We start from the raw sequence: 57,671 nt of genomic DNA on the forward strand, positions 1-57,671 counted from the left end.
AAATGACCCCTGACGCAGGCGTGTGATGCCTGCTGAAGGCCGGAACCGTCGAGCCTATTCCAATACCGGGACATTGCAGATCTTCCTTCTTGCAGCGTGGTCGGCGACGAATTTCGCCAATAACGACCATGGCGCTCACTTATACCATGAGCGCCGAACCGCGCACCCGTCCGAATCCAGGGGATAGGGAAGGGGAAGGTTATCGCACTTGTGATGGCCGATTTGTGTAAGCGATGTTTCCCTCGCACGTTGACCGCAAAATTTGAACTCTACGCTGAGAACGGACATCCTTGATCGCCGTTGCCATGCCGCAGATTTACGATTATCGCGACCGTTATCAGTCAATTTGCCTAAGTTCTCGATGCTCTTATGGAGACTACATGCCACTGGAGGTCTGCGATGCAAATCGTGCGGGAGCTTGACGTCGTGGAGGTCAATAATGACCTTCATCCGGCACGCCGTGTTATCATCGTTCAGCGGGAAGATGGTTTTTACGCCTACGCAGAGCAATATCACTTTGTATCGAAACATGAGGGGAAAATTGTAGCCGAAGGTTGGGGCACTCTCCCCGGAGAGGGTATTTACGCATACTTACACGATGCCGAGATTGAAGGGCGCGCGGCTTTTGCGCGGCGGCATGGAGTTGATTATTGATGATTTGCTCACAACTTCGTCCTCGTCAGATCGACGAAATCTGTTTGCATGTATAACTCCGCCCGATAATTCCACGGCAGAAGTTTCTCAATTCGGCTCTGCCTGTGGCCGTTGACGATGCCGGTGAGCGTGCTTGTTAGGTAGGCCAGTGGATCAACATTGTTGAGCTTGCAGGTCTCGATCAGCGAAGCGATTGTCGCCCAGTTCTCGGCTCCGGCGTCGTGCCCGGCAAAGAGTGCGTTTTTGCGATTGAGCGCTATCGGCCGGATGGTCCGCTCGACGCTGTTGTTGTCGATCTCGATACGCCCGTCGCTCAGGAAGAGCTTCAAACCATCCCAGTATTTGGCAATGTAGGCCAAGGCCTCGCCGAGTGGCGACTTTGCCGCGACACGGGCACGGTGATGGACGAGCCAGGTCTGCATGTCGGCAACCAGTGGCGCTGAGCGTTCCTGTCGTCCGGCAAGTCGAGCCTCCGCATTAAGGCCTCGCAGCTCGGCCTCGATCCGATACAGCTCACCAATCCGCTTCACGCCGTCCTCGGCAATGGGTGCTGTGCCATTGCGGGTGATCTCCACCAGCTTGCGCCGGGCATGGGCCCAACAATAGGCAAGCTGAATGTCTGATCCGACACGGTCAGGAGCGATCAGCCTGTTGTATCCGGCATAGCCATCGACCTGCAGGATACCGGAGAAGCCCTGCAATATCCGTTCCGCATGAATGCCCCCGCGACCGGGAGCGTATGTGAAGGCGACACCTGGCGGAGCACCGCCGCCCCATGGGCGATCATCCCGCGCAAGCGCCCAGAAGTATCCGGTCTTGGTTTTACGGGAGCCAGGATCGAGAACTGGGGCACGGGTCTCATCCATGAACAGCTTGGTTGAGCGCTTCAGGTCGGCGATCAACGCATCGAAGACGGGCCGCAGTTCATAGGCTGCCCGACCGACCCAGTCGGCAAGTGTTGATCGGTCGAGATCCATCCCCTGGCGGCTCATGATCTGGGCCTGCCGATAGAGCGGAAGGTGATCGGCATACTTGGAGACGAGAACATGGGCGACGGTCGCTTCCGTCGGCAGCCCTGCCTGGATCAGCCGTGCCGGAGCTGGGGCTTGGACGACACCGTCGGTGCAGGCACGGCAGGCATATTTAGGGCGGCGGGTGACGATCACGCGGAACTGTGCCGGGATCACGTCCAGCCGTTCGGAGACATCCTCGCCAATGCAATGCAGGCAACCGCCGCAGCCACAAATCAGGCTTTCTGGCTCAATAACCTCCTCGATACGCGGGAGATGCTTCGGAAGGGAGCCACGATTGATCGCGCGCGGCTTGCTGATCCTGTTTCCAGGAGGAACGTCCGCCTCATCCTCGGCATGGATCACGGCCATAGCCGTCTCCAGGTCCTCCAGCGCCAGATCGAATTGGTCGGGATCGGTCTTCTCGGATTTGCGCCCGAAGGCTGCCTGCTTGAAGGCGGCGACCAGCTTCTCAAGCCGCTCGATCCGCTCATCTTTGCGGGCGATATGCTCGTCCTTGCTGGCTATCGCGACATCCTTGGCCGCCTCGCGTGCCTGCGCCGCGATCAGCAGCGCCTTCAGGGCGGCAACATCATCGGGAAGATCGGCGGCTTCGAGCATGGCCGTAAACTACCAAATCCCGCGCCGATTTGTCCTCTGAATCTGCCTTGCTGAGTCATCGTGCCGCAGCTATTCGATGGCCTCCGGTGTTCGTGTCTGGATGGCATGAACACGTCGCCAATCAAGGCCCGCAAACAGGGCCTCGAACTGGGCGTGGGTGAGCGTCATCAGACCATCCTTGATGCCAGGCCAGGTGAATGCGTGCTCTTCCAGCCGCTTGTAGGCCCATGACGATCCCGGAGCCATCCCAGTAGATCAGCTTCAACCGGTCCGCCTTGCGTGAGCGGAATACAAAGACCGTTCCGGTGAACGGGTCCTTGTGCAGCTCGTTCTTCACCAGCGCAGCCAAACCATCGTGCCCTTTGCGGAAGTCGACGGGTTTTGTCGCCACCATGATCCGTACGAGGTTCGACGGAAAGATCGTGTCGCCGCCGCCAGAGCGCGGGCGATGGCAGCGATCCGGGCAGCAGACGCACCTTCCTCAAGACGGATTGTGACGGGACCGACGGCAATCTCGGCGCGCGTGGCAGCCTTTGCCGTCGGCGGCTCCGGCAATGGCGTCTCGATAACCATTGCCGCAAACTCGACAGCGTCTTCCGGCTCTGGCAACACCAACTTGCCCTGCCGCGCCAGCGTGCGCCAGGACGACAGGTGGTTGGCCTTCAGCCCATAGCGCCCCGCGACTTCATTCACCGTCACGCCCGGACGCAAGCTCTCCGAAACGATGCGTGCCTTCACCTCGTCAGGCCAATGGCGGTGCGCCCCACGCCTGTTCCACCGCGTCGTGAGAACCTCCAACGTAGACTCCATGGAGAAACTCCTTGTCGCTCATCCACGGAATGTTCGATCACAGATCAGGCGACGGCGGGCAATGTGGGAGCAGAACAACGGTTACCGATTTGTGTCTGCCGGGCAGCTCTCCCAGGAGGAAGGCAGTCACAGAATAGGTCTGACATGCGGGTCGAACAGGCTGAGACCGATCACCGCTGCCCCCTTTCGAAACCAATTTCCCAAGCCTTATCCTCGACAATTTGGCACGGATGTCAGGAACCTCTTCACTCCTCGCAATGTGGTCAGAGAGGCTACATTAAATCGGATTGGTGCAGCGCAGGGCAGCGTCACGAGCGATCCAGGCGATTATGGCGGCTGACCAAGGTCGGCCGCCATGTCGGTTCAGCGAGCCTTGTACTTGCTATCGACGTCATTGATCGCCTTGACGTTTCCGGCGGAGCGTCCAGCTTCGTCGAAAGTCTGCGCGAGGAAGGCGTCGGCAATGGCCTTGGCGAGTTCCGTGCCGATGACGCGGGCTCCCATCGTGATGATCTGGGCGTTGTTCGACAGCGCCGCTCGTTCCGCCGAATAGGTGTCGTGGGTCAACGCCGCGCGGATGCCGGGCACCTTGTTCGCTGAGATGCAGACGCCGATGCCCGTGCCGCAGACGAGTATCGCCTTGTCATAGGTGCCGTCGACGACGCCAGAGGCGACGCGGTCGGATAGGTTCGCGTAATAGGCTTCCGCGCCGGCATCGGTACGCGAGACTTCGCTTACCTCGAACCGGTCCTTCAGATACTCGGCGAGTACCTTGGCAAGGCCTTCACCGGCGCTGTCTCCTGCGATTGCAAGCTTCATGGTCTTTTCTCCTCAGAGTTTGGCGGCGCATTTTGCCAGGATGTCGAGGTAACCCTCGACGTTCCAGGCGGAACGGCCGATGAAGAGCCCGTCGATATGAGGGCTCGAAATCAGTTCCTCGCAATTGCCCGGATTGACCGACCCGCCGTAGAGGCAGGGAATGCGGCGGCCGAGCACGGATTCTGCGACATTGATGATCTCCGCCTGTCGGGCCGAGGCATAATCGGCGGTGGCCGGAATGCCGTTATCACCGATCGCCCAGACCGGTTCGTATGCGAGCAAGATTTGCGCGTTCTTCTGGTCGCCGGAAAGCTTCGACAGGGCGCCGCGCACTTCCCTTGCGAGAATTTCAGGTGCCTGTCCGCTGTCCCGATCGGCAAGCGTTTCGCCGATGCAGATCAGAGGGACAAGGCCGTGGCGAACGGCTGCTTCCGTCTTCAGGCCGACGGTCTCGTCCGTCTCACCGAAATGCTCGCGGCGCTCCGAATGACCGAGCTCGACTATATCGAGGTTGCAGTCCTTCAACATCAATGGCGAGACCTCGCCGGTCCAGGCGCCTTGGTCTGCCCAGTGCATGTTCTGGGCGCCGACCTTGACCGATGTTTCGGCAAGTACCGCCTTGACTTCACGGACGGCGGTGAAGGGGGGAATAACGAACCGCTGGATACGCGCATCCCTGCCTGCGTCGGCTGCCTTCAAGGCAGTCGCAAAATGCAGGGCCTCTGCCAAGGTCTTGTTCATCTTCCAACTGGTGCCGATCCAGAAGAGGGGCGATGACGTCATGGATATTAACCTCCCGATGATGCGATTGTCAGCGTGATACCCGTCTCTTCGATCTCTGCGAGCGCTGTTGGGTCCGGCTGATGATCGGTGATCACAGCGTCGAATTCGCGGAGACCTGCAAGCACATGGAGCGCCGTCTTGCCAATCCGCTCGTGATTGACCAGCAGACAGTTGCGGGTCGACGAGGCCATCATTGCACGCTTCGTGCGCACGACGTTATCGTCCATATGATAGGCCTTGCCGGCTGCAACGCCGGGTGTCGAGATGAAGCCGATGTCGGCTCGCAGCCGGGCCAAGGTTTCCTCGGTGACGACGCCGAAGAAAGCATTGAACTTTGTGGAATAGACGCCGCCGAGTGCGATCAGCGTAATCCCATGCTCACCCTTGAGGCGCTCGACAACGGCAGCGTTGTTGGTGATGACGGTCAGCGGCCGTTTGGTGGCCAATGCCTCGCCGAGCACAGCCGCCATGGAGCCGTCGTTGACCATCACCGTCATGCCCGGTTCGACGAGCTCGAGCGCGGCTTGGGTAATGGCTTGCTTGGCACCGAGGTCCTGGCGTTCGCGGATCCTAAAATCACTCTCGAATTGCGTACCGGCGTCGATGGTCGCGCCGCCGCGCACCTTGCGCAGCACGCCGGCTTGTTCGAGTTCGTCGAGGTCGCGATGGATGGTCATTTTGGATACGGCAAAGCGGGTTGCCAGATCGTCAAGGCCGACGGTGCGCCGCTCAACGAGCAGGTTGACAATGCCTTCGAGCCGCTCCTCGCGCTTCACAATGGATCCCCCACCAATGAGTTCGCCCTAAAGTAACAAAAAATCGTGATTTACAACATACTCAATGTGACATTGTTGCCGATCGGCGTTACTTCAGCAGAAACTCGGCTGTCCGCTCGTCCGTGATCAATCCGAAGAGCCGGCCGCTGTTCAGAATGGCCCTGATCGCGGCAACCTTGTCATGTCCGCCCGCCAAGGCAACGAGGCGCTCGGTTCGGGTTTTGGGGAAAGACGCGGAGAGCATGCGGGCGCTGAGCGCAGTATCGAGAATGCGGCCATCCCTGTCGAAAAAATGACCGAGAATCTCACCGACGCCGCCGGCGGCTGCGATATCGGCGAATTCATTCGGTTCGACCATGCCGGTTGAAACCAATTGCGCATCGGATTCGACGTTGCCAATGCCGACCAGCTTGAGATCGGCATTGTTCGCGAGGTCGAAGACTTCCTTGACCGCGCGCTGTGCCTTGAGAACCTTTCGGTCTTCGCCGGTGTTGGCGAAGAAAGGTACGGGCATGACATAGGCCTGGCTGCCGGTTTTTTCGGCGATGCGATGCATCACGTCATAGGGATTGGCGCCGTAGTTGCGGGTGAGACCGCCGAGCAGCGAAACGAAGCGCAGGTTCTTCGCATTGATCCGCGGCATGTATTGCACGGCGGCAGAAAGCGTGCGGCCATGGCCGAGGCCGATCACCCTGTTGTCGCCGCGCTCGATCTCGCGCTTGAGATAACCGGCGCCGGCGTGGCCGAGGGCGCGCAGGGGCAATCCCTCTTCGCCGAGATTGGGCGCCACCTCGCAATATTGAAGCCCGAAGCGCTTGGAGAGCTGCATTTCCAGTTCGACACATTCGACGATATCGCCGTCGATGGTCACCTTCACCACGCCTTCCGCCACTGCCCTGGCGATCAAGCGATGCGCCTTGACCGACGGTACACCGAGGCGCTTTGCAACCTCGGACTGGGTTAGCCCGCCCGCGTAGTGCAGCCAGGCAGCGCGCACGGCCAGCGTATCATCGGCGTCCGCCATGGCGCCTCCTTTCGATGTCTATGCGGCGATTGCCGCCTTCGGTGCAAATGCATTCAGAAGGTCTTGGCCTCAAATGTTCAAGTCGGCGATACCGGTATCGATATGCGGCGCCCAGAAGGCGACGCTCTCAGCGATCTGCGACACGACCTGCCGGTCGTTCGGTTCGCGTTCCTTGAAGGAGAGTTCGAGGCAGATTTCATTGTCCCTGGCGCCGCCCGCGGCGAAAGCCTCGAGCAGTGGCGCAGGCTGGATTCGCCCCTTGGCATTGAATTCCGCAGTGAAGGGGCGATGCCCGCCCTTGTCCATCAGGCTCTGCTTGATGTGGATGATCGGCGAAACGGGCGGCACTGCGCGCGCCCAGGCGTAAGGATCGAAATCCTCCGGGTTGGCGGAGGTGACATCGCCATGGTCGATATCCGCCATCATCCACATCGGCACGGCCATGTTGGCTGCCGTCAACCGTTTCTGCAGCGCCATGCAGGCCTCGATCGTCTCGCCGAACTCGCGGCCGATGCTCATCGGTTCCCAGAAGACGTAGGAAAGGCCTGCGGCGCGGGAATGCTCGGCGACTTCCGCCCAGCAGTCGATGGCAATCTCGATCAGTTCCTCGCGCCGGGCCGGATCGTCGAAGTCCTTGTAGGTGAAGATGGCGAACTGCGTGCCAACGGAGGTGCCGCCGAGATCAGCGGTGATATCGGCAAAGGTCTTGAACCAGTCGACATAGTAACGGCGCACGTCGGCGTCGGAATGGCCGAAATGGTTGAGGCGGCCATAGGGGCCGGTCATGCCCGAGGTGACGCGGACGCCGGTCCGCTTCAACGCTGCGCTCATCTGCCGGGTCAGACGGCGGATGACCGGCGCCTGCCAGCTCGGATTGATAAACTCGTGAGTAAGCTGCAGGTCGCGGATCTTCAGGTCGCGGGCCACCGTGTCGATCAGGTCGTCGGGATCGGCGAAGCGATTGACCAGCGGATTGGTGTTGAGCGAAAGGGTCAGCGGCATGTCGGTTTCCCTTAGGCAGCAACTGGACGGGTGGACGCAAACCACGCGCTGAAGGTGGCCATTTCAGCCTCCGTCATGTGGAGGTAATGCTTGGTGCGGCGATAGAGGATGTCTTCCGCCGTCTGGGCCCACTCATTTTCGGTCAGGTAACGGGCTTCCGCCTCGTAGAGCTTTCCGCCGAAATGGCGGCCGAGGCCTTCGATATTGGCGGCACTGCCGACGATCCTGCGGGTCAGTGTGCCATAGAGTCGGCCGTAATGATGCACCAATGCGCGCGGCATCCAGGGATAGGAGTCGCGCAGGCCATCGGCGAAGGTCTCGTAGTCGGCATTCGGCATATCGCCACCGGGGAGGGGGGCCTTTTCCGTCCAGTCGTCGCCCATGTTCGGGAAGATGTTTTTCAGGCGCTGCATGCCGCGTTCAGCAAGCTCGCGGAAGGTGGTGATCTTGCCGCCGAAGACGTTGAGCAACGGCGCGCCGCCGGTCTCGTCCAGATCGAAGACATAGTCGCGCGTGACGGCGGACGGGTTGCCCTTGCCGTCGTCGAAGAGCGGACGGACGCCGGAGAAGGAATGAAGCACGTCCTGACGCCGCAGCTTTTCCTTGAAATAGCGATTGACGGCCTTCAGCAGGTAGTCGATCTCGCCTTCGTCGGCCGACACATCCTCGGCGCGACCCTCATAGGCGATGTCGGTCGTGCCGATCAGCGCCTTGTCGCCCTCATAGGGATTGATGAAGATAACGCGCTTGTCGTGGTTCTGCACGAGATAGGCGTTCGCCCCGGCCCAAAACTTCGGCACGATGATGTGGCTGCCCTTGACCAGGCGCACGTTGCGGCTGGAGTTCGAGCCCGCCACGCGGTTGATGATGTCCGTAACCCAGGGGCCGGCGCAGTTGACCAGGCATTTGGCGTAGAACGTCCGTTCCTCTCCCGTGAGAGTGTTCTTGGTAACAACCGTCCAAGCACCGTTTTCGTGCCGAGCAGAAACGGCTGCGGTGCGGGTGAGCACAATCGCGCCCTTTTCTGCAGCACTCACGGCGTTGAGAACGACCAGGCGCGCGTCATCGACCCAACAGTCGGAATATTCGAATCCGCGCGGGTATTGATCGAGGATCGGCGTGCCTTCCGGATCGCGCAAGAGGTTCAGCGTACGCGTGCCCGGCAGCTTCTTGCGGCCACCCAGATGGTCATAAAGGAACAGGCCCAGGCGCACGAGCCAGGCCGGCCGGTCCTGCGGGCTGTGCGGCAGCACGAAGCGCAGAGGCCAGATGACGTGGGGTGCGGCGTTGAGCAGCACTTCGCGTTCGATCAGCGCCTCGCGCACCAGTCGGAACTCGTAGTATTCGAGATAGCGCAGGCCGCCATGAACCAGCTTGCCGGAGCGGGAAGACGTTCCCTGCGCCAGATCGTCCTTTTCGCACAAGGCCACCTTCAAGCCGCGACCCGCCGCATCGCGGGCGATGCCAGCGCCGTTGATGCCGCCGCCGATGACGAAAAGATCGAGTGTTTCCGGTTTGCTCATGTCATGCTCCTTCGATGCCTTTGCATCAAAAATCGATTTATGCGCTGTCGGGCTGCGTGTTCGTGGCGGCGGCGAGCTTGTCCCAGGCAGGCGCGATTGCTGTGCGGATATCTGCATAGGCGGCAAACAGCCGGTCGAACCGCTCCGCTTCCGCCGAATCCGGCTTTTCAGTCTCACCGAGGAACGGCGTCACCCAGTCGGCGATGCAATCGTCCATGGTCGGATAGATGCCGACGGCAACTGCCGCCATCATTGCGACGCCGGCAGCGCCTGTCTCCTCCCGCAGAGACTGTCGGATCGGCGCACCGACGGCCGCCGATAGCGAGCGGCGCAAGGCGTTGGACCGAGTCGCGCCGCCGGTGACGCGCAGCTCTTCCGGCGTTTCACCCATCGCCGCGTAGCAATCGCGGGTCGCGAGCCCCAGCCCCTCGACGACGCTCCGGATGAGATCGGGGAAGCCGTGGCGGGTCGACAGGCCGGTAAAGCCCGCCCGCGCATTGGCGTTGACGAAGGGGCCGCGCTCGCCCGCCTCCGAGATATAGGGATGGTAGAGAACCGAGCCGCGCTTAGAGTCGGCGAACCAGCCATCGATGCGGGCGATCAGTTCGGCATGCGAGACAGACTTGCCGGCATCCGCCATCAGGGACGACGCGATGCCGAGGATCCAGTCGATATTGATCGTCGAGCCCATGTTGGTCTGGACCTGCGTCACGATGTCGGGAATAGGCAGGGCGATCACATAGCCGGTGCCCTCACGGTTCAGGTGAACATTGGAAACGGACTTGGCGCGCATGTGAACGCCGGTGGAGCCGATCGTCGAGCAGGCAGCATTGAGACCGCCGCTTCTGACGCCGGCGCCAAGCGCCGTCATGACCATGTCCACATAGCCGAGGCAAACGGGTGTGCCGGCAAGAAGACCGCAGGCCTCAGCGGCCTCCACCGTCAATGGATGACTGATCTCCGTCCCGTCGATGATCTCAGGCAGCAGCGAGCGGCGGTGGCCGAGACCGAGTGCATCGATCACCACATCATCATACTGACGGGTGCGAAAATTGCCGAAGGTGAAACTCGCTTCAGACGGGTCGGTGGCGCGCACGCCGGTGAGATTCAGATAGAGCCAGTCCTTGCAATGCAGGGCGACCTCGGCCCTGTCCAGAAGATCGGGCATGAGCCTGTCCATATGGGCAAGCTGAGCGCCTTGCTGGCATGTGTTGAGACCTGTTCCCGTCGCTTCGAAACGGGCCCTGTTCCTGTCTCCCGAGGCCAGCGAAATGACGGTCGGCGCTGCGCGGGCATCGAGCCAGAGCCAGGCGTCCGCCGTGGGCCGGTTGTCGCGACCGACAAGCCAGGTGCCGTCTCCTTGTCCGGTGACGGCAACCGCGGCCGTGCGCGCGGCTAGATCTGTCACCTTCTCGCCGAGGCCACGCAACGCGCTGGCGCAATCAATCCAGGTCTGGACCAACGACTGGGTCGCCGAGCCATCGTCTCCGGTCGCATACCGATTGCGAGCCGAAGCGGTCGCGAGCTGCCGACCGGAAAGATCGAAGGCAACCGCCTTGATGACGGAGGTGCCGGCATCGATGCCAATGATGATGTTGTGAGCCGATGTCATTGCAGGGCTATCTTGCCAACAATGTTGGTCCGGCGGAGGGCGATACACGCTTGATGTTCATCCTATTCCTCCCAATCGGCCGGCGACTGCCTCCAGTAGCCCCTTCGCATCTTTGATCCGCGATATTTGCCTCACAGATCCACTTCCGAGCTCTCAGTGTGCCGGATTGATCTGCCGGATACGAGGCTCCCTGAGCCTCCATCAAACATAACATAGAGATACCATTATTCTAGCAATAATTTTCTGGAAATGAATTTTTTTTCAACTACCATTGTTGGCGAGGAACAAAGCCGCGGTCGTGGAATTCGATCGGTACACCGTCAGAGCACACGGGCGTGCGACTTGTGAAGGGAGTGACAATTAAGCATTAATATCAGATACTTGATCGGAAAATCCTGGCAGGTTTCAGCTTCTCGCGGTTCGTTGCATGTGCGCAAAATAGGTGCACTGCAGCAACTTGCATGCTGCATTACGGATCGGCGGTGTGTTCAATTTTCGGCGGAAGCACCGTTGACAAGCGCTAATATTTCTAACAGTCTTCCCGTCATAAGTAACATACTTCTATCACGGAGCCGTGTCCCTGATTGAAGTTCTAGGTCCAGGCGGTTGGAGGAGACAGGCGCCCGGATCTTGCAGGGAGGAGTTAATGCGGATGATGATCCACGATAGCGCTTCTATGACCGTTCGACCGAACAGCGCGTCGATGCCGCATGGCGCACACGCGTCTTCGCGTCCGGTTTCACGCTAACCTCTTTACGACACCTATTCACAATCGGAAGGCCGTAGGGACATGACTACACACCCCGCCTATGCAGCCGGCAAGCCCGGCAAGCGCGACTTCAAGCTCATCGCAGGCGCAGCGCTTGTCGTCTTCATCGTCGGGGCCATCGCCTTCGACACGAAGATCGTCGAGATCGGTTCGGAAGGTGACGTCAGGCAGCAGGCCTTTTCGCCGGAAACCTATGGCGCGGAGCAATTCCCCAAGATCCAGGCGGATATCGAAAAGCGCGCCGTTGCGGCGGGTGAGCTCGCGACCGCTATTGCGGCCGACAAGAAGGCGGCAGGCGAAAAGTACGGCATTGCGACCAGCACCGGTCCCGTCATTCCGGTGATGCTGACCGGGACGTTCTCGACCCGCAAATCGAGCATAAACGAAATGAAGATCGATGGGCTGCCTCCCGAGACGGTGGTCCGTGTCCAGACCGGCCCTGCGGTCAACGGCACGGACCTCCGCGATGCCACGGGCACGATCGAGTTCGGCCAGTTTACCAACCAGATCCAGTATCAGGACGCCGGGTCGGCCATCAATAACGAGATGAAGAAAGCGGTACTGGGTGGCCTCGACGTCGAGACGCTCGACGGAAAAACCGCCACCGTGGTCGGCGTGTTCAGGCTCATCAATCCGAAGAATTGGCTGGTGACGCCAGTAAAGGTCGAAGTCAAATGAGCGAGCCGAGCGCCCATTCCGTTGACCAGCGCGAGGTCGTTCTGGCCGCCCGCGATGTCGCCAAGTCCTATGGCAGCGTTCATGCGTTGAAGGGCGTCAATTTTGACATTCACCGCGGCCAGGTGACGACGCTGTTCGGTGAAAACGGCGCCGGCAAATCGACGCTGATGAAGATCCTCTCGGGCGTGGTCAGGCCGACCTCGGGGGAGATCATCCTCGACGGTGCGCCGATCAGCTTCAATTCCGCCACCCATGCGCGCGATCGCGGCATTTCCATCATTCACCAGGAACTGAGCCTGGCGCCCAATCTGAGCGTCCGCGACAACATCTTCATGGGCCGCGAGATCATCAAGGGCGGCTCGGTCGATTTCGCTGAGGAAGAACGGCAGACCCGGATCCTGATGGAGGAGTTGGAAGAGGACATAGACCCGCTGACGCCGGTCGAGGACCTGCGCCTCGGGCAGCAGCAGATCGTCGAGATTGCCCGCGCACTCTCCGTCAATTCACGCATCCTGATCATGGACGAGCCGACTTCGGCACTGAGTGCGACCGAGGTCGAGGTTCTGTTCAAGGTCATCCACGACCTGACCGCCCGCGGCGTGTCCATCGTCTATATATCGCACCATCTTGAAGAGGCGCTGCAGATAACCGACCATGCCGTCGTGCTGCGCGACGGCATGATGACGGCCTATGCCAAACGTGAGGAAATCGATCTCGAGTGGATCGTCCGTAACATGGTCGGCGACAATTTCGATCTCGGCAGCCCACCGGACAGCCAGTTCGGTCAAGTTGCGCTCTCCATAGAAAGCCTTTCGGTTCCGGGGCCTTCGGGCGCCGCGTATGACGCCGTCGACCGGCTTTCGCTCGATGTCCGCGCCGGCGAGATCGTCTGCATCTACGGGCTCATGGGAGCGGGCCGCACGGAGCTGCTCGAATGTGTCGCCGGACGGTTGAGATCCAGCGGAGGGCGGGTGCTGCTCGAAGGACACGATGTTGGTGCGCTCAGCATCGCGGCGCGTATTGCCGAAGGCCTCGTCCTCGTGCCGGAGGACCGCCAGCGAGACGGCCTCGTGCAGACGATGACAGTGGGTTCGAACCTCTCGCTCGCCAGCATCGGCGCCTTCACCAAGGGTCTGTTCACCTCAGGCAGCCGCGAACGGAGCCTCGTGGATGAATCGATCCGCAGTGTTCACGTGAAGACAGATGGTGGCGAGGCGGCGATCGGTTCCCTGTCCGGTGGTAATCAGCAGAAGGTCGTCATCGGCAAGATGCTCGCCACTCATCCGAAGGTCATCCTGCTCGACGAGCCGAGCCGCGGGATCGACATCGGCGCCAAGGCGGAAGTCTTCAAGCTGCTCGCCGAGCGCGCCAAACAGGGCCTCGCGGTCATCTACTCGACGTCCGAAGTCAACGAGTGCCTCAGCATTGCTCACCGCATCATCGTCATGCACCGCGGCAAAATCTCGGCCGAATTCGATTCGAACGTCACCAAGGAAAAGATCATGGCAGCCTCTGGCGAAGCCTTGGTCGCGCACTAGCCCGGAATATGGAGAGCTGATTATGTCAGTGACGAATGCTGCCGAGAACAAGTCAGTCGCAACCGGGCAGAAGCGCAAAGTCAATTTCGTGCACCTGCTGCTGGAAGGCCGCGCATTCTTTGCGCTGATCGTCATCATCGCGGTCTTTTCCTTCCTGTCGCCCTACTACTTCTCGGTCAACAACTTCCTGACCATGGCGTCCCATGTGGCAATCTTCGGCATCCTGGCGATAGGCATGCTGCTGGTCATTCTCAATGGCGGCATCGACCTGTCGGTCGGCTCGACGCTCGGCCTTGCCGGATGTATCGCCGGCTTCCTGATGCAGGGGGTAGCGCTGCCGCAGTTCGGCGTGATCCTGTATCTACCGGTCTGGGCGGTCGTCGTCGTTACCTGTGCGGTCGGCGCGCTTGTCGGCGCGGTCAACGGTGTGCTGATCGCCTATCTGCGGGTCCCCGCCTTCGTCGCATCGCTCGGTGTGCTCTATGTTGCCCGCGGCATCGCGCTGCTGATGACCAACGGCCTGACTTACAACAATCTCGGCGGTCGTCCAGAACTTGGCAATACCGGCTTCGACTGGCTCGGTTTCAATCGCCTCGCCGGAATTCCGATCGGCGTCATCGTGCTGGCCGTGCTGGCAATCCTCTGCGGTATCGTTTTGAGCCGCACGGCTTTCGGCCGTTGGCTTTATGCCTCGGGCGGCAATGAGCGCGCTGCAGAACTGTCGGGCGTTCCGGTCATCCGCGTCAAGGTGTTGGTCTACGTCCTGTCGGGCATATGTGCGGCCATTGCTGGCCTGGTGCTGTCGTCGCAGCTGACGTCTGCAGGTCCCACCGCCGGCACGACCTACGAACTGACGGCGATTGCGGCCGTCGTCATCGGCGGCGCAGCGCTTACCGGCGGCCGCGGCACGATCCGCGGCACCATGCTCGGCGCCTTCGTCATTGGCTTCCTGTCGGACGGGCTCGTGATCATCGGCGTCTCGGCCTACTGGCAGACCGTCTTTACCGGCGCGGTGATCGTTCTCGCCGTCCTGATGAACAGCATTCAATACGGCCGCCGCGCGCCATCATCCTGATCGGCGGCCGACGAAACTTATCCACGACGGCAGGCTCGATTCGCGCAAAGGCCGATTGCGGAAAGCACCGCCGGGAAACCGGTAATATCAAGGCACTCAATGGGAGAGAGAGAATGTTTAAAAAAGGCATGCGCGTTATCATGGCAGCTGCAGCTGTCGCACCTCTGCTGGTCAACCCCGCCTGGGCGGCTGGCTTGATGACGATCATCGTCAACGATCCGTCCAACCCCTACTGGCTGACCGAGGGCAATGTCGCCAAGGCCGCGGCCGAAAAGCTTGGCTATACCGCGACCGTCGGCGCCCACAAGGGGGACACCAACACCGAAAGCAACCTGATCGACACCGCGATCACCAACAAGTCGGTCGCGATCATTCTCGATCCGGCCAATGCCGATGGTTCCGTGGGTGCGGTGAAGAAGGCAGTTGCTGCCGGCATTCCGGTTATCCTCGTCAATGCCGAGATCAACCAGGAAGGCCTGGCCAAGGCACAGCTCGTTTCCAACAACGCGCAGGGCGCCGCGATCGGTGCCCAGCAGTGGGTGGAAGCAGTCGGCGACAAGGGCAAGTATGTCGAATTGTTTGGCGCACCTTCCGACAACAATGCGGCAACGCGCTCGAACGGCTATGAGACCGTGCTGACGCAGTATCCTGACCTGCAGAAATCCGGCAAGGAGGTCGCCAATTGGGATCGTACTCAGGGCCACAACAAGATGCAGTCCCTGCTGCAGGCCAATCCCGACATCATCGGCGTAATCTCGGGCAATGACGAAATGGCCCTCGGCGCGATCGCCGCGCTGAAGGAAGCCGGCAAGCTGAAGGACGTCAAGGTTGGCGGTTTCGACGGTTCGCCGGATGCGGTTGCGGCGATCAAGGCGGGCGAGCTTCAGTACAGCGTTCTGCAGCCGGTCGCAATTTTCTCCGAAGAGGCGGTCAAGCAGGCCGATAGCGTGATCAAGACCGGCAAGACCGGCGTCGACAGCGAAAAGCAGCTCTTCGACTGCCTTCTGATCACCAAGGACAATGTCGACAAGTACACCGCGCCGTTCGTTCTCGAACAGTAATGTTGAAACGGGCGCTCCCTTTTCCGGGGGGCGCTCACTTGTTGCCCGTGGCATCCGCATTGAGCGCCATGGCCTCACGCAGGCCAGACTCATAGGTTCTCTCGTCCATCTCGCTTCGCTGTTTTGCCTCTTCTGGCCAATCGCGGTACGAAGCCGAAGCATCAAATGTCAGCGACAGGGTGATCCGTGAAAGAGAAGACCAACCCAGGCGAAGACCTATTGGAAGAATTGACGAGCGACAGCCGCCAGACGCGGCAGGTCGCACGCCGCCGCATGATCGCAGAGGCGGTGATGAACGAAGGCTCGATGCGGATCGAGGACCTGACGGATCGTTTCGGTATCAGTCTGATGACGGCGCATCGTGACGTCGACGAACTGGTGAGCCGTGGTCTTTTCCGCAAAACGCGTGGCATCGTCACCGCTGCGGCGACGAACCTGATTGAATCCAGCGATGTCTACCGCTCCAACCGCCAGGCGGCCGAGAAGAAAGTGATCGCCGCGGCCGCGATGGAGTTCGTCGAGCCGGGGCAGGCGATCTTCTTCGACGATTCCACCACCGTGCTGCAGATGGTGCCGCATCTGACGTCGAAGGCGCCGGTCACGGCGATCACCAACTCGCTGACGCTGATGAACGCGCTAACGGGTGCCCATGACGTGACGCTGCTGGCGCTCGGCGGGCAGTATTACAATTGGTGCAACGCCTTCATGGGGCGGATGACGATCAACGAGATAAAGGCGCTGAGGGCCGACATAGCCTTCATCTCCATGTCGGCGATCAGCGACGGCGTGGTGCTGCACCAGTCGCCCGAGACGATCGATACCAAGCGTGCGATGTTCGACTGTTCCGTCAAGCGCATCTTGCTTGCCGATCACACCAAGTTCGAGCGGCGGGCCCTTCACAGTTTTGCGGCGCTCAAGGAATTCGATGTCGTCATCGTCGACGACAAGCTTCCAGCGGAGCAGGTCGATCGCATGCGGGCGAAAAATATTGATGTAGTTGTCGCCAGGAGTGCGACCGCGCGGTCATGACCGGGGTTGTGATCGAACGGGTCGATGTTGGCGCATTGCGAGGCTTGATGCAGGTATGCCGAGTTTGCTTGGGATCGACAGTGGGCTGACAGTCACGAAGGCGGTCATTTTCGATATCGACGGCACGCAGCTTGCCGTCGCCAGACGTCGCATCACGCAGTTCATGCCGAAAGCGCATCGCGTCGAGCGCGACATGGATGAACTGTGGAACGCAACGGCCGATGCGATCAGGGAGGCGATTGATCTGAGTGGCCGGCCGGCCCGCGACATACAGGCGATCGCCGCCACCGCCCATGGCGACGGCATCTATTTGGCGGACAAGGAGCAAAAGCCGCTCGGCCGGGCTATCCTGTCGCTCGACAGTCGCGCCGGCCCTATTGTCGAGCGGTGGGAGTCGGATGGGGTCTCCGAGCGCTCCTTGGCGATGACCGGGCAGGTGCCGCATGTCTCTGCGCCGTCGGCTCTGCTCGCTTTTCTTCGCGAGGAAGAGCCGGAGCGATTCAGGCGCATCGGCCACGCGATGAGCTGCAAGGACTGGCTGACATACTGCCTGTCGGGGATCATTGGCACCGATCGCACAGAAGCGAGCACATCCTTCACGGATTTACGCACGCAAGACTACAGCGACGAGGCACTTCGTCTATTCGGTCTGCAGGACATTGCTCATGCTCTACCTCCCATATCTCGATCCGACCGGATCGTCGGATATGTCACACAGGATGCGGCGGAGAAGACAGGGCTTGCCGCGGGAACCGCGGTCGTAGCCGGCCTGCACGACGTCATGGCATCCGCGCTGGGGGCAGGGCGTTATGTCGAGGGGACGGTGGCGCTGATTGCCGGAACCTATTCGATCAACGAAACACTATCTTCCGAGCCGCACGTCGGCAGGCGCTGGTTTTGCCGCAACGGCATCGCACCCGGTACTTGGAACAACATGTCGATCTCGCCTGCATCGTCGGCGAATTACGAATGGTTCCTGGACACGCTCTGCGGCGCCGAGCAGGCCGTTGGCGAGGCGAGTGGCCGATCGATCCACGCGCTGCTGGCCCCAGAAATAGATGCGGCGATGGAGAGGCGATCGACGGTGCTGTTTCATCCCTTCCTGTTCGGTTCGCCCTATGGAGCGGCCGCCAGCGCAAGTTTTTTCGGCCTCGGCGGCTGGCATGATCGGGGCGACATGCTACGGGCCGTCCTGGAGGGCATCGCCTTCAACCACCGTGTCCATGTGGACGCGTTGCGCGATGGCTTCTCTTTCGACAAGGCAAGCCTGACCGGCGGCGTCTCCCGCAACCCGGCGGTCGCGCAGATGTTCGCCGATGTGCTCGGCATGCCGGTGACGGTGACGGAAACCGACGAGGCGGCCGCCTGGGGTGCAGCCCTTTGCGCCGGATCTGGCGCCGGCATCTATGCTGATCCGCAAAGCGATCCGCGCGATATCGACCGCATCGCCAAAACCTACCAACCGGACCCAAGCCGCAGCGCCGACATGGACAAGCGCTATCGGGTCTTTTGCGAGATCGCCGAAACAATGGCACCGCTCTGGCCGAAGATCGGTGCGTTGGCACAGGAACCGCCGGCGAACTGATATGCTGGACCGCCGTGAATCATCCTTCAGGACGACAGGACAATGACACCCGATCTGCAGCCGCGCTTCGACACCCTCCGCGAAACCGACATCGATGTCCTGATCATCGGCGCCGGCATAAACGGCGCAGGGCTCTTTCGCGATCTTTGCGTGCAGGGCGTCAATTGCGCCATTGTCGACAAGGCAGATTTCGGCTCGGGCACCAGTGCCGCACCGTCCCGTCTCATCCATGGCGGCTTGAAATATCTGGAGACGGGAGAATTCGGCCTCGTCGCCCAGTCGACGCTGGAGCGCAACCTTCTGCTGAAGAATGCGCCCCATTGTGTCGAGCCGCTGCCAACCTTCATTCCGGTATTTTCCTGGACCCGTGGCATCTGGGCGGCGCTGCGCACGCTGTTAGGCTCGAAAACCGCACCGCGCAGCCGCGGCGCCATTCTGGTCAAGATCGGTCTCGGGCTCTATGACTTCTTCGGCTCGCGCGACCAGGTGATGCCGCGCCATCGCGTCGTTCTGAAGGGCAGGGCGCGGCGGGAAATGCCGCATGTGACGCCGGCAATCGTTGCCGGCGGGATCTATTACGACGCCAAGGTCAGCCGGCCCGAGCGGCTCGTCTATGAGCTTGTCGGTGACGGGCTCGACGCAAACGAGAAAAGCCTCGCCGCCAATTTCGCGACGCTGGTTGAAAGCCGGGCCGGCCGCGTAACCTACCGGAAAGCCGATGGCCGCGAATTTACCGTCGCTCCTAAGCTCGTCATCAACGCGGCCGGTCCCTGGATAGATCACGTCAATACGGCACTCGGCTATCCCTCCAAGCTGATCGGCGGCACCAAGGGCTCCCACATCCTGCTCGACCATCCGGCACTGGTGAAGAGCCTCAACGGCCACATGATCTATTTCGAGGCGGATGATGGACGCATATGCCTGGTCTACGACTATTTGGGTCTGGCTCTGGTCGGCTCCACCGACATCCCGGCCAACGATCCGGACACCGTCCGCTGCGAAGAGCCGGAAACCGATTATTTCCTAGAAAGCCTCCGCTCGCTGCTGCCGAGCCTGCAATTCGATCGCAGCCAGGTCGTCTACAGCTATAGCGGCATCCGGCCGCTGCCGGCATCCGATGCGACCGCGCCGGGCCTCATCAGCCGCGATCACTCGGCTCCGGTCCGAGAAGCAGAGGCCGGGCGGCCGTTTCCGATCATCTCGCTGGTCGGCGGCAAGTGGACGACATTCCGCGGTTTTGCCGAGGAGGTGGCCGACACGGTCCTGTCTCGCCTGCAGCGCTCGCGCCGCCAATCCACCCGCTATCTCGCGATTGGCGGCGGCAAGGACTTTCCGGCAAGCGAACGGGCGCGTGGCGACTGGGCGACGGCGATTGCCGAACGGGCAGGTGTCTCGGCCGAACGGGCGGAAGAATTGCTCCGTCGCTACGGGACAACTGCGGCGGCGGTTCTTTCCGCGGATCTCACCACTTCGGATCATCGGCGGCTGTCCGGAGTGCCCGACTATAGTTTCAGGGAGATCGACTGGATCGTTCGAAACGAGATGGTCGTCCATCTGTCCGACATCGTTCTGCGTCGCACGACCTTGGCCATCGAAGGGCGATTGACGCTGGCAGGGCTACGGGAGATTGCCGGCATTGCGGGCACCGCTTTATCCTGGGACGCCGGGCGCGTTGCGGTGGAGATCGACGACGTCGTCACCCAACTCGACCGTTTCCATAGCCAGCGTCTGACGGACAAAGGGCTCCGCACTGACCGCGTTTCGCCTCCGGATCGGCGCAGGGATGGCTGACATGCAGGAGAGTAACGGTGTGATCGCCAGCCATGTCGTTTCAGTTGAATCGGGCTTGATCAAATGCCCGGCGACAATCAAGCTGGCGCGGGACCATGGCAGGCGACGCGTTCCGAGCGAGTGTGATGGTGGTGATGGTCTTCCGTCGGCGCCGACAGCTAAAACTATGTCCGCCCTATCCTGCCGCGCAATTGAGGAACACTTGTATGACGACGATCTTTGACGCTCCCGAGGAGTTTGCCTCGACCGCGCTTGCCGGTTTCTGCCAGATCTATCCGAATCATGTGCGCCTGATCCGCAATGGCGTCGTCCGCGCCACGACCGTGCCTAAGGGCAAGGTTTCCGTGGTCGTCGGTGGCGGCTCCGGCCATTACCCGGCCTTTGCCGGCTATGTCGGGCAGGGAATGGCCGATGCCGCAGTTGCCGGTGACGTCTTCGCTTCGCCGTCCACCGCCGCAGTCGCGCGGGTCTGCCGACACGCGCATCACGGCGGCGGCATCCTTCTCGGGTTTGGAAATTACGCGGGCGACGTGCTGAATTTCGGTGTGGCCGCAGAGCGCCTGCGCGCCGAAGGCATCGATGTGCGGATCGTCGCGGTAACTGACGATGTCGCAAGTGCGGTGGCCGGCGAGCACGCGAAACGCCGCGGTATCGCCGGTGACTTCATGATCTTCAAGATCGCGGGCGCCGCGGCGGAGGCCGGGCTGTCGCTCGATGACGTGGAACGTGTCGCACGTCATGCCAACGACCGGACCGTTTCCTTCGGCGTAGCTTTTGCCGGCTGCACGCTGCCGGGCGCAAACGAGCCGCTGTTCACGGTGCCCAAGGGTCGCATGGCGCTCGGTCTCGGCATCCATGGCGAACCGGGCATCAGCGAACAGGATATCGCCAGCGCCACCGATCTTGCCGATGTTCTCGCAGACAGATTGTTGGCCGAGAAGCCTCCGGGCTGTACGCGCGTCGCGGCTGTGCTGAACGGTCTCGGATCGACGAAGTACGAGGAGCTTTTCGTCCTCTGGACGGCCGTGCAGAAAAAATTGAATGGAGCTGGGCTCGAGATCGTCCAGCCGGAGGCCGGCGAGTTCGTCACCAGCCTCGATATGCAGGGGTGCTCGCTGACCCTGACATGGCTCGATGAGGAGCTGGAGCGGTACTGGGCGGCCCCTTGCGATGCTCCGGCATTTCGCAGGGGGCGTCCAGACGCCGCCGAACTCCGTGCCGATCTCATCGTCGACGAGGAAGTCGTCCCGGCGATCCCAGCGGCATCCGAAGCCTCCTGCAAGTCGGCGGCCTGCATCACCGACCTGTTCGGTGAAATCGCCGCGATGCTGAAGGAAAAAGAAGCCGAGCTTGGCGGCATCGATGCGATCGCCGGCGACGGCGACCATGGACAGGGCATGCGGCGCGGCTCCGATGCAGCGGCCAAGGCAATGGCGGCTGCCGTTTCGGCCGGTGCCGGTGCCCAGACGACGCTGGCGCTCGGCGGTGATGCCTGGGCCGACAGGGCAGGTGGCACGTCCGGCGCAATCTGGGGGCTGCTGCTGCGGTCTTGGAGCAATGCGCTGAACGACAGCGATGCGCCGAGCGACGCGGCGATAGCCGAAGCTGCGCGCCAGGCGCTCGATGGCGTCACCCGCCTTGGCCGCGCCCGTGTCGGCGATAAGACACTGGTGGATTCGTTCGTCCCATTTGTCGATACTCTGACAGCACAAACTGCAGCCGGCAACTCTGCGGTCGACGCATGGAAATCGGCAGCCACCGCATCGGAGGCTGCCGCCGAGGCAACGGCGTCGCTGACCCCGCGCCTCGGCCGTGCACGCCCACTGGCGGAAAAGAGCATCGGGCATCCGGATCCCGGAGCGATTTCGCTTTCCATGGTCGCGCAGCTCATCTCAGGTTTTCTCGCCAGGAGGCGCTGAGCGAGAAGACGAACGCGTACTTCACTTTGCATCCCTGGCGAAGTACGCGGCCGCTTTTTCAGGATGTCGCGCTCTTCAGTGACGCGAGCCAATTCCTCCTTAAGCCGCCTGACCTTATCGGCCTCGTTGCCGGCCTTGCTGTTCGATGGCCGAACTTCTTCCATTCGGAGAGCAATGCTGGGTGACCCCAAGCCGCTGTCAGACCTCCGCTACCGGATAGGCCGCTCGGTGATCTAACGCACCGATTTGCGATTGAACTCTTCCGTGAAGTTGACTTTGTCCATGTAGGCCTTCTGCCCCAAATATAGGGGAGAAGGCCTCTACACATCTAGGGACTATTCATATCACAGGAGTAAGCTAGGCCGCTTGGAACTTCCGTGAAACGCGGGCCCATTCCGGGATCCACTTACCATGGGCAGAGAGCAGGTCGTCCGTGAGCGACCAGATCTGGTCGAGGTCCAACTCGGCTGCCGTATGCGGATCCATCATTGCCGCATGGTAGAGATGGTCGCGGTTCTCGGTCATCAGGGCTGCCACGGTCAGTTCCTGAACGTTGATATTGGTGCGGATCAGGGCCGTCAGTTGCGGTGGCAGGTCGCCGATATAGGTCGGCTGGATGCCGTTTTCGTCGACAAGGCACGGCACTTCGGCGGCGCAATTGTCCGGCAGAGACGTGATGCAGCCATTGTTGCGCAGGTTGCCGTAGATGACAGAGGGTTCGCCGGTCCAGACGGAATTGATGATCGAGGAGGCATATTCCTTCGACTGCGCCACCTCGATCTTTTCGGCCGACCGGTAGGCCGCGGCCTGCCCCTTCCACTTCTCCACCTGTTCGATGCAGCGCTTCGGATATTCATCGAGCGGAATGCCGAATTTCTCGATCAGGTCCGCGCGTCCCTCCTTGATGAAATAGGGTGTGTATTCGGCGAAATGCTCCGAGCTTTCGGTGACGAAATAACCGAGCCGGGTCAGCATTTCGTAGCGCACTGTGTTGGGGCAACGCGGGTTCCAGGTCGGCTTTGGCGCACGCCCCTCGCGGTAGCCGCGCAGGAGATCCGGATAGAGGTCGCGGTAAGACCCGTCGGGCTGGCGATGCTCGAACTTCAGGTAGAAGGCCATGTGATTGATACCGGCCGAGCGGTAGCGGATTTCCTCATAGGGAATGTCGAGGTCATGGGCCAGTTCCATCGCCGTGCCCTGGACGGAGTGGCACAGGCCGACCTGCCTGATCTTCGGATATTTCTCGGCAATGGCCCAGGTGTTGATCGCCATCGGATTGACATACTGCAACAGGATCGCCTCCGGGCAGACCTGCATCATGTCCTCGCAGATCTTCCACAGATGCGGCACCGTGCGCAGGCCCCGCATGATGCCACCGACCCCGAGCGTATCGGCAATGGTCTGACGCAGGCCGTATTTCTTCGGCACTTCGAAATCCGTGACCGTGGAAGGCTCATAGCCGCCGATCTGGAAGGCGACGACGACGAAATGCGCGCCATCGAGCGCCTGCCGCTGGTTGGAATGCAGCTCGATCGTTGCCTTGGCACCCAGGGTCGAAATCAGCTTGCGAACGACGATTTCGCTTTCTTCCAGCCGCTGCGGATTGATGTCCATCAGGGCGATCCGCGCGCCTGACAGCGCGGGGCGCTGGAGCACATCGCCGATAATGTTCTTCATGAACACCGTGGAGCCGGCGCCGATGAAGGTGATCTTGGGTTGTTTCGTCATGAGAGAAGCCTCTTGTCTGGGAGTTATGCGGCAACATCGAAGGCGGCTCTGACGAGCCGTTCGGTATAGGCGGTCCGGGGATGGGAAAGCACGTCTTCGACCGGCCCCTCTTCAACGATCCGGCCATGCTGCATCACCACCACACGGTGGCAGAGCGCGCGCACGACCTTGAGATCGTGGGAGATGAAGAGATAGCTCAGGCCTTTTTCGTCCTGCAGCTTTCGCAGCAGTTCGATGATCTGCGCCTGCACCGAGAGATCGAGCGCCGAAGTGGGCTCGTCGAGCAGGATGAATTCGGGTTCAAGCGCGATCGCACGGGCAATCGCGATACGCTGGCGCTGGCCGCCGGAGAATTCGTGCGGGAAACGCGACAGGATGTTGGCCGGCAGACCTGCGCTGACCAGCGCATCGCGCACCCGGTCCAGACGCTCGCTGCGGGTCGCCCCGAGGCGGTTGACGATCAGCCCCTCCTCGATGATCTGGCCGACCGACATGCGCGGGTTGAGCGAGGAGAACGGATCCTGGAAGACCACCTGCATGCGTGAGCGCAGGGGACGCATTTCTTCGCGCGACCTGTTTTCGATCGACTGGCCATCGAAGAGGATCTCACCGCCTTCGGCTTTCAGCAGCTTGACCAGAGCCTGGCCGAATGTGGTCTTGCCCGAGCCGGATTCCCCGACAAGGCCGAGCGTCTCGTGACGATGAAGCTTGAGATTGAGACTGTCGACCGCAACCAGTTCCTTCAGTTGCGGTTTGAAGAAACCGCCGGCCCTGAGCATGAAGGACACCCTCACATCGCGGCCTTCAAGGATGGCGGAGGAGCCGACCGGCAGCGGATTTGCCATGCCCTTCGGCTCCGACTGCAGCAGGTGACGGGTATAGGGATGCCGCGGATTGTCGAAGAGGGCACTGGTCGTGTTGTGCTCCTTCACCTCGCCGCTCTGCATGACATAGACATAGTCGGAAAACTTGCGCACGACCGTGAGGTCATGGGTGATGAGGATCACCGCCATGCCCAGCGTCTTCTGCAAATCGCGGATCAGGTTGAGGATCTGCGCCTGCACCGTGACATCCAGCGCCGTCGTCGGTTCGTCGGCGATCAGCACGTCGGGATTGTTGGCGAGCGCCATGGCGATCATGATGCGCTGGCGCTGGCCGCCGGAGAGTTGATGCGGATATTGGTTGATGCGCGCCTCGGGATCGGGGATCTGCACCTGGCGCAGCAGTTCCAGCGTCCGTTCGGCCGCCTGCTTGTGGCTCATCTTCTGATGAACACGGATGGCCTCGATGATCTGCGCGCCGATCGTATAGACCGGGTTGAGCGAGCTCATCGGCTCCTGGAAGATCATCGAGATGCGATTGCCCCTGAGCGCACGGCGCTGGCGCTCGGAGAATTTCAGCACGTTCCTGCCGTCATAGGCGATGCTGGAGCCGGCGGAGACCGAGGCACGCTTGGTCAGCAAGCCCATCACGGCCCGCGCCGTCACGGATTTACCAGAACCGGATTCGCCCACGACCGCGATGGTCTCACCGCGATAGAGCTGGAAGGACACGTCCTTGACGGCATCCACCTCGCCGCCTTCGACCTTGAATTTTACCGCGACATGGCGGGCGTCAATGATCGGCTTGCCAACCGCCTCTGCATGATCGTGACGGGTCTCGGGAGCAAGCGTGCCGGGATCTGCAAGTGCCATGCTGGGCTCCTCAATAGGGATCGATCGCATCGCGCAGGCCATCGCCCAGCGCATTGAACGCAAAGACGGTGACGAGCACGAAGGCGACGGGAGACAGGATCCAGGGATAGGACCCGATGACGGAATAGGTGGCGGTATCCTGCAGCATCAGGCCCCAGGACATCAGGGGCGGCTTCACGGCAAAGCCGAGGAAGCCGAGGAAGGATTCGAGCAGCACGACACTGGGAATGGCGAGCGTCACCGAAACAATCACGTGGCTCATCACATTGGGAAAGATGTGCTGGAAGATGATGCGCCGGTCGGTCGCGCCGATCGCCATGGCGGCGCGCACATAGTCGATGCGGGCGAGCGCCAGCGTCTTGCCCCGGACCTCCCGCGACATCTGCGCCCAGCCGAGCGCCGACATGACGAAGATGACGAAGGCGAGGAAGACATGGGTCGGGGCCGTCACCGGGATCAGCGAGGTCAAGGCGAGATAGAGCGGCAATTGCGGAAAGGCGAGAACGAGTTCCACAAAGCGTTGCATCCAGGTGTCGAAGCGGCCACCGAAATAGCCCGAGACCATGCCGACCGTGGTGCCTATGACGGTGACGATGAAGACAACGGTGAGCGCGATCATCAGCGATACGCGTGATCCATGCAGGATGCGGGAGAGCACGTCACGGCCGAACTTGTCCGTGCCGAGAAAGTTGACCGGCGTGCCGTCGACCGCGCCAAAGAAGTGGCGCTCTGTCGGGATCAGGCCGAACAGCTTGTATTTGAAGCCCCGGACGAAGAAACCGAGGTCGAGCGGATTGGCATAGTCTGGTCCGACGATCGGCTGGAAGGTGATGGGGTCGAGCTCCGTGCCCTCGCCGATCTGGTAGGTGCGCGGCCAGACGAAGCCACCGTCCTGATCGGTGATGCTGATCGTCTGAGGGGCTGAGAAGGCAATCCCCGTCAGCTTGGGATCAACGGGAGAGAAGAACTCGGCAAAGACCGTGATCAGCATCAGAAGGCAGACGAGCACGAGGCCGGTCATGCCGGTCCAGGAGCGTTTCAGGCGGCGCCAGACCAGGGCGGTATAGGTTTCGCTGTGATGATGGTCGGTTGCCTTTGCAACGACGGCAGGATGGACGTTGGCGTTCATGCGTGTGCTCCTCCACCCAGACGGACGCGTGGATCGAGCAAGGCCAGGAGCATGTCGGCGATGATGTTGCCGACGATCAGGGTTGCCGAGAGGACCAGCATGAATGTGGCGGTAACATAGACATCGCCGACCCACATCGAGCCGACGATGGCCGGGCCGACGGTGGGCAGGGCGAAGATGATCGCCGTCTCGATCTCACCGGTTAGCATGTAGGGCAGGACGACGCCCTGATACATGACCAGCGGATGCAGCGCATTGGGCACGGCGTGGCGCAGGATCACCCGGCTCTCGGAGAGGCCCTTGGCACGCGCCGTCTCGACATACTGGGCGTTCAGCGTGTCGAGCAGGTTCCCGCGCATGACCCGCATATTGTAGGCGAGGCCGCCGAAGGTGGCGATGGCGATGACCGGCCAGACATGTTTCAGGAGATCGACGAACTTGTCCCACGACCATGGCGCCCCGCCATATTTGGCCGAATGGAAGCTGTTGATCTCGGTCACGTTGAAATGGAAGACCAGGATATAGACGATGATCAGCGCCATGAGAAAGCGCGGCACGGTCATGCCGAGGAAGGATATGCCCGACAGCAGCGTGTCGACCCAGGTATACTGGCGGGTGGCTGCCAGAATGCCGAAGGTGATGCCGATGACCGATGCCAGGATGTGGCAGACAAGTGCCAGAAGCAGGGTGCGCGGCAGGCGCTCGCCGACGACATCGGCAACCGGCTTGTTGTAGAAAAGGCTATGGCCGAAATCGCCGCGCGTCACGATGCCGGTGATCCAGTTCACATATTGCACGACCATGGGCTTATCGAGCCCGTTGGCCACGCTATAGGCCCTGGCCTGGGCATCCGCCTCCTCGAAGGACGCGCCACCCTGGTTGATCATCTGCGAGCGAATGTAATCGCTGTAGTCACCCGGCGGCGCCTGGATGATGGCGAAGGTGACGACGCTGAGGACGAACAGGACGGGTATGGCTGACGCAATGCGCACAAGCAGAAATCGGAACATGGCTGTTAGGTTCTCTTGTGTGTTCAGGGATCCCGGGCCAGGCAAATGCCCGGCCCGGGACGCGATCTCTACCGATCAGTTCATCGGACCCTTTTCGCCCGGCTTGCCCGGAAGCTGCTCGGGGAAGAGTTCGTAATCGCCCTGCTTGTCGTTGGCGACGAAGACGCGTTCGCGGATGATCGTGTCTTCGGCCCAGTTGAACATGAAGATCGGGGCTCCGACCGGAATGTTCGAGAAGCGCTTGTTGATGATGAGCGCCCCCGGATATTCGGTCAGGCCGACCGAATTCACATTGGTCGTTGCCACCTTCTGGTACTGCTTCATCAGCTCGGTGCGCTCGTCATTGTCGCTGCTGGCAATGAACTTGTTGACGATGTCGACGAGTTCCTGCTCGAACGGCATCAGATCCAGTTCACCGCCTTCGGGAACCCGGTGGTTCCAGCTCGTGCGCGGACCGGTCGCGGCCAGCTGCGGCGTGTTCTGCACGACCGAGGAGAGTTCCGCGCCGTTGCGCAGGACCATCCAGTCCCAACGACCGCCGTAATTGGCGGCGTCACGCTGCTTGCCGTCCAGGGAATTGAGCACGACACGGATGCCGAGCTGTTCCATCTGGCCCACCACACCTTCCGCCAGGTTCTTGTCGGTGTTGTAATCGGAGGTGACGAGCAGAACGATCTCGACATCCTTGCCGCCAAGCGTTTCGGCCGGATAATTGACGAAGCCGTTTCCGTCCGTGTCCTTGAGGCCCGCCTTCTCGAGCAGGGCCTTGGCGCCATCGAGATCGAAGGGATAGTAGACCGTCGAGTTGCGGTCATAGAAGCTGGTTCCGGACGACAGGCCGCCGGGATAGATCGCCGTGAAGGGTCCCTTGACTAGGGAATCGCCGAGTTTCTTGCGGTCGACGGCCATGGTGATCGCCTTGCGGAAATCCTCATTGCGATTGAGCTCACGCACCGCCTGACCGCGCGCATCCGGTTCGCCCCAGCCATTGCCGGAGAAGTTCATGTAGAGATTGTAGCCAATCAGGCGTGCGCCGAAGGCCAGACGCGCCGGAGCGCTATCCTCGGCTGCGCGCTTCAGCGATTCAACGAAGTTTTCCGGCTGTTCGAGATTGGAAAAGTCGCCCGAGCCGGCAATCGCCTGGACGTCGCGGTCGGCCCAGGTCGAGAGCTTGTATTGCAGCTCGTTCAGGTAAGGCAGCTGGTTTCCGGCTTCATCGACCTTCCAGTAGTAGGGATTGCGGCGCAGCACGATGATATCGTCGGACCGATATTCCACCGGCGCCCAGGCCCCCATGACCGGGATGTTCAGATACTCCGGCGGAAAGCCGTTCTTGTACTGATCATAGGTCATATCCTTGTTGTATTTCGGATGCTTGGTCTTCAGGATATGGGCCGGTCCCGGGCAGAATGTGCCATAGGCCATGGAATAGAGATATTGCCGCGGGAAGGCCTCCTTGAAGGTCCATTCGACGGTATTGGCGTCGATCGCCTTCAGCACCGTGCCTTCCCCGAAGGTCTCAGGCGTCGCGCCGTTGAGCGGCGAGACATTCGGATCGACGACATTGTCGTCCCAGTAGAACATCACGTCTTCGGAGGTGAAGGGAACGCCGTCGGACCATTTCGCGCCTTCGATCAGGTGCATGGTGAGCTTGTGGCCGTCTTCAGACCATTCCCAGCTGCGGGCAAGATTCGGCAACGGCTCGACATCCTTGGCTTCGACCTGGAAAAGCGGCGCCGTACGGGTCAGGCACTCAGACATGGCGATATCGATGCCGCCCCAGCCCTGGGTCTGGCCCGCGGAATAGTTCCAGCCTTCCGGCCGCCCACCGATGACGTGGCGAAGCGTATCGCCGTAGACGCCGATGCCATCCGGCATGTTGCCGGACTTGAAGACCATGGGTTCCTTGGGCAGACGCTCGGCAACCGGCGGCAGCTTGCCCGTCTTGACGAATTTTTCGGTGACCCATTCCGGCTCGTGATATTCTGGCAGCGCCTTGAATTCGAGGATGGAATCGCGCGGCACATAGGTGATCTTGCCCTGTGCAGGGAATGGCGGCTGCTCGGGTACCACCGTCGGTTCGGACGCCATGGCGGTGATTGCAAACGTCGACACGCCCAACAAAAGGGCTGCAGTGGATCTCAGGTGACGAAAGCGGTTCATTGTCGTTATCTATCCCTCATGCTCCAGACCACCCGGAATGGGCGGCTCTCCTCCTAAAAGCACCCGGCGCGGCGCCATCATGCGCCAGCCGGAAACGAGGGGGCGAAAGCTCGCCCCTCCCCGGCCGGCTCCTCCTCAGACAGCCGGCCTTCATGCGCCACGCGCTCAGCCCGCCGGCTGCAGTTTCCTGGCTTCCTTCTCGGCGCGCAGCTCGTCGATCGAGCGGACCTCACGGCGGGCGACGCCCTTCCAGTCCCGCGTCTTGACCGTCGAACGGCTGAGCCTTTCCTTCGCGGCCGGAACCGCATGGGCATATTGCGGCAGCCACTCAGCCTGGGCGACGACCATCTCGTCGACCATCTGCCAGACCTCTTCCGGCGTGCAGATCGCGCCGACCAGCGGATCATGCAGGACTGCCAGCTTCAGGAGATCGATGTCGCCGGAGATGGCCGCATGGACCGACATGCGCTGAACATTGATCGAGGAAATGCAGGTTGCGGCACAGGCTTCCGGCAGCGTGATGCCGGCGACCATGTTGATGCCGAAGCGGTCGACGAAACCAGGGCTCTCGATGATCGCGTCGGCCGGCAGGTTGGTGATGACGCCGTTATTCTTGACGTTGAAGTGACCGCGATAGACCCGGCCGGTCTCCAGCGCTTCCAGAATGTGGCTGGCATGCTCGTTGGAACGACGGGCGGGATCGATTGGCCTCACCGCCTCTTCGAGGAAGCGCGGGAATTCGGTCTCGAACCAGTTGCGGGTTTCCGTCGAGTAGCGCAGGTAACCCCCGGTTTCGCCATGGATCCAGTCGGACATGTCGATCCAGCGAGTGATTTCCTCCGGCCGCTTGCGATACCAGGGCAGGTATTCCGACAGGTGACCGTTGCTCTCGGTCGAATAGACGCCGAAGCGCTTGAGCACATCGATGCGCAGCTTTTCCTGCTGGGAAAACACCGGATGCGCCTCGAAGGCGTCGACCAGCTCTTGCCTGCCGATCTTGCGGCCCTTGACACGCACATCGACAAACCAGGTCTGGTGGTTGATGCCCGAGCAGACATAGTCCAGTTCACCCTCAGCCGCTCCGAGGATTTCTGCGATCTGCTCGGCCCCGTGCTGGACGCCGTGGCAAAGGCCGATCGTATCGACCTTGCCATATTCGATCGCAGCCCAGGTGTTCATGGCCATCGGATTGGCATAGTTGAGGAATTTCGCGCCGGGCTCGGCCAGTTCGCGGATATCCTTGCAGAAGTCGAGGATGACGGGGATGTTGCGCTGACCATAGAGAATGCCGCCGGCGCAGATGGTATCGCCGACGCACTGGTCGACGCCGTATTTCAGGGGAATGCGGATATCGTCCGCATAGGCCTGGAGGCCGCCGACCCGCACGCAGCTGATGATATAGCGCGCGCCGGCAATCGCCTGACGGCGATCCGTCGAGGCTGTGACCTTCGCCGGGAGGTTGTTGGCCTGCAAGATCTTGTCGAGGATCGACTTGATCATGCCGAGGTTGTGCTCGCTCACATCCGTGAGTGCGAATTCGACGTCATGAAACTCCGGCACGCAGAGAATGTCGGTGAAGAGTTTCTTGGTGAAGCCGACGCTGCCTGCGCCAATAATCGCTATCTTGAAGCTGCTCATGCTGTCCTCGTCGCTGGTCATTCGGCCGAAAAGAGCGGACAGGGTAAAATCAACGCGCAGAAGACCGAGGCGCCGCAGCACCTTCTCCTCCCAAACCTCCCTGCCGATGCCGCTCCAACCCGGTCATCTTGCAATCCTGGAGGTCATTATGCGTATAATGCGCGACGCTACCAGAGAGGTATTGTGCTTTAATGGGTAATTCTGTGCTCAAACGACTGATTGAAAATGGACCCGTCATGCGGACCGTTTCGCTGCCGCGGGGACGCCACAGCCTGCACACGATGCCGACCAGCACAGGCTATGAGATCCGCACCGATGCGAGCTATGACTGGGACGGCAGAAAGCGCGGGCAGACGCCCTTTACCGTGATGCAGTACACCATCGCGGGTGCCGGCAATCTGCGCTACGAGAACAGAACCTACCGGGTTCGACCCGGCGAAACACTGCTCGTTCTCGTGCCGCACAACCACCGCTACTGGCTGGAACAGGATGGCCGATGGGAGTTTTTCTGGATCTCGATGAATGGCGAGGAGGCCCTTCGCATTCATCAGGCGATCCTGTCGGCCACAGGCCCGATCCTCAACCTGAAGCCTGAGACGATCGAGCGGCTGGCCGACTGTTCCTTGCGGCTGATCGCCGGCGGCGCGGATCAGCCGGGCAGCGCCTCGGCCATCGCCTATGAGGCGGCCATGCTGCTTTATGACGACGTTTTCGGCTCGCATCCGGTAGTGAGCCAGGAATACCGGGCGATGCAGCATGTCATCAACCACATCGCGGCCAATCTGGAACATCCCCTGCCGGTCGAGACGCTGGCCCGGGTCTCCGGTCTCAGCCGCGCGCATTTCTCGCGCGTCTTTGCGGCAAGCGAAGGCATGCCACCGGCGGAATTCGTTCTGCAAAAGCGCCTGCAAAAGGCAACCAAGCTCCTGACCAAGTCAGCCCAGCTGTCAGTCAAGGAAGTATCGATCATGTCCGGGTTTGAGGACCCAAACTATTTCGCCAAAGTGTTCCGGCGCCATTTCGGGGCAAGCCCGACAGAATTCCGTACGACCGGGATGTATTCGAGTATTGCCTCAAAGGGGCAATATTAGGCAGCGCTGTCCTTTGGTGGTCTGGCTCTGGAAATCAGCACACGGAGGCTAGCTTGGAAGGGGAACGCAAGTCGCGGTTCAGCCTGAACTCACCGCCCACGACAAGATAAACAGTAGGCCCGTAGATCGACTATGGGATACCAAGCATCGCGGGGAGGGGATGGGCAGGATCGTAAGCGGGCGTGGGCTTGCATCCCATGCCCCCGGTTGATGAGTGGGCTTCACGCGGCGCTATTTGAATTTGTAGGTAGGTGCAAGGCCTCGTCAGTAGGCTTGCGGCACGCTCTATGCCCGCGATACCCACGTTGCCCTCAGCGGCATGATAAGAGCCGCTTACCTTCATGGATCAAGTTTCCGTCGATCCGATTATTGGTTTTCCGCTATATCCCAGCGCCGAGGATGCGGCCGCGCTTGCTTCCTTCAGAAGCTTCACATAGTCGCCTTTTCGTTCTTCGCTGAAGCGAAACAGGGGGAAAGCGATCGACATGGCGGCAACAGGCTTGCCCATGTAGTTGAAGATTGGGATCGCCATGCATCGCACGCCGGCCTCGCTTTCTTCCACTTCCTCGGCAAAGCCCTGATGTCTGGTTGCGTGAAGCACCTCGATCAGTGTCTCAAGGTCTGTGATGGTGCGAGGTGCGCTCTTTGTCAGCTCTGTCTTTGACAGTCGCTCCCTGATTTCGTCGTCGTCGCGCCAGGCGAGCAGCGCCTTGCCGAGCGATGTGCTGTGCAGCGGGTTGCGCAGGCCGAGCGTGGATTTCATCGAGAGATTATAGGCTGAATCGTATTTGTGGATGTAGACAACCCGCTGGTCTCGGTCATCCAGGATACCGAGATTGATCGATTCTCCCGTCGCGCGCGAAAGCTTGCCCATCGCCTGATCCGCCACTCGCAAGAGTTCGGTCTGTTCGGTCAACGAACGCGCCCCAAGACTGAACAGCTTGAGGGTCAGTCCATATTTCTCGGTTTCCGGATCCTGTTCGACATAACCGAGTTCCACCATGGTCTGCAGCAGACGATGGGCCGTTGTCTTTGACGTCATGGCGCGGTGCGCCAAGTCCGCAAGTCCCATCTTCTTGTCATCAACAAGGGCCTCGATGACGGCAAACACCTTGAGGACGGCAGCGACGTTCTCGGATTTGGGCTCTGCTCTGGGGGCGGTATCAGACATGAACGTTCTGCATTTTTCGGAATTCCATTCTGGAATTTTGGCGCGGTTGTGTCAATATGCGCGCATCAGTGGTGCCTGGTGGCGGTCATCACTTTCGCTGGGTTGAATATTGCGTTGAAAATTGCGAGTTGAAAAGTCTTTAGGAGTGTGATTTCTTATTTTTCGGAATTTGGTTCCGAAAATAGATTAACGGAGACTGCGCTTCCATGCATCCGCTCCTTCAGGAAAAGCGACACATTCTCGACCGTCAGTCGGTCTGTAATCTCATCGATCGCCTTGCTCATAACCTTGTGAACATCGAAGACGTGACGGGCGAATTTCTGCTCAAGCTCGAAGATGGGCGCGTCATCGACACCAAGGGCTGGGCGGGTTGGGAATGGACCCATGGGATCGGCCTTTATGGCCTGTTGAAATACTGGCAGCTCACCGGCAGCCAGGATGCCATGGCGATCATCCGCGCCTGGTTCGATGCACGGCTTGCCGAGGGAACGCCGACAAAGAACATCAACACAATGGCGCCGTTCCTGACGCTTGCGCATCTTTATGAGGTTTCTCCGGAGCCACAGTGGCGGGCCTATCTCGAGACCTGGGCCGAATGGGTCATGTACGAGATGCCTAGGACCCGCGAAGGCGGCTTGCAGCATATCGTCTACAACAACGTCAATGATCAGCAGCTGTGGGACGACACGCTGATGATGAGCGTTCTGCCGCTCGCCAAGATTGGCTTGCTGCTCGGACGCCCGGAGTTTGTCGAGGAGGCCAAGTATCAGTTCCTGGTGCATGCGCAGTACCTGATGGATACCGAGACGGGTCTCTGGTTCCACGGCTGGACCTTCGACGGAAACCACAATTTTGCCCGTGCGCGCTGGGCGCGCGGCAATAGCTGGGTGACAATCGCCATTCCAGAATTCATCGAGCTGCTTGGACTTGCCGAAGGTGACCCCATTCGCCGTCAGTTGATCTCGATCCTGTCGCGACAGGCTGAGACGCTGAAGGAATTTCAGGATGAGAGTGGCCTTTGGCATACGCTCATTGATGATCGGTCGAGCTATCTGGAGGCCTCGGCCACCGCCGGATTTGCCTATGGTCTGATGAAGGGCGTGCGCAAACGCTACCTCGACCAAAGCTATCTGCCCGTTGCAGAGCGCGCCATGAAGGCTGTCATCGATAACATCAGCGCCGATGGGGAGTTGCAGCAGGTCTCCTTCGGGACAGCCATGGGACATGACCTCGATTTCTACCGGCAGATAAAGCGCACCGCCATGCCTTATGGACAGGCCATGGCGATGTTCTGCCTGACCGAGCTTCTGCGCAGCCACATCTAGGTTGCGCAGAAAGAAGACGACGGTGAACCGGCCTGGAGGAGGCGGTTTGCCGGCGATGCAGACAGGAGTGACACCGGACGGGAGCACAGTCGCTGTCCCGTCAGTCTCAGGAGGAGGAGATCATGACAAAACTGACGAGACGCAGCATGTTGGGAGCCATGGGGGGCGTCGCCGCCACATCGCTCCTTCCAGCCTTGCCCGCTTTTGCGAACAACCGGACCATCCGGCACTATTGGTGGGGGAACCCCGAACGCGACAAGCGCACATTTGCCGTTATCGAAGCTTTCCAGAAGAAGAACGCGGATATTGCGGTCTCGGGAGAGACGATCGGCTGGGGTGATTATTGGACGAAGATGGCGACGCAGACAGCCGGCCGCAACATGGCCGACCTGGTCCAGATGGACTACCGCTTTCTCTTCGAATACGTGCGGCGCGGCGCCTTGCAGCCACTTGATCCACATGTTGGCAAGGGCCTGATGATCGCCGATTTCGATGAGGGTCCGATGTCCGGCGGCAAGGTCGATGGTCAGCTCTTTGCTCTCAATATCGGCTCCAACACGCAGGTCATGGTCTACAATACACGTGTGTTTGAGGAGGCCGGTGTCGATGCCGACCTGATCAACTGGACCTGGGACGATTTTGCCACGGCCTGTGAGAAAATCACCACCAAGTCGGGCGGATCCGTCCGAGGCGCCGACGACATGGCGCTGATGATCGAGACATTCGAGTCCTGGGCCCGCCAGAACGGACGTGAGTTCTATGATGAAAACGGCAAGGTGGCGGTAACTGCTGACGATGTGGCCGGCTACTGGCAATATTGGGCGGATTTGCGCAAGGCAGGGCTGGTTCGCGACAAGGATCGGACCCTTATTCTCGACGCTCCTATCGCCGAGATGGGGGTTCCCGTTGGCGATACGGCGGTTTCCCATTTCTGGTCCAACCAGCTCGTCGGCATCCAGGCCGTCGCCAAGGATAAGATTGGCGCGGCAATGGTCCCGCACAAGGTCGGTGGCGGCCAGCCGGGTCAGTTCATCAAGCCTTCGATGTTCATGTCGCTCAGCCGCGATGCCAAGGATGTCGATGCGGCGATCGCCTATATGAACGCCTGGGTGAACGATCCCGAAATCACCGGTATCCTCGGCCTTGAACGCGGAATCCCTGCCTCGCCGAAGGTGCGCGAAGCGCTGCAGCCCAACCTCACGGATGTGGAAAAGCTTTCCGTCGATTACTTCGAAGCCATCGGGGACAAGGTCGGCCCACTCCCGCTGCCGGCACCGAAGGGGGCAGGCGAGGTGCGTGATGCCTTCATGCGCATCGGAACCGAAGTGGTGCTCGGCAACATGGAAGCTCAGGACGCGGCGGCGGTCTTCGTCGAGGACGCCCAGGCCATTGTCGAACGGGCGCTTTAGTCGCTCCTGAGGCAGCAGCCCCGGGTTCGGTCTATCCTGTCCCGGGGCTTGTTTTCCCGCCAGAAGGTTCCGTGAATGAGACGCTTTTTCGCGCGCAATGCGCCGGCCTACATGTTCCTGCTGCCCTGGTTACTGGGGTTTTTCCTCCTGGCGCTCGGGCCGATCCTGGCCTCGCTCTACCTGTCCTTCACCCGCTACGATATGGTCGGGGCGCCGCGCTGGACGGGCTTGGCCAATTACGAATACATGTTTACCCGCGATCGACGTTTCTGGAAGGCGCTTGAGGTCACCTTCCATTATGTCGCGCTTTCTGTTCCAGCTCGGCTGATCATGGCTCTGGCGGTTGCGATGTTGCTCGACAAGGGGCTGCGGACGATCGGCTTTTACCGGGCAATTTTCTATCTACCGTCTCTTCTGGGAGCGTCCATCGCCATCGCTATTTTGTGGCGGGAATTGTTCGCGGCGGAAGGGGTGGTCAATCAGGTGCTTGCCCAGTTCGGCATTCAGGCCTCTTCCTGGATCACCGATCCCAATACCTCGCTCTACACGCTGGTGATCCTTGCCATGTGGCAGTTCGGCTCGCCGATGCTGATCTTCCTGGCCGGTCTGCGGGGAATCCCGCATGATCTCTACGAAGCAGCCGAGATCGACGGCACGCCGAAGTGGCGGCAGTTCACCCGCATCACGCTGCCGCTGCTCGCTCCCGTGATCTTCTTCAACCTCGTCTTGCAGACGATCGAGGCCTTCAAGACCTTTTCGAGCGCCTTCATCATCTCGAACGGCACCGGGGCGCCGGCCGACAGCCTGCTGTTCTACACAGTCTATCTGTTCAACGAGGCCTTCAAGTTCTTCCGCATGGGCTATGCCTCGGCGCTGGCCTGGGTGTTGCTGCTTATCATCGCCCTCTTCACGGCACTGGCCTTCGCGACCTCCAAATACTGGGTGCATTATGAAAACGAACGCGACTGAACTCGAGTTGGCGATGCAGCTCGATGACGCTGCGCGGATCGCTCACGCACTGCGCCTGAAACGGGAGCGGCGCGACAGACACGGACGTATTCTGAAACACCTGTTTCTCATCGGTGTTTCCGTAATCATGCTCTATCCGCTGTTCTGGCTGCTGGCATCGTCATTCAAACCCGAAAACGAGATCTTCGGCAGCCTTACGCTCTGGCCGTCTGAGTTCCGCTTCGAGAACTATACGAAGGGCTGGTTTGCTTTGCCGGTGTCCTTCACCGTCTTCTACTGGAACTCGACCGTCGTCACGCTATTGTCGGTGATCGGCAATCTCGTCTCCTGCTCTTTTGCCGCCTATGCCTTTGCCCGGCTGCGCTTTACCGGCCGCAATTTCTTCTTCGCCCTGATGATGATGACGCTGATGATCCCCTATCACGTGGTCCTTATCCCGCAGTATGTCCTCTTCCTCCAGCTGGGCTGGATCGACACCTATCTTCCGCTGGTCGTGCCACGGTTTCTGGCGTCAGAAGCCTTCTTCATCTTTCTCATGGTGCAGTTCTTCCGGCAACTGCCGAAGGAGCTGGACGAGGCGGCGATGATCGACGGCTGCTCGCCCTTCAAGATCTATTGGGCGATCATCCTGCCGCTGTCGCTGCCGGCGATGGGCACGGCGGCCATCTTCTCGCTGATCTGGACATGGGAGGATTTCCTGGCGCCTCTCATCTATCTCAACGACATCAAGAGCTACACCGTGCCGCTCGGACTTCGTCTCTTCCTCGATCAGGAAGGACAGTCCGCCTATGGCCAGATGTTCGCCATGTCTGTGCTCTCCCTGGTTCCGGTCGTGATCTTCTTCGTCCTGTTCCAGAAGCTGATCGTACGTGGCATCGCCACATCCGGAATGAAATAAGGATTGAAATGACATGGCTGGATTGATGCTTCGCAATGTCGGCAAGCGCTATGGGGCGCTCTCGATCATCAAGGGGCTGAACCTCGACATACATGATGGCGAATTTCTCGTGCTCGTCGGCCCCTCGGGCTGCGGCAAGTCGACTTTGCTGCGCATGATTGCCGGTCTGGAGGATATCTCCGACGGCACGATTTCCATCGGCGACAAGGTCGTGAACGACCTGCCTGCGTCCAAGCGCGAGCTCTCGATGGTGTTTCAGAGCTATGCGCTCTACCCGCATATGACGGTGCGCAAGAACCTTGCCTTCGGCTTGCAGAACTTCAAGATGTCCAAGGCCGAAGTCGAGCGCCGTGTTGCGGAGGCCGCCCGTATCCTCCAGATCGAACCCTTGATGGACCGCAAGCCGCGGCAACTTTCGGGCGGTCAGAAGCAGCGTGTCGCGATTGGCCGTGCGATCGTCCGGGAGCCCAAGCTCTTCCTGTTCGATGAACCGCTTTCCAACCTCGATGCCGAGCTGCGCGTCCAGATGCGCGCGGAACTTGCCTCGCTCTATTCACGGCTCGGCACGACCATGATCTATGTCACCCACGATCAGGTGGAGGCCATGACCATGGCGAGCCGGATTGTGGTTTTGCGTGCTGGCAAGATAGAGCAGGTCGGGACGCCGCAAGAACTCTATACGCGCCCTCAGAACCTGTTCGTCGCAGGCTTCATTGGTTCGCCGAAGATCAACATGCTGAAGGCAACAGTCCTGCGAGACGGCGCAGATGCGCGCGTTCGCGTCGAGGGATGGCCCGAATTCGCCATCGCCGACCTGCCGACAGCCGACCTCGAGCTTACGCTCTGTGTTCGGCCGAACGCCCTTCTTGTGGGCGGCGGATCGATCCAGACTGAGGCGACGGTGCGCCTCGTTGAGTATCTCGGCAGCGAAACATTGCTGCACATGGCCTTGCCGAACGGGCAAATCGTCCTGGTCAGTGATTATGGCAAGGCCTCCTATCGGCAAGGAGATGCCGCCACGATCGGCTTCGAGCCGGACGCAATCCATTATTTCGACGCATCGGGCCAGCGGATCGAACCCGCTCGCGAGAAGGTTTGAGACCGTGAAGATCGCAATAGTAGGCTGTGGCTCCCGACATGCCATGTTTCGCGACTCCGTCGCGAATGATTACGCTGACAGGCACGAAATCCTCGCCCTTTGCGACAGCAATCCGCATCGCCTGGGTGAGGCTGCCAAAGCCTTGGCAAAGCCAGGCACCAACGGTGTCGCGACCTATCTGGCCGGTGATTTCGATCGGCTGATCGCAGAGCAGAAACCAGACACGGTCGTCGTCGCGACACCAGACTTTCTGCATGCCGACTACATCGTCAAAGCGTTCGAGGCTGGCTGTGATGTGATCTGCGAAAAGCCGCTCACGATTGACCTCGCCCGCCTCAAGATGATTGTTGATGCTCAGGCGCGCACGGGGCGCAAGGTGCAGGTCACCTTCAATTATCGCTATTCACCGGCGCGCACCCAGATCAAGGAGCTGATCGCCGCTGGCACGATTGGCGAAGTGACTGCGGTCGACTTCCGCTGGCATCTCGATCGGGTTCATGGCGCAGACTACTTCCGCAGATGGCATCGTCAGAAAGAGAATTCCGGGGGGCTGCTTGTTCACAAATCGACCCACCATTTCGACCTGCTGAACTGGTGGCTCGGGACGGTGCCGACGACCGTATTCGCCTCCGGCAGGCGAGCCTTCTATCGCCCCGAGACAGCGCTCGTGCTGGGTCTCGAAGGACGTGGCGCGCGATGTCATGGCTGTCCGGTGGCGAACAAATGCGATTTCGAACTCGATCTGTCGGAGGATGATGCTCTGCGGAGCCTCTATCTCGAGGCCGAACATGCGGACGGCTATTTCCGCGACCTCTGTGTCTTCGATCAGGATATCGGCATCGAGGACACCATGCAGGCCCATATCCGGTATGCTTCGGGTGTCTCTGCCAACTACACGCTGACGGCCTATTCACCCTGGGAAGGACTTGAGATCAAGTTCCAGGGCACCAAGGGCGACATCACGCACCGTCATGTCGAGGTTCATGGCGTCTTTGGCGGTACCCGTGCGCATGCCGACGCCGATGCCGTTACCACCGAGTTGCATCTGGCCGGGGAAGCGCCCCGCCTGCTGGACGTGCCAATCGCCAGCGGTCACCACGGCGGCGCCGATCCCGTGATGCTGGGCTACATTTTCGATCCCGAAGGCATGGCGCCGGATCGATATGGCCGCGCCTCCGATCACGTCGCCGGAGCATGGTCGATCCTGACGGGCATCGCTGCGAACATGTCGATCGAAACCGGCTCAGTCGTCGATATCCAATCCATGCTGCGAGCACGCGGCATCAGCCTGGAACGCTAGAAACATGGTATCAAGGGTGAAGTTTGGCGTCATCGGTGTGGATCACGGCCATATCCACGGCATGATCGACGGCCTTCTTGCGGCGGGTGCCGCGTGCGTCGGCTGGTGCACGGGCCTCGAAACGCCGCCGGAGGTCAAAGGCGCTTTCGCGACCTCCTATCCCGAATTTCCGGAGCTTTCCGAGGCAGAAATCCTGGAGGATGCGCGCGTCAGCTTGATCCTGTCGGCAGCCATCAACAGTGACAGGGCCGATATCGCAATCCGGGCCATGCGGCATGGCAAGGATGTCCTGGTCGATAAACCGGGCTGCACGACATCAGAGCAATTGTTGCTGCTGAAGGATGCCGTCCGCGAGACGGGACGTCGCTGGATCGTCTGCTTCTCGGAGCGATTGACGGTCGAGAGCACGACGGTCGTTGACCGGCTGATCGGCGAGGGCCGCATCGGGCAGGTGATCCAGACGGTCGGGCTTGGGCCCCATCGCCGCAATGCGCATCGCCGTCCAGAGTGGTTTTGGCAGAGGCAGCGCACCGGCGGTATCCTGAACGATATCTGTGCCCACCAATACGACCAGTTCCTGCATTTTACGGGCTCCACCGAGGCGCGTGTCGTTGCCGCGCATATATCCAATGTCGCCAATCCGGAGCGGCCCGACTTCATGGACTTCGGGGAGGTGTTGCTGGAGGGAAATGGTGGGCGAGGTTATGCCCGCGTCGACTGGTTGACGCCCGATGGACTGCCGACCTGGGGCGATGGCCGGATGACCATCCTCGGGACCGAGGGTTACATCGAGATGCGCAAGTATGTCGATATAGCAGGGCAGTCCGGTGGCGATCACGTCATCCTGGTCGATGGCAAGGGGATCGAGCGCTTCAACGCAAGCGGTGCCGGTACGCCTTTCTTTGCCAAGTTCCTGCACGACCTCGAACAGCGTACCGAGACGGCGATGCGGCAGGACCATGCCTTTCTCGCCACCGAATTATCGTTGCAGGCGCAGCACATGGCGGAAGGGGAGAAGGCGAGATGAGTGACCGGATCAAGGTGGCTGTCTTGGGGGCTGGCATCGGCCTGTCGCATATCGAGGCCTATGCCGAGCTTTCGGACCTCTATGAGGTCGTCTATGTCTGCGACCTTGACCCGGAGAAAGCAAAAGTGGGCGCCGCGCTTGCCAAAGGCGCTCGGCCTGTCAGTGCTGTCGCAGATGTCTTTTCGGACCCAAGCGTTGATCTGGTTGATATCTGCCTGCCGCCGCACCTGCATTCAACGATGACAATTGCGGCCCTTGATGCCGGCAAGCACGTCGTTTGCGAGAAACCGATCGCAGGTTCCGTTGCGGAAGTCCATCGTATTGCCGAGGCAGCAAAGCGCGCCGCACGACAGATGTTTCCGGTGTTCCAATATCGATACGGCTCCGGCTACCGGGCGGCCCATACACTCAAGGAAAAGGGGATGCTGGGCAAACCCTTTGTTTTGTCTTTGGAGACCCACTGGCAGCGTGGAGCCGACTACTATGCCGAGCGGTGGCGCGGAAGCTGGCGTGGCGAGTTGGGTGGTGCCGTTGTCAGCCACGCCATTCACGCCCACAATCTTGTGACACTTCTGGCCGGAAACGTCAGGTCTGTGGCGGCATTTCTGGACACGCGGGTGAACCCGATCGAAACGGAAGATTGTGCGGCGATCAGCATGAAGACGGTCGAGGGCGCTCTCGTGACCTCGTCGATTACGCTTGGCGCCGCTGGCAGCAAATCGCGGTTCCGCGCGTGCTTCGAACATGTCACGCTCACATCCGGCAGCGAGCCCTACCATGTAGGTGCCGGGCCATGGGTATTCCTTGCAACGGACCCCGCACGGCAGGCAGAGTTCGATGCCGTTGTCGCAAGCGTTCCGGCTGTTGCGGATCGCTTTGCCGGACAGTTCGCGGATATTTTCGCCCGGCTTCGAGGCATGCCCGACCTCTACCTTCCGACATTTGCAGACGCTGAGCACTCCATCGAGTTGATCACAGCGATTTACGAGTCGGCGCAGAACTCCCGTATCGTCGATCTTCCGCTGCCGCGTGATCACGCGCTGACGGATGGTTGGCAACCAGCGGATCGGATGTGAGCCGAAGCCTTCAAATGCCCTAGCCGAGGTAAAGACGCTGCCAATCCAATCTGCGCCTCAGCCGGTCGTACCCTTATCCAGCGATGCCATTGCTCTGCGCTGCCAGGCTTTGGCATAGGCCTCCAACCCATGAATTCCCCTTTCGACACTCGTCAGGGAGAGACGCGGTTTCAAGCCTGCCAGAACGGCGGCCCCGAGCGCTGTACCGGTCTCAGAGGCAGATGCATGGACAGGCCTGTTGCTAAGGCTGGCCAAGGCGGCAAGGTATATCTGGTTTCTTGCGAAGGGGCCTTCGACCACAATTCGCCCTCTGGAGCCTATCATGTCGAGGCATGTCATCGTCATCAGACCCTGGTAAAGGCTCGCTGCAGCGCGGCGCTCCAGGGGCGTTTCCGGCTCCAAGTGCCATCCTCCCATTGCCGCAGGAAAGGGGCCTGTGCCTTTTACCAAACTCGGTAGAAGCATGCTCTCACGTGCGAGAACCCTCGCAAGAGCCTTGTCTTCCTCATCCGGTGTGACAGCAGGCTCCGTTGTCATCGTCATCTCCCATTCGCGACCACCCATATAGCGGGCAGACGGCACAGGTGTGCCGAAGGCGTCGACATTGACGAGCGTGTCGCGTGCGGCATCAAGGCTCGAAGGGCTGCCGCCGGGGGCGAAACACACGACCCATGTGCCAGTCGAAATCACCGTGCAGGGCTTGGTGCGATCGACCAGATGCGGTAGCAGCGATGCGTTTGAATCGTGGATGCCGCAATAGACAGGGACCGGCCCAGAAAGTCCAATCTGCGTTGCAAGGTCTGTGCGAATGTCACCGAGAACATCGAAAGCCGAGCGGATCGGCGCCATTTTTGCCGTCAGGCCCAGGGTATCGACGAGGGGTGAGAATCCATCAGCGAAGGGAAGCCAGAGGTCGGTATGGCAGCCGAGCGAGGTCTTCTCGTTGGCGGTCACACCTGTCAGGCGAAAAGCCCAATACTGCGGATAGGTGAGAACTGTCGCAACCTGGGCCATGAGATCGGGAAAGAGCGTCTGCTGATAGCGCAGCTGTGCGCCGAGATTGAGGCCGCCCGTCAGTCGCGGCGAGAAGGTGCTGGCGAAATCCGGCCGGACCGCGTCATAGGCGCGGTTCATGGCTTCGGGATAAAGATGCTCGTAGTCGAGAACCGGCAGGGCAAGCGCGCCATCTTCATCGAGGAGGGCGCAGCTTGCGCCATGGGTGGTGATGGAAATCGCGTCGTAGCCCGGTTCGGCGGCGAACTCCCGCAAGGTGTCCAGAATGAAGGACCAGAGGTGGTCTGTATCGTAGTGCGGATAGGGCGCGGTCTTCAGAACCGTATTCGCGGTCTTGCGCAGCGCGATCTCGGCGCCCGAATGCGCGTCGACCACGACCACCTTGGCATTGGTCTTGCCGATGTCGATGACGGCGATGCGGTCATGCTGCGGTTTCGTCATGGGAGGTGAAAAACCTTGACCAGATCGACGGCGACCGGGGAGTTGTCCGGATTGCTTTCCATGATGTCGGCCATATGCGTCCACCAGCGCTTCATCACCGGATGGTCGGGCAGGGATGCCATGCCGTGATCCTTCGTGCGGGTCAGCACGCCGATCAGGCTGTTTGTCTCGGGATCGAGGTGGATGGAATAGTCGCTGATCCCGGCCTGATGGAGAAGATCGGCCAGGTCCGGCCAGATTTCGTCGTGGCGCTTGCGATATTCCGCCTCCATGCCCGGATTGAGCTTCATTCTGAAGACGTGGCGTTCGGTTTCAGCCATCAGGCGTTCCTCGCATTCTTGATCCGGCGGGCAACGATCGGCAGGGCGATGGTGATGATCAGCAGCAGGCCGATGAAGATCGACATGACGATGCCGGGCACATTGAGCAGACCGAGGCCGAAGGTGACGAGGCCCATGACGAAGGCGGCGATGACGACGCCGGCAATGGTGCCCGCGCCACCAAGGATGGAGACGCCGCCGAGCACGACCATGGTGACCACTTCCAGTTCCCAGCCTTGCGCGATCGATGGGCGGGTGGAGCCGAGGCGCGAGGTGAGGCAGACGGCGGCGATGCCGCTCATCAGGCCGGTCAGCAGGAAGAGGATGAACTTCACCCGTTCGACCGGGATGCCCGAGAACCGGGCAGCCAGCGGATTGTTGCCGATGACATAGACGTGGCGGCCGAAATTGGTCCTGTGCAGCAGGATGCCGAAGACGAGCGCCATGCCAAGGAACAGGACGAATTCGAAGGAGAAGACCCAGAAGACATAGCCCTGGCCGAAATAGGCGAAGTCGGCAGGATATTTGCCAAAGGCCTGGTCACCGAGCACGATGTAGGAGATGCCGCGGAACAGGCTCATCGTGCCGATGGTGACGACGATCGAGGGCAGGCGGAGAACGGCCACGAGGAAGCCATTGAAGGCGCCGCATGCCAGACCCGTGGTGATGCCGATGGCAACGAGGCCCGGTGTTCCCACGCCCATCTGCACGGCATAGCCCATGGCGGTCGAGGCCAGCGCGATGATGGCCGCGACCGAGAGGTCGATTTCACCGGCGATGATCAGTAGCGCCATGGCAAAGGCGATCATCGCCTTTTCGGTGAAGTTGAAGGTCGCGTCCGACAGGTTCCACGCATCGAGGAAGTAGGGCGATGCGAGCGAATTGGCGATGAAGATCAGGACGGCGACGCCGAAGAGCAGCACTTCCCAGCTTGCCAGGACACGGCGGAGGGGCGTTCCCAGTCGATCGGGGATGACGCGCTTTTCGCGCGGTTCGATATGGGTGGTGCTCATGCCGTCACCTCGGACTTCGGCGCGCGATCGCGCAGGATGATACGGCCCTTCTTGCGCTCGGCGCGGGCATTGAAGACGACGGCAAGAACGATGACGATGCCGGAGATTGCCATCTGCGCGAAGGGCGAGATGCCGATGACCGGCAGCGCATTCTTGATGACGCCAAGGAAGAGGGCGCCGAGCACGGTGCCGATAACGGTGCCGATACCGCCGGCAATCGAGATGCCGCCGATGACGTTGGCCGCGACGCTGTCCAATTCGAAACCGCCTGCGATATCGACATAAGCGACAGCGTAGCGGGAGACCCAGAGATAACCGGAGAGGCCGGCCAGCGCGCCGGAGAGGACGAAGGCGAGGAAGCGCGCACGGCCGACATCGATGCCGGCATAGACGGCGGCGATGGGATTGCCGCCCGCGGCATAGGTTGAGCGACCGAAGGTGGTGCGGGTCAGGATGAAGGAGACGAGGACGACGATCCCGATCGCGACCCATGAGAGGATCGGCAGGCCGAGCACCGTCATGCGGGGAAAGCCGAGAAAGTCCGGCTGCATCTGGTGCGCGTTGACCCAGGCGCCACCTGATAGCACGAAAGTCATACCGCGATAGATGGTGAGCGTGCCGAGGGTGACGACAATTGGCGGGATTTGCAGCGCCCAGACGAGGAAGCCGTTGATGGCGCCAAGGGCCGCGCCGATGCCGATGGCCAGCACGATCAGCAGCGCCAGCGGCAGACCGGGATAGGTGGCATCCAGCATGGCGACGGCCATGCCGGTGAAGGCGAGGTTGGCTGCCACCGAGAGATCGATCGACTTGGTCAGGATGACCACCATCTGGCCGAGCGCCAGGATGATCAGGATCGAGGTGTCGTTGAAGATATTGGCGAGATTGCCGGGCGAGGCGAAATTGTCGGCGCGAGTCGAGAAGCCGAGGATCATCCCGACGATGATCAGACCCAGCAACAATTCGCGGTTTTTCAGCAGATTTTGCATGACGTGATCCTTACGCATTGCCAGTAGCGGCACGCACCAGCGTTTCGGCCGACAACCCTTCGCGTTCATAGATGCCGGCGGCGAGGCCTTCGCGCATGACCATGACGCGGTCCGACATGCCGAGAATTTCCGGCAGTTCGGACGAGATCATGATGATCGACAGGCCTTCGCCGGCGAGTTCGGAAATGAAGCCGTGCACGGCGGCCTTGGAACCGATGTCGATGCCCTTGGTCGGTTCGTCGAGAATGATGACCTTGGGGGCGGTTGCCAGCCACTTGCCGATAACGACCTTCTGCTGGTTGCCGCCTGACAGCGTGCCAACGGGAACGGAGAGCGCGGCTGCGCGGAGATCGAGACGCTCGGCATATTTGCGGGCGAGCTTCAACTCGTTGGCAGCCTTCAGGAAGCCGGATACCGAAGTGCGGATGAGCGATGGCAGCGACATGTTCTGGTAGATCGGCATCTCAAGCGCCAGACCATGGCGGCCGCGTTCTTCCGGAACATAGACGATACCGGCGGCGATCGCGTCGGCGGGAGAGTTGACGATGATCGGCTTACCCTCAAGCGACAGCGTGCCGGAGACGGGACGTGTGATGCCGAACAGCGACTGACAGAGCTCGGAACGGCCGGCGCCGATCAGGCCATAGACACCTAAGATTTCGCCCTTCTTCAGGTCGAAGGAGATGTCGCGGAATTCCGTGTCATGGCTGTAGCCCTGAACGGAGAGGACCGGCGCACCAATGACGGCAGGGGTCTTGGGGAAGACGTCATGCACATCGCGTCCGACCATGAGGCGGACGATTTCATCCTGCGGGGTAGACTTCAGATCGCCGCTGCCGACCATCCGGCCGTCGCGGAAGACGGCGTAGTTGTCGGCAATCTCGTAGAGTTCGTCGAACTTGTGGCTGATGAAGAGGATCGCCTTGCCCTGGCGCTTCAGGCCTTCGACGATGCGGAAGAGATCGTCGATCTCCTTGCGGGAAAGGGCGGCGGTCGGCTCGTCCATGATGACGATGCGGGCTTCGACGGAGAGCGCGCGGGCAATCGCGACCAGATGGCGCTGGGCGATCGAGAAGTCCTTGAGCTTGGTCGTCGGATCGATGTCGCTTTCGAGGGCCTGCATCAGTGTGCGGGAGCGTTCGTTGATCAGTCGCCAGTCGATCAGGCCGAACCGGGTTTTCGGCGGATGGCCGAGGAAAATGTTTTCACCAACGGTCAACTCATCGAAGAGGACCGTTTCCTGGTGAATGGCGGTGACGCCAGCGTCGATCGCATCCTGCGCATTGGTGAATGCGGTCGGTTTGCCGTCGATCAGGATTTCACCCTCATTGGGGCGATATATGCCGGTCAGGATCTTGACCAGCGTCGACTTGCCGGCCCCGTTTTCGCCGATCAGGGCGGTCACCTTGCCCGGATAGAGCGCGATGTTGACGCCATCGAGTGCTTTTACGCCGGGAAAGATCTGCGAAATGCCGCGCATTTCGAGAATGGGGGTGTCGGCCTGCAAGGCGGCAGCCTGCAATGTCTGGGTTTGAACGGTCATCATCGGGCTTTGCTTTAAAACCCCTCCCCACCCTCCCCACAAGGGGGAGGGCTTAACCTGGCCGCAGCGTCGAAACCCAATTGGGGCAAGACGGTTGCGGCAAAGTTTCTCCCCCTTCGTGGGGGAGATGGCCGGCAGGCCAGAGGAGGACTTGGTTTAATCGATCAACGCGTTTTGTGGATCAGAAGATCTTCGAGAACTCGTCGATGTTCGACGAATTGTAGACGAAGGGGTCTGCCATGGCGGCTTCGCCATTGTCGCCGATCTTGATCGTGCCCATGCGGCCGGCCGGGATTTCCGAGCCCGGAGCGCCGTCGGTGTCACCCTTGACCAGGTGATACGAGATCTGGGCTGCCGAGTAACCGAGGTCGATCGGGTTCCAGATGGCGAATTCCTTGGTCGCGCCGGACTTGATGGCGCCAGCCATTTCGGACGGGAGGCCGAGACCGGTGACGTAGACTTCGCCGATCTTGCCGGCATCCTTGACGGCCTGCGAAGCGGCGAGAACGCCGACAGTCGTCGGGGCGACGATGACCTTGACGTTCGGCTGCGAGGTCAGGAGGCCCTGAGCTTCGCGGTAGCTCTTGTCGGCGAGGTCGTCACCATAGACGGTGGTGGCGAGGTTGAGGCCGGGGAAGTCCTTCAGCTGCTTCTTCATTTCCTCGATCCAGATATTCTGGTTGGTCGAGGTCGTGGTGGCAGACAGGATGGCGAAGTCACCCTTTCCGCCTTCGAGGTGATTGGCGGCCAGCTGCAGGCACATCTTGCCGATCAGTTCGTTCGACGACGGGTTGAGGTGCAGGATGCGGCCTTCGGCAGCAACGCCCGAATCCCACGAGATGACCTTGATGCCGCGCTGGGCAGCCTTCTTGAGTGCCGGAACGACGGCGTCCGGGTCATTGGCGGAGATCGCGATGGCATCGACGCCCTGGGCGATCAGCGAGTTGATCACTTCGATCTGGCCTTCCGCCGTAGTCGAGGTCGGGCCGGTATAGATGATCTCGACGCCGCCGAGTTCCTTGGCAGCTTCTTCAGCGCCCTTGTTTGCAGCTTCGAAGAAGCCGTTGCCGAGCGACTTGACGACCAGCGCAATCTTCATGTCGGCGGCCTGTGCGGCCGAGCCCATGGTGGCGAGTGCAATGGCGGCAGTAGCCAGCAGAATTTTCGTGAGTTTCATGTCTTCCTCCCAGGTTGTTGAACTTCCAAACTCCTCCCGCTTCGATCACGTCCAACTAGGCGACCGAAGTGGTATTCTCCTTCTCAGACGACGCCATTGGTTTGACGGTCATGAGTTTTATGCCGGCGTCGGTGACCATGGCGGCCGCCTCGTCGGAAATCCTGTCGTCCGTAATGATGGTCGAGACCTTGTCGAGCGGGCACAGGATCAGGCTCGAGCGCTTGGCGAACTTGCTTGAGTCGACCATCACGATCAGTTCCTCGGCCTGGCGGACAAGCTTCTGCTCGCTCTGGATGACAAGCGCGTCGGATTCCATCACGCCGAGGGCGCTGATGCCCTGTGCACCGATGAAGATGCGGCGGGCATAGAAATTCCGGATGGCATCGTTTTCAAAAGGCGAAAGGATCAGGCTCTGGTCGCGATAGATCGCGCCGCCCGGAACCGAGACCGTGCATTTCGAATGCTTGACCAGATGTTCGGCAATGGCGAAGGAATTGGTCATGACCTGAAGCCTGCGGGCGGACATGAAATGGACCATCTGAAAGGTGGTCGTGCCACCATTGATGATGACCGAATCGCCTTCTGCGCAGAGATCCACGGCAGCGCGCGCAATTGCGCGTTTCTTGTCGATGTTGACCGATTCCGAAACGCGGAACGGCCGGGCGGCCAGATTGCCGAGCTGTGGCGGGTGAACCGCCTCGGCGCCGCCGCGCACCCGGCGCAGCTTTCCCTGAACGTGCAGGGACGCGATATCCCGACGGATCGTGGCCTCTGAAGCCTCGGTCAGTTCAGCAATATCCTGCACCGTGACCACAGGCTTTTCCTGGATCGCGCTCAGAATAATGCGATGTCGTTCGCGTTCGTGCATGGGGGGTCCTCCTGACCGTGATTTATTCGTAAAGATTTTACGCTGTCAATCACAAACGATCAAAAATAATAATATTGCACCGCACAATGAAAAGAATTGATCGAATATGATTGACAACGATGAGATCCATGCGCGATACCAGCGGGCAAGAAGGAGATGGGTTCGTCTGTTCGGCCCATGAATCATTATTAGGGAGGATGTCATGTCGGGCCAAACCAGCCTTCTCGAAAGCCGTTGGGACGATGCCTATGCCGCGGGGCTCGATGAGCCCGGCAAGCTGCTCTACCGGTCGAACCTGCTCGGTGCCGACAAGCGCATCACCAATTACGGCGGCGGCAATACGTCTGCAAAAGTGATCGAAACTGATCCGCTGACCGGCGAAAAGGTCAAGGTTCTCTGGGTCAAGGGCTCGGGCGGCGATGTCGGCACGATCAAGCTCGACGGCTTCTCCACCCTCTATCAGGACAAGCTTGAAGCCTTGAAGGGCATCTACAAGGGCGTGGCAGACGAAGACCGCATGGTCGGCTTCCTGCCCCATTGCACCTTCAACCTGAATCCGCGTGCAGCCTCGATCGATACGCCGCTGCATGGTTTCGTGCCGTTCACGCATGTCGATCACATGCATCCGGACGCGATCATCGCGATTGCGGCTTCCAAGAATTCCAAGGAACTGACGCAAAAGATCTTTGGCGCCGATATCGGCTGGCTGCCCTGGCGCCGTCCGGGCTTCCAGCTCGGTCTCGACCTTGAAGCCTTCGTGAAGGCCAATCCGACCGCCAAGGGTGTCGTGCTCGAAAGCCACGGTCTTTTCACCTGGGCAAACGACGCCAAGGATTGCTACCTGCTGACGCTTGAAATCATCAACAAGGCGATCGAGTGGTTTGCCAAGGAAACCGAAGGCAAGGTGATCTTCGGCGGCGCCAATTCCACAAGCCTGCCGGCTGCGGAGCGCCGCGCCATTGCGGCAAGGCTGATGCCGGAAATCCGTGGCCGGATTGGCAAGGCGGAGCGCAAGCTCGGTCATTTCGACGATCGGGATGCCGTGCTCGATTTCGTCAACTCCAAGCAGCTTCAGCCGCTCGGCGCGCTTGGCACGTCCTGCCCGGACCACTTCCTGCGCACCAAGATCCGTCCGCTGATCGTCGATTTCGATCCGGCCAAGCCGGATGTCGAAGCGGTTCTTGCCGGTCTCGACAAGGCGCTGGAAGACTACCGCGCCGACTACACGCGCTATTATGAGGCCTGCAAGCACGACAATTCGCCCAAGATCCGCGACCCCAATCCGGTGATCTTCCTCGTGCCGGGCGTCGGCATGCTGTCCTTCGCCAAGGACAAGGCGACCGCCCGCATCGCCGGCGAATTCTACGTCAACGCGATCAACGTGATGAAGGGCGCCTCGACGGTTTCCGAATATCAGGGCCTGCCGGAACAGGAAGCCTTCGACATCGAATACTGGCTGCTTGAGGAGGCGAAGCTCCAGCGCATGCCGAAGCCGAAGAGCCTTGCCGGCAAGGTTGCCTTCGTCACCGGCGGTGCCGGCGGCATCGGCCGCGCCACGGCCGAACGGCTGGTCGCAGAAGGTGCCTGCGTGGTGCTGGCGGATATCGATGCCAAGGCGCTTGCGGATACCACGGCCGATTTTTCCAAGCGCCATGGCGGCGATGCGGTGCGTTCGGTTCAGCTCGACGTGACCAAGGAAGATGCAGTTCTGCAATCCTTCCTCGAAGCATCGGTCGAATTCGGCGGCGTCGACATTCTGGTGTCGAATGCGGGTATCGCTTCGTCGGCTCCGGTCGAAGATACGACGCTTGCGATGTGGAACAAGAATATCGACATTCTCGCGACCGGCTATTTCCTCGTGTCGCGCGAAGCTTTCCGCCTGTTCCGGCGTCAGGGCCTCGGCGGCAATGTCGTCTTCGTCGCGTCAAAGAACGGTCTTGCCTCATCGCCGAATGCCTCGGCCTATTGCACGGCCAAGGCTGCCGAAATCCATCTCGCCCGGTGCCTGGCGCTGGAAGGGGCGGATGCCGGCATCCGCGTCAACACCGTCAATCCGGATGCGGTCCTGCGCGGTTCGAAGATCTGGAACGGCGAATGGCGTGAACAGCGTGCGGCATCCTCCAAGATCGAGGTGGACGATCTCGAGGAACATTACCGCAAGCGTTCGATGCTGAAGCTCAACGTCTTCCCGGAAGACATCGCCGAAGCGATCTATTTCCTGGCGTCCGATCTTTCGGCCAAGTCGACCGGCAACATCATCAATGTCGATGCCGGCAACGCCCAGAGCTTCACGCGATAATTGACTTGTGCAGACCCTTTCCCCCGTGATGCGGGGGAGGGGGATGGCAGCCGGAAGAGGGGCAACCCTTTGGGAGGAAATAATGACCGATCAGAAAATCGCAGCCGACGTGATTTCGGCCGAGAATGAAAAGCGCGCAGCTGCGCTCAAATCCGATTACGCGGCTCTGGGTGAAAAACTGGCGCGCGGCAATATCGATATCGAGGCGGTCACCGCCAAGGTTGCCGAATTCTTCGTGGCCGTTCCCTCCTGGGGTGTGGGCACCGGCGGCACGCGTTTTGCCCGTTTCCCGGGTCTCGGCGAGCCGCGTCATATCTTCGACAAGCTCGAGGATTGCTCTGTCATCAATGAGCTGACCCGCGCGACCCCGACCGTCTCCCTGCATATTCCGTGGGACAAGACCGATCCGAAGGAATTGAAGGCGAAGGGCGAGCAACTCGGTCTCGGTTTCGACGCGATGAATTCCAACACTTTCTCCGATACGCCGGATCAGGCGAGGTCCTACAAATACGGTTCGCTCAGCCATGTGGATGCGGCAACCCGCGCGCAGGCTATCGAACACAACATCGAATGCATCGAGATCGGCAATGCGATCGGCTCCAAGGCGCTGACGGTCTGGCTCGGCGATGGCTCGAACTTCCCCGGCCAGAGCAACTTCACCCGCCAGTTTGAACGCTACCTCGCTTCGATGGCCGATATCTACAAGGCGCTGCCGGACGACTGGCGTCTGTTCTCCGAACACAAGATGTACGAGCCGGCCTTCTATTCGACGGTCGTGCAGGACTGGGGCACGAACTTCCTGATCGCCCAGACGCTGGGGCCGAAGGCTTTCTGCTTGGTCGATCTCGGCCATCATGCGCCGAATACGAATATCGAAATGATCGTCGCGCGGCTGATCCAGTTCGGCAAGCTCGGCGGCTTCCACTTCAACGATTCCAAATATGGCGATGACGATCTCGATGCCGGTTCGGTCGAACCCTATCGCCTGTTCCTGGTGTTCAACGAGCTGGTTGACGCCGAGCATCGCGGCGTCAAGGGCTTCCACCCCGCCCACATGATCGACCAAAGCCATAATGTGACGGATCCGATCGAAAGCCTGATCTCCAGCGCCAATGAAATCCGACGCGCCTATGCGCAGGCCTTGCTGGTCGATCGCGTGGAATTGGAAGGCTACCAGAATGGCAATGATGCGCTGATGGCGTCTGAGACGCTGAAGCGTGCCTACCGCACCGACGTCGAGGCGATCCTTGCCGAAGCACGTCGCCGTGCCGGCGGTGCGATCGATCCGGTCGCTACATACCGGGCAAGCGGCTACCGGGCCAAGGTTGCCGCCGAGCGGCCGGCGGTGAAGGGTGGCTCGGGCGGGATTGTCTAGGGTTCTCCTTCGAGGCCGAGCGTTGGTGGCCGGCTGGTCAAGCCCAGCCGGCGTATCATGACCGCCGCCGTATAGGTTTGTCAGCCCGCTCACCTCATTGCCGAGGGTGAAAGACGGCGCCGACCTTTCCCCGTTGAGGAGGAGGTCATCGCGCCTTCCGGCGGACTTGGCTGCATTCAAACAGGTTTGAACAACAAGTCAGCCTGCATTGAACGACTGAATGGCGGCATTGACCCTGTCTCGCCAACCGCGTGCAGCGAGCAATTCCGGGGGGAACAAGCCGGGAATAGCAAAGAAGGCAGCCGACGGGTCTGGTCCGTCCATCTTCGCCGCGGCGGCAAGCACCTCATGCCGACGAGGGTCGTCGCACTCACCCCGTTTTTTGACCGCTGCCATCCACACACCCACCGCATAGGCCGTTGCGGCACCGGTCTCTCCGCCGGCCAGCGCGTCGACGGCGGGCGAAAGCAATCGCTGCGGCAGCTTCTGCGTCGTGTCGAGCGAAATCTGGATGTTGCGATGGTCGATGGTCGGATTGGAAAAGCGCGCCACGAGCTCATCGATATAGGCCGGCAGGTCGATGCCCGGAACGGGATCGAGCGTCGAGACCACCTCTTCCATATGCGTGCGTGCCCTTGCTGCAAGCTCCGGTATGGCCATGACGTCACGAATGTAATCGAGGTTCGCCAGGATGCCGAGATGGGCGAGAAGCGTGTGGGTGCCATTCAGCAATCTGAGCTTCATTTTCTCGTAGGGCTCGACATTATCGGCAAAGATTGCGCCACCGGCCTCCCAGGCTGGGCGGCCGGAGACGAAGTCATCCTCGATGACCCATTGCAGAAACGGTTCGGTATCGATTGCCAGGGCGTCATGCACGCCAAGCAGGTTTTCGGCGCGATCTCGCGTGGCATCGGTGGCGGCCGGTACGATGCGGTCCACCATTGAGCAGGGGAAGCGACCGTATGTTGCTATCCAATCGGCCAGCGCCGCGTCACGCAAGGCGGCCATTTCCAGCACCAGGCGGCGAACAACCCTTCCGTTTGATGGAAGATTGTCGCAGCATAGCACGGTATAGGGCGAGGCGCCTGCTGCACGGCGTCGGGCAAGCCCCTCGACGATGTAACCGAGCACGCCTGTGGGGGCTTGCGGGGTCTTGATGTCTGCTGCGACGGCCGGATGTGCGAGGTTAAGCCCGCCGGTTGCCGGATCAAGGCCATAGGCCTTTTCGGACACGGTCATCGTCACCACTCGGATAGCCGGATCGGCCAGTACTGCCAGAACACGGTCCCGGTCGGTTGCTGCGCACATCCAGTCCACGGTTGCGCCGATGATTTCCGACCGATCCCCCATTTCACTGCGCGTCGTAATGGAATAGAGCCCGTCCTGCGCCGCCAAGGCTTCGACGGGCTCGGGCGAGCGCAGGTTGACGGCCACAATCCCAAAGGGTCCGAAGTCACGCTCCAGAGCACGCTGGGTGAAGACCGCCTGATGCGCGCGGTGGAAGGCCCCGAGGCCGATATGCACGATGCCCGGCATAAGCTTCGACCGGTCGAATTGCGGTTGGTGCACGGTCGATGGCAGGCGCGTGCCTCTGGATAGTCGGTCCATCTTCATACTCCCAGTCCGTAGCGGGCATGGGTAAGCGTGCGCTCAATGCCGCGAAGCTCTGCCAGCCCCTTCAATCGACCGATAGCTGGGTAGCCCGGTTGCGCGCCGCGCGTGATGTCATCGAGAATCTCCTGTCCATGGTCCGGGCGCATGGGAATCTGATGATCGGCGCGGCCCTCCTTGCGTCGTCGTGCCTCTTCCGACACCAGCGCGGCAATCACCGCGACCATGTCGGTCGCGCCTTCCAGATGCTCATCCTCGAAGAAGGAGCAGGGCACCGTATCCGTGTCGCGGGTGACATTGCGCAGATGGACGAAATGGATGCGATCGGCAAAGCGCTTTGCAATGAAAGGAAGGTCGTTGTCGGGACGCGCTCCAAGCGATCCGGTACAAAGCGTCACGCCATTCGCGCGGATGTCGACGGCATCAAGCATATGGGCATAGTCGGCCTCCGTCGACAGGATGCGTGGCAGACCGAGCAGCGGCCAAGGCGGATCATCGCCGTGCGCGCAGATGTTGATGCCAACCTCTTCTGCCACCGGTGCTACTTCGCTCAAGAAATCAACGAGGTTCTGCTGCAGCCGATGACGATCGATCCCGTGATAGGAACGCAGCTTCTCCAGCAGTTGATCGAGCGTGTAGCCGTCGGCCGAACCGGGCAAGCCGGCACCGATATTCTTGCCGAGCGCCAGGATGCGGGCGTCGGGCATGCCGGAAAACCGATGTGTGGCTTCTTCTGTCAGCCAGTCCGGATAGTCGGCCGCAGCGGCAGGCCGCTTCAGGATGTGAATGTCAAAGGCAGCGAAATCGACGAGATCGAAACGCATGGCCCTCGCGCCATGGCCGGTTTCCCAGCGCAGATCGGTGCGCGTCCAGTCGAGGATCGGCATGAAGTTGTAGCAGACAGTGCGAATGCCGGAGGTGGAGAGGCGCCTGAGCGTTTCCTGCCAGTTGGCGATATGGTGCTTCCACTCGCCTGACTGGGTCTTGATGTCCTCCGACACAGGAATGCTTTCAACCACATCCCAGACCAGTCCACCAGCCTCGATCGCCTCGTGCCGCCGGGCGATCTCGTCTTCTGGCCAAACCTCGCCAGTTGCAATGTGATGCAGTGCCGAAACAATGCCCTCAGCGCCGGCCTGGGCGGCATCCTTCACGCTGACTTTGTCGATCGGGCCGAACCAGCGCCACGTGTGTCTCATTTCCCGTTCCTCGCGCTTTCATCAAGCTGTTGAAATGTGATCTGCACCTTGCAGGCTTGGGAGCGGTCCCCCGCCTGGTTGAAGGCCTCCGTTACCCTCTCAAGGGGAAAACTGTGGGAGATGATCGGACGCACATCGACCTCGCGTGTCGAGATCAGTTCCACGGCTGTGTTGAACTCCGCATGGAAGCGCTGCGAACCGCGCCAGGTGATTTCCTTGCCCACCAGAGCATTGAGCGGAATCGTTATGTCTCCGGTAACGCCGACCTGAACAAGGGTGCCGCGTGGTTTGATGGCGGCAAAGGCGGAACGCAGGGCAGGACCGGCGGCCGAGCAATCAAACACAACGTCGAAGTGACCTTTGTTCTTCTGAAATGGCGTCAATGCATCCGGATCTCTTGCGACATTGATCGTCTGTGTCGCCCCCATGGCCGGTGCGCGCGCCAGAGCGGCATCGGTGAGATCCGTGACAATGATCTCGCGTGCCCCGGCATGGCGCACGCAGGCCACCGTCAACAGGCCGATCGGCCCAGCACCAGAGACCAGAACGGCCTTTCCGGAGAGGTCACCGGCCTGCGCCACCGCATGCAGGCAGACCGCAAGCGGTTCAGCGCAAGCAGCCTCCCCCGGCGTCACGCCGCTGGAAACCGGATGACATTGAATGGCGGGAACGACCAGTGTCTCGCGGAACATGCCGTTCTCATGCGGCAGCCGCATGGCAGAGCCCATGAAGCGCATGTCCAGGCAGTGAATCGGCTGGCCAATCTGACAATACTCACACTCTCCGCAGGGCTGCGACGGATTGACCGCCACGAGCTGTCCAATCGCAAGATCGGAGACACCGTCGCCCAGTGCTGCGACATAGCCGGAACCCTCATGACCGACGATGATCGGTTCGCGGACACGGACGGGGCCAAATCCGCCATCCTGGTAGTAATGCAGGTCGGACCCGCAGATCCCGCCCGCGGCCATGGAAAGCCGCACTTCTCCGGGACCGCAGATGCGATCCTCGTCGTG

The 57,671-nt window shown here is 60.7% G+C and carries 46 protein-coding genes and 2 pseudogenes (1 of these 48 running past the window's edge); 20 read left to right on the forward strand and 28 right to left on the reverse strand.

Annotated features, from left to right (window positions below; genetic code table 11):
* The first annotated feature begins 399 nt into the window (after positions 1 to 399).
* Positions 400 to 654 carry a hypothetical protein gene (locus FAA97_RS18025; protein WP_136599960.1) on the forward strand — a complete coding sequence of 85 codons (255 nt, stop codon included), beginning with the start codon at positions 400 to 402 and terminating at the stop codon, positions 652 to 654.
* An 8-nt stretch (positions 655 to 662) separates the two neighbouring features.
* Here the strand turns inward: FAA97_RS18025 and tnpC are convergent, their stop codons facing one another.
* The 10 genes and pseudogenes from tnpC to FAA97_RS18075 all read right to left on the reverse strand — a co-directional run bounded on the left by tnpC (position 663) and on the right by FAA97_RS18075 (position 10,634).
* Entirely contained in the window at positions 663 to 2,285 is a 1,623-nt protein-coding gene (gene tnpC / locus FAA97_RS18030) for an IS66 family transposase (protein ID WP_136599961.1), read from the reverse strand.
* 69 nt (positions 2,286 to 2,354) lie between these two features.
* Positions 2,355 to 2,679: pseudogene (tnpB, locus tag FAA97_RS18035) on the reverse strand (IS66 family insertion sequence element accessory protein TnpB).
* Positions 2,619 to 3,095 carry an IS66-like element accessory protein TnpA gene (gene tnpA / locus FAA97_RS18040; RefSeq protein WP_136599962.1) on the reverse strand — a complete coding sequence of 159 codons (477 nt, stop codon included), beginning with the start codon at positions 3,093 to 3,095 and terminating at the stop codon, positions 2,619 to 2,621. Before tnpA ends, tnpB begins: the two are co-directional and overlap by 61 nt.
* A 363-nt stretch (positions 3,096 to 3,458) precedes the next feature.
* Positions 3,459 to 3,914: a D-erythrulose-4-phosphate isomerase gene (gene derI / locus FAA97_RS18045; protein ID WP_136599963.1), complete on the reverse strand. Its 456-nt coding sequence runs from the start codon at positions 3,912 to 3,914 to the stop codon at positions 3,459 to 3,461.
* Between the two features lie 12 nt (positions 3,915 to 3,926).
* On the reverse strand, positions 3,927 to 4,697 hold the full coding sequence (locus FAA97_RS18050; protein ID WP_136599964.1) for a triose-phosphate isomerase: 771 nt from the start codon (positions 4,695 to 4,697) through the stop codon (positions 3,927 to 3,929).
* Between the two features lie 5 nt (positions 4,698 to 4,702).
* Positions 4,703 to 5,473, reverse strand: coding sequence for a DeoR/GlpR family DNA-binding transcription regulator (locus FAA97_RS18055; RefSeq protein ID WP_136599965.1), 771 nt, complete (start codon positions 5,471 to 5,473; stop codon positions 4,703 to 4,705).
* Between the two features lie 88 nt (positions 5,474 to 5,561).
* A complete protein-coding gene (locus FAA97_RS18060) occupies positions 5,562 to 6,497 on the reverse strand; it encodes a sugar-binding transcriptional regulator (protein ID WP_136599966.1) in 936 nt (311 codons plus the stop codon).
* Between the two features lie 69 nt (positions 6,498 to 6,566).
* Positions 6,567 to 7,499: a sugar phosphate isomerase/epimerase family protein gene (locus FAA97_RS18065; RefSeq protein ID WP_136599967.1), complete on the reverse strand. Its 933-nt coding sequence runs from the start codon at positions 7,497 to 7,499 to the stop codon at positions 6,567 to 6,569.
* A gap of 11 nt (positions 7,500 to 7,510) precedes the next feature.
* Positions 7,511 to 9,022, reverse strand: a complete 1,512-nt coding sequence (locus FAA97_RS18070; RefSeq protein ID WP_136599968.1) for a glycerol-3-phosphate dehydrogenase — start codon at positions 9,020 to 9,022, stop codon at positions 7,511 to 7,513.
* 37 nt (positions 9,023 to 9,059) lie between these two features.
* Positions 9,060 to 10,634, reverse strand: coding sequence for an FGGY-family carbohydrate kinase (locus tag FAA97_RS18075; RefSeq protein ID WP_136599969.1), 1,575 nt, complete (start codon positions 10,632 to 10,634; stop codon positions 9,060 to 9,062).
* A 790-nt stretch (positions 10,635 to 11,424) separates the two neighbouring features.
* Here FAA97_RS18075 and FAA97_RS18080 point away from each other — a divergent pair.
* The 8 genes from FAA97_RS18080 to FAA97_RS18115 all read left to right on the forward strand — a co-directional run bounded on the left by FAA97_RS18080 (position 11,425) and on the right by FAA97_RS18115 (position 22,079).
* Positions 11,425 to 12,081, forward strand: a complete 657-nt coding sequence (locus FAA97_RS18080; RefSeq protein WP_136599970.1) for a DUF2291 family protein — start codon at positions 11,425 to 11,427, stop codon at positions 12,079 to 12,081.
* Positions 12,078 to 13,619, forward strand: a complete 1,542-nt coding sequence (locus FAA97_RS18085) for a sugar ABC transporter ATP-binding protein (RefSeq protein ID WP_136599971.1) — start codon at positions 12,078 to 12,080, stop codon at positions 13,617 to 13,619. Before FAA97_RS18080 ends, FAA97_RS18085 begins: the two co-directional genes overlap by 4 nt.
* A gap of 22 nt (positions 13,620 to 13,641) precedes the next feature.
* On the forward strand, positions 13,642 to 14,694 hold the full coding sequence (locus FAA97_RS18090; protein WP_136599972.1) for an ABC transporter permease: 1,053 nt from the start codon (positions 13,642 to 13,644) through the stop codon (positions 14,692 to 14,694).
* Between the two features lie 113 nt (positions 14,695 to 14,807).
* On the forward strand, positions 14,808 to 15,755 hold the full coding sequence (locus FAA97_RS18095) for a D-ribose ABC transporter substrate-binding protein (RefSeq protein WP_136599973.1): 948 nt from the start codon (positions 14,808 to 14,810) through the stop codon (positions 15,753 to 15,755).
* Positions 15,756 to 15,941: 186 nt separating this feature from the next.
* On the forward strand, positions 15,942 to 16,784 hold the full coding sequence (locus tag FAA97_RS18100) for a DeoR/GlpR family DNA-binding transcription regulator (RefSeq protein ID WP_136599974.1): 843 nt from the start codon (positions 15,942 to 15,944) through the stop codon (positions 16,782 to 16,784).
* A gap of 55 nt (positions 16,785 to 16,839) precedes the next feature.
* The gene (locus tag FAA97_RS18105) at positions 16,840 to 18,369 is read left to right on the forward strand and encodes an FGGY-family carbohydrate kinase (RefSeq protein WP_136599975.1); all 1,530 of its coding nucleotides are present in this window, start codon (positions 16,840 to 16,842) and stop codon (positions 18,367 to 18,369) included.
* 42 nt (positions 18,370 to 18,411) lie between these two features.
* Positions 18,412 to 20,160: a glycerol-3-phosphate dehydrogenase/oxidase gene (locus FAA97_RS18110; protein WP_136599976.1), complete on the forward strand. Its 1,749-nt coding sequence runs from the start codon at positions 18,412 to 18,414 to the stop codon at positions 20,158 to 20,160.
* A 206-nt stretch (positions 20,161 to 20,366) separates the two neighbouring features.
* Positions 20,367 to 22,079: a dihydroxyacetone kinase family protein gene (locus FAA97_RS18115; protein ID WP_136599977.1), complete on the forward strand. Its 1,713-nt coding sequence runs from the start codon at positions 20,367 to 20,369 to the stop codon at positions 22,077 to 22,079.
* Between the two features lie 7 nt (positions 22,080 to 22,086).
* On the opposite strand, the pseudogene FAA97_RS21340 reads toward FAA97_RS18115, so the two are convergent.
* The 7 genes and pseudogenes from FAA97_RS21340 to melA (FAA97_RS18145) all read right to left on the reverse strand — a co-directional run.
* Positions 22,087 to 22,312 (reverse strand): annotated as a pseudogene (locus tag FAA97_RS21340) (IS3 family transposase); the annotation flags it as partial.
* Between the two features lie 124 nt (positions 22,313 to 22,436).
* Positions 22,437 to 23,807 carry an alpha-glucosidase/alpha-galactosidase gene (gene melA / locus FAA97_RS18120; RefSeq protein WP_136599978.1) on the reverse strand — a complete coding sequence of 457 codons (1,371 nt, stop codon included), beginning with the start codon at positions 23,805 to 23,807 and terminating at the stop codon, positions 22,437 to 22,439.
* Positions 23,808 to 23,830: 23 nt separating this feature from the next.
* Positions 23,831 to 25,501: an ABC transporter ATP-binding protein gene (locus FAA97_RS18125; RefSeq protein WP_136599979.1), complete on the reverse strand. Its 1,671-nt coding sequence runs from the start codon at positions 25,499 to 25,501 to the stop codon at positions 23,831 to 23,833.
* A 10-nt stretch (positions 25,502 to 25,511) separates the two neighbouring features.
* Positions 25,512 to 26,630 carry an ABC transporter permease gene (locus FAA97_RS18130; RefSeq protein ID WP_136599980.1) on the reverse strand — a complete coding sequence of 373 codons (1,119 nt, stop codon included), beginning with the start codon at positions 26,628 to 26,630 and terminating at the stop codon, positions 25,512 to 25,514.
* A complete protein-coding gene (locus tag FAA97_RS18135) occupies positions 26,627 to 27,640 on the reverse strand; it encodes an ABC transporter permease (RefSeq protein ID WP_136599981.1) in 1,014 nt (337 codons plus the stop codon). Before FAA97_RS18135 ends, FAA97_RS18130 begins: the two co-directional genes overlap by 4 nt.
* A gap of 75 nt (positions 27,641 to 27,715) precedes the next feature.
* On the reverse strand, positions 27,716 to 29,803 hold the full coding sequence (locus tag FAA97_RS18140; RefSeq protein ID WP_136599982.1) for an ABC transporter substrate-binding protein: 2,088 nt from the start codon (positions 29,801 to 29,803) through the stop codon (positions 27,716 to 27,718).
* A 165-nt stretch (positions 29,804 to 29,968) separates the two neighbouring features.
* The gene (gene melA / locus FAA97_RS18145) at positions 29,969 to 31,441 is read right to left on the reverse strand and encodes an alpha-glucosidase/alpha-galactosidase (RefSeq protein WP_136600174.1); all 1,473 of its coding nucleotides are present in this window, start codon (positions 31,439 to 31,441) and stop codon (positions 29,969 to 29,971) included.
* Positions 31,442 to 31,632: 191 nt separating this feature from the next.
* Between melA (FAA97_RS18145) and FAA97_RS18150 the strand changes: the two genes are divergently transcribed.
* A complete protein-coding gene (locus FAA97_RS18150) occupies positions 31,633 to 32,532 on the forward strand; it encodes an AraC family transcriptional regulator (RefSeq protein ID WP_136599983.1) in 900 nt (299 codons plus the stop codon).
* A 346-nt stretch (positions 32,533 to 32,878) separates the two neighbouring features.
* Here the strand turns inward: FAA97_RS18150 and kdgR are convergent, their stop codons facing one another.
* Positions 32,879 to 33,703 (reverse strand): DNA-binding transcriptional regulator KdgR, encoded by an 825-nt coding sequence (gene kdgR, locus FAA97_RS18155; RefSeq protein WP_136599984.1) that lies wholly within the window; start codon positions 33,701 to 33,703, stop codon positions 32,879 to 32,881.
* Between the two features lie 206 nt (positions 33,704 to 33,909).
* Here kdgR and bglB point away from each other — a divergent pair, with 206 nt between their 5' ends.
* The 8 genes from bglB (at position 33,910) to FAA97_RS18195 (ending at position 42,806) form a co-directional block, all read left to right on the forward strand.
* Positions 33,910 to 35,028 carry a beta-galactosidase BglB gene (gene bglB, locus FAA97_RS18160; protein ID WP_136599985.1) on the forward strand — a complete coding sequence of 373 codons (1,119 nt, stop codon included), beginning with the start codon at positions 33,910 to 33,912 and terminating at the stop codon, positions 35,026 to 35,028.
* Between the two features lie 122 nt (positions 35,029 to 35,150).
* A complete protein-coding gene (locus tag FAA97_RS18165) occupies positions 35,151 to 36,437 on the forward strand; it encodes an ABC transporter substrate-binding protein (protein ID WP_136599986.1) in 1,287 nt (428 codons plus the stop codon).
* 75 nt (positions 36,438 to 36,512) lie between these two features.
* Complete coding sequence (locus FAA97_RS18170; RefSeq protein ID WP_136599987.1) at positions 36,513 to 37,406, forward strand: carbohydrate ABC transporter permease; 894 nt, start codon at positions 36,513 to 36,515, stop codon at positions 37,404 to 37,406.
* 127 nt (positions 37,407 to 37,533) lie between these two features.
* Positions 37,534 to 38,304 (forward strand): carbohydrate ABC transporter permease, encoded by a 771-nt coding sequence (locus tag FAA97_RS18175; protein ID WP_246041582.1) that lies wholly within the window; start codon positions 37,534 to 37,536, stop codon positions 38,302 to 38,304.
* A 13-nt stretch (positions 38,305 to 38,317) separates the two neighbouring features.
* A complete protein-coding gene (locus FAA97_RS18180; protein ID WP_136599989.1) occupies positions 38,318 to 39,403 on the forward strand; it encodes an ABC transporter ATP-binding protein in 1,086 nt (361 codons plus the stop codon).
* A 4-nt stretch (positions 39,404 to 39,407) separates the two neighbouring features.
* The gene (locus tag FAA97_RS18185; protein WP_136599990.1) at positions 39,408 to 40,703 is read left to right on the forward strand and encodes a Gfo/Idh/MocA family protein; all 1,296 of its coding nucleotides are present in this window, start codon (positions 39,408 to 39,410) and stop codon (positions 40,701 to 40,703) included.
* A gap of 4 nt (positions 40,704 to 40,707) precedes the next feature.
* Positions 40,708 to 41,730 carry a Gfo/Idh/MocA family protein gene (locus FAA97_RS18190; protein WP_136599991.1) on the forward strand — a complete coding sequence of 341 codons (1,023 nt, stop codon included), beginning with the start codon at positions 40,708 to 40,710 and terminating at the stop codon, positions 41,728 to 41,730.
* Positions 41,727 to 42,806 carry a Gfo/Idh/MocA family protein gene (locus FAA97_RS18195; RefSeq protein WP_136599992.1) on the forward strand — a complete coding sequence of 360 codons (1,080 nt, stop codon included), beginning with the start codon at positions 41,727 to 41,729 and terminating at the stop codon, positions 42,804 to 42,806. The genes FAA97_RS18190 and FAA97_RS18195 overlap by 4 nt, the downstream gene beginning before the upstream one ends.
* A 57-nt stretch (positions 42,807 to 42,863) precedes the next feature.
* Here the strand turns inward: FAA97_RS18195 and FAA97_RS18200 are convergent, their stop codons facing one another.
* The 7 genes from FAA97_RS18200 to FAA97_RS18230 form a co-directional block, all read right to left on the reverse strand.
* Entirely contained in the window at positions 42,864 to 44,261 is a 1,398-nt protein-coding gene (locus FAA97_RS18200) for an FGGY-family carbohydrate kinase (protein ID WP_136599993.1), read from the reverse strand.
* A complete protein-coding gene (rhaM, locus tag FAA97_RS18205) occupies positions 44,258 to 44,581 on the reverse strand; it encodes an L-rhamnose mutarotase (protein ID WP_136599994.1) in 324 nt (107 codons plus the stop codon). The genes FAA97_RS18200 and rhaM overlap by 4 nt, the downstream gene beginning before the upstream one ends.
* Positions 44,581 to 45,594 (reverse strand): ABC transporter permease, encoded by a 1,014-nt coding sequence (locus tag FAA97_RS18210; protein WP_136599995.1) that lies wholly within the window; start codon positions 45,592 to 45,594, stop codon positions 44,581 to 44,583. The genes rhaM and FAA97_RS18210 overlap by 1 nt, the downstream gene beginning before the upstream one ends.
* Positions 45,591 to 46,583: an ABC transporter permease gene (locus FAA97_RS18215; protein WP_136599996.1), complete on the reverse strand. Its 993-nt coding sequence runs from the start codon at positions 46,581 to 46,583 to the stop codon at positions 45,591 to 45,593. The genes FAA97_RS18210 and FAA97_RS18215 overlap by 4 nt, the downstream gene beginning before the upstream one ends.
* A gap of 10 nt (positions 46,584 to 46,593) precedes the next feature.
* Positions 46,594 to 48,129, reverse strand: a complete 1,536-nt coding sequence (locus FAA97_RS18220) for a sugar ABC transporter ATP-binding protein (RefSeq protein ID WP_168801040.1) — start codon at positions 48,127 to 48,129, stop codon at positions 46,594 to 46,596.
* 178 nt (positions 48,130 to 48,307) lie between these two features.
* Positions 48,308 to 49,303, reverse strand: coding sequence for a rhamnose ABC transporter substrate-binding protein (gene rhaS, locus FAA97_RS18225; RefSeq protein ID WP_136599997.1), 996 nt, complete (start codon positions 49,301 to 49,303; stop codon positions 48,308 to 48,310).
* Positions 49,304 to 49,358: 55 nt separating this feature from the next.
* On the reverse strand, positions 49,359 to 50,171 hold the full coding sequence (locus tag FAA97_RS18230; RefSeq protein ID WP_136599998.1) for a DeoR/GlpR family DNA-binding transcription regulator: 813 nt from the start codon (positions 50,169 to 50,171) through the stop codon (positions 49,359 to 49,361).
* A 202-nt stretch (positions 50,172 to 50,373) separates the two neighbouring features.
* Here FAA97_RS18230 and FAA97_RS18235 point away from each other — a divergent pair, with 202 nt between their 5' ends.
* Together FAA97_RS18235 and rhaI are read left to right on the forward strand one after the other, a co-directional pair.
* Positions 50,374 to 52,470, forward strand: a complete 2,097-nt coding sequence (locus tag FAA97_RS18235; protein ID WP_136599999.1) for a bifunctional rhamnulose-1-phosphate aldolase/short-chain dehydrogenase — start codon at positions 50,374 to 50,376, stop codon at positions 52,468 to 52,470.
* An 82-nt stretch (positions 52,471 to 52,552) separates the two neighbouring features.
* Complete coding sequence (rhaI, locus tag FAA97_RS18240; protein ID WP_136600000.1) at positions 52,553 to 53,845, forward strand: L-rhamnose catabolism isomerase; 1,293 nt, start codon at positions 52,553 to 52,555, stop codon at positions 53,843 to 53,845.
* 198 nt (positions 53,846 to 54,043) lie between these two features.
* Here rhaI and FAA97_RS18245 read toward each other — a convergent pair whose 3' ends face one another.
* The 3 genes in view from FAA97_RS18245 to FAA97_RS18255 are tightly spaced (at most 2 nt apart) and all read right to left on the reverse strand, a layout consistent with a single transcriptional unit that may run on beyond the window.
* Positions 54,044 to 55,453 (reverse strand): mannitol dehydrogenase family protein, encoded by a 1,410-nt coding sequence (locus tag FAA97_RS18245; RefSeq protein WP_136600001.1) that lies wholly within the window; start codon positions 55,451 to 55,453, stop codon positions 54,044 to 54,046.
* A 2-nt stretch (positions 55,454 to 55,455) separates the two neighbouring features.
* A complete protein-coding gene (uxuA, locus tag FAA97_RS18250; RefSeq protein ID WP_136600002.1) occupies positions 55,456 to 56,655 on the reverse strand; it encodes a mannonate dehydratase in 1,200 nt (399 codons plus the stop codon).
* Positions 56,652 to 57,671: the 3' portion of an L-idonate 5-dehydrogenase gene (locus FAA97_RS18255; RefSeq protein WP_136600003.1), read on the reverse strand. Its footprint extends 51 nt past the window's final position; the window shows 1,020 of its 1,071 coding nt (coding positions 52-1,071); its start codon lies beyond the right edge, outside the window; its stop codon occupies positions 56,652 to 56,654. Before FAA97_RS18255 ends, uxuA begins: the two co-directional genes overlap by 4 nt.

The organism is Peteryoungia ipomoeae, assembly GCF_004912165.1.
Taxonomy (GTDB): domain Bacteria; phylum Pseudomonadota; class Alphaproteobacteria; order Rhizobiales; family Rhizobiaceae; genus Allorhizobium; species Allorhizobium ipomoeae.

Coding starts and splice junctions, on each gene's coding strand:
- FAA97_RS18025 (WP_136599960.1), top strand. CDS start 400: ATGCAAATCGTGCGGGAGCTTGACGTCGTGGAGGTCAATAATGACCTT.
- tnpC (WP_136599961.1), bottom strand. CDS start 2,285: ATGCTCGAAGCCGCCGATCTTCCCGATGATGTTGCCGCCCTGAAGGCG.
- tnpA (WP_136599962.1), bottom strand. CDS start 3,095: ATGGAGTCTACGTTGGAGGTTCTCACGACGCGGTGGAACAGGCGTGGG.
- derI (WP_136599963.1), bottom strand. CDS start 3,914: ATGAAGCTTGCAATCGCAGGAGACAGCGCCGGTGAAGGCCTTGCCAAG.
- FAA97_RS18050 (WP_136599964.1), bottom strand. CDS start 4,697: ATGACGTCATCGCCCCTCTTCTGGATCGGCACCAGTTGGAAGATGAAC.
- FAA97_RS18060 (WP_136599966.1), bottom strand. CDS start 6,497: ATGGCGGACGCCGATGATACGCTGGCCGTGCGCGCTGCCTGGCTGCAC.
- FAA97_RS18065 (WP_136599967.1), bottom strand. CDS start 7,499: ATGCCGCTGACCCTTTCGCTCAACACCAATCCGCTGGTCAATCGCTTC.
- FAA97_RS18070 (WP_136599968.1), bottom strand. CDS start 9,022: ATGAGCAAACCGGAAACACTCGATCTTTTCGTCATCGGCGGCGGCATC.
- FAA97_RS18075 (WP_136599969.1), bottom strand. CDS start 10,634: ATGACATCGGCTCACAACATCATCATTGGCATCGATGCCGGCACCTCC.
- FAA97_RS18080 (WP_136599970.1), top strand. CDS start 11,425: ATGACTACACACCCCGCCTATGCAGCCGGCAAGCCCGGCAAGCGCGAC.
- FAA97_RS18085 (WP_136599971.1), top strand. CDS start 12,078: ATGAGCGAGCCGAGCGCCCATTCCGTTGACCAGCGCGAGGTCGTTCTG.
- FAA97_RS18090 (WP_136599972.1), top strand. CDS start 13,642: ATGTCAGTGACGAATGCTGCCGAGAACAAGTCAGTCGCAACCGGGCAG.
- FAA97_RS18095 (WP_136599973.1), top strand. CDS start 14,808: ATGTTTAAAAAAGGCATGCGCGTTATCATGGCAGCTGCAGCTGTCGCA.
- FAA97_RS18105 (WP_136599975.1), top strand. CDS start 16,840: ATGCCGAGTTTGCTTGGGATCGACAGTGGGCTGACAGTCACGAAGGCG.
- FAA97_RS18110 (WP_136599976.1), top strand. CDS start 18,412: ATGACACCCGATCTGCAGCCGCGCTTCGACACCCTCCGCGAAACCGAC.
- FAA97_RS18115 (WP_136599977.1), top strand. CDS start 20,367: ATGACGACGATCTTTGACGCTCCCGAGGAGTTTGCCTCGACCGCGCTT.
- melA (WP_136599978.1), bottom strand. CDS start 23,807: ATGACGAAACAACCCAAGATCACCTTCATCGGCGCCGGCTCCACGGTG.
- FAA97_RS18125 (WP_136599979.1), bottom strand. CDS start 25,501: ATGGCACTTGCAGATCCCGGCACGCTTGCTCCCGAGACCCGTCACGAT.
- FAA97_RS18130 (WP_136599980.1), bottom strand. CDS start 26,630: ATGAACGCCAACGTCCATCCTGCCGTCGTTGCAAAGGCAACCGACCAT.
- FAA97_RS18135 (WP_136599981.1), bottom strand. CDS start 27,640: ATGTTCCGATTTCTGCTTGTGCGCATTGCGTCAGCCATACCCGTCCTG.
- FAA97_RS18140 (WP_136599982.1), bottom strand. CDS start 29,803: ATGAACCGCTTTCGTCACCTGAGATCCACTGCAGCCCTTTTGTTGGGC.
- melA (WP_136600174.1), bottom strand. CDS start 31,441: ATGAGCAGCTTCAAGATAGCGATTATTGGCGCAGGCAGCGTCGGCTTC.
- FAA97_RS18150 (WP_136599983.1), top strand. CDS start 31,633: ATGGGTAATTCTGTGCTCAAACGACTGATTGAAAATGGACCCGTCATG.
- kdgR (WP_136599984.1), bottom strand. CDS start 33,703: ATGTCTGATACCGCCCCCAGAGCAGAGCCCAAATCCGAGAACGTCGCT.
- bglB (WP_136599985.1), top strand. CDS start 33,910: ATGCATCCGCTCCTTCAGGAAAAGCGACACATTCTCGACCGTCAGTCG.
- FAA97_RS18165 (WP_136599986.1), top strand. CDS start 35,151: ATGACAAAACTGACGAGACGCAGCATGTTGGGAGCCATGGGGGGCGTC.
- FAA97_RS18170 (WP_136599987.1), top strand. CDS start 36,513: ATGAGACGCTTTTTCGCGCGCAATGCGCCGGCCTACATGTTCCTGCTG.
- FAA97_RS18175 (WP_246041582.1), top strand. CDS start 37,534: ATGCTCTATCCGCTGTTCTGGCTGCTGGCATCGTCATTCAAACCCGAA.
- FAA97_RS18180 (WP_136599989.1), top strand. CDS start 38,318: ATGGCTGGATTGATGCTTCGCAATGTCGGCAAGCGCTATGGGGCGCTC.
- FAA97_RS18190 (WP_136599991.1), top strand. CDS start 40,708: ATGGTATCAAGGGTGAAGTTTGGCGTCATCGGTGTGGATCACGGCCAT.
- FAA97_RS18195 (WP_136599992.1), top strand. CDS start 41,727: ATGAGTGACCGGATCAAGGTGGCTGTCTTGGGGGCTGGCATCGGCCTG.
- FAA97_RS18200 (WP_136599993.1), bottom strand. CDS start 44,261: ATGACGAAACCGCAGCATGACCGCATCGCCGTCATCGACATCGGCAAG.
- rhaM (WP_136599994.1), bottom strand. CDS start 44,581: ATGGCTGAAACCGAACGCCACGTCTTCAGAATGAAGCTCAATCCGGGC.
- FAA97_RS18210 (WP_136599995.1), bottom strand. CDS start 45,594: ATGAGCACCACCCATATCGAACCGCGCGAAAAGCGCGTCATCCCCGAT.
- FAA97_RS18215 (WP_136599996.1), bottom strand. CDS start 46,583: ATGCAAAATCTGCTGAAAAACCGCGAATTGTTGCTGGGTCTGATCATC.
- FAA97_RS18220 (WP_168801040.1), bottom strand. CDS start 48,129: ATGATGACCGTTCAAACCCAGACATTGCAGGCTGCCGCCTTGCAGGCC.
- rhaS (WP_136599997.1), bottom strand. CDS start 49,303: ATGAAACTCACGAAAATTCTGCTGGCTACTGCCGCCATTGCACTCGCC.
- FAA97_RS18230 (WP_136599998.1), bottom strand. CDS start 50,171: ATGCACGAACGCGAACGACATCGCATTATTCTGAGCGCGATCCAGGAA.
- FAA97_RS18235 (WP_136599999.1), top strand. CDS start 50,374: ATGTCGGGCCAAACCAGCCTTCTCGAAAGCCGTTGGGACGATGCCTAT.
- rhaI (WP_136600000.1), top strand. CDS start 52,553: ATGACCGATCAGAAAATCGCAGCCGACGTGATTTCGGCCGAGAATGAA.
- FAA97_RS18245 (WP_136600001.1), bottom strand. CDS start 55,453: ATGGACCGACTATCCAGAGGCACGCGCCTGCCATCGACCGTGCACCAA.
- uxuA (WP_136600002.1), bottom strand. CDS start 56,655: ATGAGACACACGTGGCGCTGGTTCGGCCCGATCGACAAAGTCAGCGTG.